Source organism: Flagellimonas sp. S3867, from assembly GCF_014698935.1.
GTDB lineage: Bacteria > Bacteroidota > Bacteroidia > Flavobacteriales > Flavobacteriaceae > Flagellimonas.
Genome location: NZ_JACVMN010000003.1, coordinates 535,276 through 592,946, shown reverse-complemented (window position 1 = coordinate 592,946; position 57,671 = coordinate 535,276). Strand labels below are relative to the sequence as shown.

Genomic DNA, 57,671 nt, shown 5'->3' with positions numbered 1-57,671 from the left:
TTGGCATTGAATTTTACTTTGTTCCACCCCACATAGCGCAACAAACTATCCACCTTTAAACTATCCAAATCCAATTGCTCACCTGGGCCAAAACCCCATGCATTGGCCAAAACTCCCACAGTGGGATCAAAATATCCTCCGGATGCTTCATGAACCTGTGTTGAGGTATTAAAAACCTCTCTGAACATATGGTCCACAACAATGGAGGAATCTCCCAAATTAATTTTTGAAATATCAGATGTTGGGATATATGTGGACAGGGATTGGTTGAGTACTTTAAATACAGAATCTATCTCTTTTTGAAAGTCAAGTTCTTCTCCGGCAATGTAAATAATAGAATAGGTTGTTCCCAAGGCATTACCAACATTTTGGTTTTTAACCAAAGGCTTAGTGGCGCATCCTAAATAAAGCACTGATACCAGTACAAAAATTAAATTTCTCATTCTTAAATCTCTATCAAACCTTGATAATCCACAATGTACTCTTCGTTTAAATATACGGGTAATTTCCTGTTGGATGCATTGGATAGTCCAACCCCAGCAAAATACGTTTTTGCCTCAAATTTGTCCGCTTGATTTTTCACCTTTTGCATCAACTCCAAATCATAATTCTTTGGACTATTCGGAAACTCTACATTCCGAACCACAATAAAGTGAAGTACTTTTTCCTTTAAACAGACATATTGTGGATTCTTTTTGGGCTTGCTGTTTACGGCCATAAATTCGTAGCCATCAGCTTCCAATTGTCTTCCCACAATATTCATGGCCAGGTTATGCAATTCCTGCTCGGTTAATTCCCTTCGTTGTTCCATAAAAAAACCGACACTTTCGCATCGGTTAGGTTTATTTTATCACCTCTCGATAGCACTTGAGGTTACATAATTTCAGGTTCTATCCACCAAAATCATCAAATCTGATATTTTCGTCAGGAATCCCGAAGTCCTCACCCATTTTCTGAACAGCTTTGTTCATTAATGGTGGACCACAGAAATACAGTTCAATATCCTCTGGTGCATCATGATGGTTCAGGTAATTGTCAATTACACAATTGTGGATGAATCCTACAAATCCATCTCCCTCAGCGTCAATATCTTCTTTGACCTTCCAGTTGTCTACTTCCAAAGGTTCTGAAAGCGCCATATAGAATTTGAAATTTGAAAATTCTTTTTCCAACTGCTTAAAATGGTCAATATAAAAAAGCTCTCTCTTGGAACGTCCACCATACCAATACGTCACCTTTCTGTTCGTTTTAAGTGTTTTGAATAGATGATATAGGTGCGAACGCATGGGTGCCATACCGGCTCCCCCACCTACATACAGCATCTCTGCGTCTGACTCATTGATAAAGAATTCTCCAAACGGTCCTGAAATAGTCACAGGATCACCCGGTTTTAAGCCGAATATATAAGATGATGCAACCCCTGGGTTTACTTCCATCCATCCGTTTTTGGAACGATCCCATGGCGGAGTGGCAATACGTACATTTAACATAATCTCACGTCCCTCGGCCGGATAGGAGGCCATAGAATAGGCACGTTCCACAGTTTCTGGATTTTTCATGACCAATGGCCATAAATTAAATTTATCCCATTCATTTTGGAACTTATCCGGTGTTTCATGCTCCTCTGGATGTGCAGTGATGTCAATATCTGAGTACTTAACTTCACAGGGAGGAATCTCAATTTGAATATATCCACCAGCCTTGTAGTTCATTTCCTCTGGAATCTCAACAACGAATTCTTTGATAAATGAAGCAACATTATAATTGCGAACAACTTTTGCAGGCCATTTTTTAATACCGAAGACTTCTTCAGGTATGGTAATCTCCATATCCTGTTTCACTTTAACCTGACAGGCCAGACGTGCACCGTGGTTCAATTCCTTTTTAGAGAAATGAGGGGTTTCTGTCGGCAAGGCTTCTCCTCCACCTGAAAGTACATGACACTCACACTGAATACAAGTTCCACCTCCACCACAAGCAGATGGCAAAAATACTTTCTGGTTACCCAATGTTGTCAGCAAAGAGTTTCCAGAAGCTACTTCAATTTCCTTTTCACCGTTAATGGTGATGGTAACTGGCCCAGATGGAGACAATTTTTCCTTTGTGAACAGCAACAAGGCCACCAACAATAACAATAAAACCAAAAATGCTACTACGGTAATTAGAATGGTACCTCCGGTACTTGTGGCTAATATCATCTTTATTCGTTTATAACTTCGTTATAGGAGACTGCTTTTTCATCATCTTCAATCTCTTTTTCAATTTCTTTTTCTTCAATGGTTTTGGCAGTGGTAGTTTCTGCTGGCTCAGGTGGTTCATTGTCACCTGTCAACATACCTCCAAAACTCTGGAACCCAATTCCCATCAAACCAGTAATGATGAAAGTAATTCCCAGTCCTCGTAGTGGAGCGGGAACATTTGAATATCTTATTTTCTCACGGATAGCAGCGATAGCCAATATAGCCAAGAACCATCCGATACCTGAACTTACTCCATAATTGAAAGCCAATCCTAAAGAAGGGATTTCCCTTGCCTGCATAAAAAGTGACCCACCTAAAATGGCACAGTTCACTGCAATCAATGGTAAGAAAATACCCAAAGAGTTATATAGGGATGGAGAAAACTTCTCCACTACAATCTCTACCAATTGCACCATGGTTGCAATGGTGGCAATAAATAGGATGAATGACAGGAAGCTAAGATTATAATCTGCATATTCTGGGCCCAACCAAACCAAAGCACCATCACGCAATAAATATTGGTCCAACAGCCAATTTAATGGAACGGTTACGGCCAAAACGAAAATTACCGCCGCTCCCAATCCTACCGCGGTCGACACTTTTTTAGATACGGCCAAATAGGAACACATTCCTAAAAAGACCGCAAAGACCATATTATCTATGAAGATGGACTTAAAAAACAATTCTACATGCTCTAACATACTATAATCCTTTTATGCTTCTTCAATTAATGCTTTATTTCTGGACCGTTGCGCCCAGATAATGATTCCCACAACAATCAATGCTGCTGGTGGTATGATCATAAAACCATTGTTCTCGTATCCGGTGGAGTATAATCCGGTTTTTGCTATTGGATCACCTAAAACAGGAATTCCAAATAAAGTGCCTGAACCTAAAAGTTCACGAAAAAACCCAACAATTACCAAGATTACTCCATATCCAAGGGCGTTACCTATTCCATCTAAAAATGATTTCCAAGGTCCATTACCCAATGCAAATGCTTCGAATCGACCCATGATGATACAGTTGGTAATGATCAATCCAACAAAAACGGCTAGAGTCTTGCTCAACTCGTATGCAAAAGCTTTCAATACCTGGTCCACTACAATAACAAGGGTGGCAACCACTATCAATTGTACAATAATTCGAATTTTTGATGGGATGATGTTACGCAACAATGAAATTACCACGTTCCCCACTCCAAGTACGAACAAAACTGAAAGTGACATAACCACTGACGCCTTGAGTTCTGCTGTAATCGCCAATGCAGAGCATATACCCAATACCTGTATGGTGATGGGGTTGTTATCCGCTAATGGATCTAATATTAGATTTGCATCTTTTTTTGAAAGTAGCCCCATATTATTTGGTTCTAATGGTTTCTAAATAAGGTTTGTAAAGTTTAAGTGTCTCCTTGATCATAGCGGTGACACCATTACCGGTAATAGTTGCTCCCGCAAGCGCATCTACTTGATTATCTTCTTTGTCATTGTTCAAGGGGTCATTGTTTCCCTTAACCACTGAAATTCCTGCGTATCGGTTTCCGTCCAAAACGGACTCTCCGGTAAAATCATCCATAAAAAAGCGAAGCTTGATATTTGAACCCAATCCCGGAGTCTCTCCTTTATGGTCAAAAACAACACCTTGTACTACCATGTTCTCATCCAAGGAAATGAATCCCCAAATGGCATCCCACAGACCTTTGCCATACATAGGAATGATATAATATTGTTTTCCTTCTTTTTCCCCAATGAAAAGTGGCAACTCAGCTTCATCACCGTTTTTGATGATATTCAGTTGCTTTTTCATGTCAATGAGGTAAGCTTCATCCCGTTCTTTACTTTCAGAACCGACAACCACCAATTGTTGTTTGATGTATTTGGAAAACTCTTCTTCAACTACATCGGTAGGAATGAAGTTAACACTACCGGCATCTTCATTTTGGCTAACGCCCATGGCGTAAAGTATATTCTGTTGCTTTTCAAAGCGCTCGTTCTCATCTATTCGCGGTCTTAATCCTGAAGCCAAGAATGCAAGTAGCGAACCTACGATGACCACCATAACGGTCGCAAAAATTACAGTATAGCTGTTTTTTTCTGTATTCATTGCCATAATTACACTGTTTCTGTTGTTAATGCTTCAACTTCACCTGATGTCTTTGGGTATATGGTTGCGTTTTTTAATCGCTTCATTCTTCTTTTAATGTTACCCCTAACCACATAATGATCAATGGTCGGTGCAAATACATTCATTAATAGAATAGCCAGGAATACGCCTTCTGGATATCCTGGGTTGAATACCCTGATCATTACAGAAAGGAAACCTATCAAAAACCCATAAATCCATTTACCTCTATTGGTTTGTGAACCCGTTACTGGGTCCGTGGCCATATATACAATTCCAAAAGCCAATCCTCCAACAAGTAAGTGTTGCCAAAATTCAAAGTTCATCAATCCGTAAAACTTACTGTACTCAGGAATCCACTCGGCAGCGACAACTCCATTAAAAATCAATCCCATTGCCAATGCTCCGATTACGGCACTCACCATGATACGCCAAGAGGCTATTTTTGAAAATATCAGAAACAGTCCTCCCAAAAGAATCAATAAGGTTGATGTTTCACCGACAGACCCCGGAATAAATCCGTAGAACATATCGGATAGTGAATACGAAATATCGGCTGTATTGCCTTGCGCTAGATAACCCAAAACAGTTTCTCCAGAAATCGCGTCCGTGGAGCCAGCTTTGGTGACACCATCTACTGCACCATGCACCCAAACTTTGTCCCCACTCATCCAAGTAGGATAGGCAAAGAACAGAAATGCACGAATGGTCAATGCAGGATTCAAAATGTTCATTCCGGTTCCTCCAAAAACCTCTTTACCAATTACAACACCAAAAACAACGGCGACGGCCAACATCCAAAGCGGAATATCTACAGGAACAATCAGTGGCACCAACATTCCCGTTACCAAATATCCTTCTTCTACTTCGTGACCTTTAATCACCGCAAATACGAACTCTACCGCCAATCCAACTCCATAGGAAACAATAACTAATGGTAAAATGGTTATCAATCCCAACCAAAAGTTATCCCATGTCAAAAAGTGTTCGAATAACGAAAAATTTTCAGGGAAACCATCAATGGCAGCACTATGCTGATATCCTGTATTGAACATTCCGAACAGCAAACAAGGCACTAACGCCATAATCACCGTGTTCATGGTTCGCTTTAAATCATCTGCTCCCCTAACATGCGACCCATTATGGGTGGTTTCGTTGGGAGCATACAAAAAAGTGTGTATTGCATTGAAGGCCGGGGCCATTTTTTTGCCCTGGTATTTCAATTTGGTTTGATGTAACTTTTCTTTCAATCCCATGTGCTATCCAATTTCTTGATGTAATAAATCCAATCCTTCTCGAATAATTTGTTGGTGTGGTTGTTTGGAGATACAGATGAACTCCGTCAAGGCAAAATCCTCCGGCGCCACCTCGTACAATCCCAATTGCTCCATTTCATCCAAATCCTTTACCATGCATGCTTTTAACAACTGTAGCGGGTAAATATCCATTGGAAAAACCTGTTCGTATTGACCTGTTACCACAAAAGCTCTATGTTCGCCATTTGTATTGGTTGTAAGGTCATATTTCTTTTTGGGCTGCATCCATGAAAATGTAAGTGCCCTGGTTGTGGAAATTTTATTGAAAATAGGTTTGTTCCATCCGAAGAGCTCATAATCATCACCTTCAGGAATAGCGGTCACAGTGTTGTTATAAAAACCTAAATGTCCTTCGGGATGGGTTTTTGAACCTGTGAGCACATCACCATTGATCAACCTGAATTTATCTTCGCTAACTCCACTTGCATATAAGAAAGTGGAAATTTCCGCTCCTATTTTTGTGGTGTAGTATTTTGGGGCTTTTACAACCGAACCGGATAGGGCAATTGTACGCTCTGCGTTAAACTTTCCCGTAAGCAACAATTCGCCAATAATCACCAAATCTTGTGGGGTGATGGTCCATGCAACTTCTCCTTTATTTATAGGATCAATCCTATTAATCTGGGTGCCAACCAACCCTGCAGGATGTGGTCCGGACACCTTGTGCAGTGTAATACCATCTAAACCAGCCAAAGGTGAACTATTGGACGTTCCTACAGAAACATGTATTTGTCCTGGAGTTAATTTGCCAAGGGCATCTATAGCCGCTTGAAGCTCTGCTTCCTTGCCATTCAACACATAATCCGCGTCTGCGGCTAAGGGTGCTGTGGTAAATCCTGATACAAAAATCGCCTTTGGCGTAACATCGGGATTTGCAATTATATCATAAGGTCGTTGCTTAATAAATGGCCAAACACCTGATTTAAGCAGTAATTCTTTAATCGTATTGGCGTCAGAGTTCTTGACATTCAATGTTTTGTGTTCAACGTATTCTTGACTCTTATCGGCCAAAACCTTTAATGTCAATATTTTTCTTCGAGCCCCTCGAACTATATCCACCAATTCACCGCTAACCGGGGAAACAAAAAGCATTTCCTCCTGGTTCTTGTTATAAAACAAAGGTTCTCCGGCTTTTATCTCGGCTCCTTGTTTTACCAACATTTTTGGCGTTATTCCGTGAAAATCTTCTAGGTTGAGGGCATATACGTTACTTAAAACGCCTTTGGAAGTAGTCTGTTCTGCTGCCCCGACAAGGTTGATATTCAACCCTTTTTTAATCCAGATGTCTTTAGACATATTGTTGTAGACCTTTTGTTATCAAAATTGCCGCAAATTTAGCACTAAATGGATTGTTTTCATAATTATTTGACCATAAAAATGGGATTACATCGAGCTAAGTTTGTCAGGCACACTTTTTGTTTACCTTTACCCAAAAAATACGCTTTTAATGCGTTCAATGATCAAACAAATAGTACTTTATTTTTTTGTTTCAGGAGTCTTTGCCCAAGTTCAGGAAGAGATTAACCCGCCTGCTAATATCAAAACCATAGTTTTTCGCGGACCAACTGAGGATCAATTTCCGGTAATTCAGCTCGGGGAATCAATATCTTTAGAGTTTGACGACCTTACAGCAAGCGAGCAAGATTATTATTATAAAATAATACATTGCGATTATGACTGGACGCCTTCTCAGCTGTTAAAATCTCAATATTTAGTTGGAACTGACAATCAACGTATCATTGATTATGAAAACAGCTATAATACACTACAGCCCTATTCCAATTACAAGCTTACCATCCCTAATCAAAATGTTCGTTTAAAGGTTAGTGGTAATTACCTCATCGAGATTTACAATACTTACGGTGAGCTTCAGTTTTCCAGAAGATTTCTGATTTATCGTGATTTGGTCTCTGTAAGGGGCGATGTAAAGCGTTCTAGGGATTTCAATTTTCTGAATGAAAAACAGGTTGTACAATTTTACATCAATACCGCAGGGTTTCCAGTGGTAAATCCGAAAAAAGAAATCAAAGTCGCCATTCTGCAAAACCACTTCTGGCCGACGGCTCTTTACAACATAAAACCTCAATTTACTCTGGGGACAGAGCTTGTTTACAAGTACGATAAGGAAACCAGTTTTTATGGAGGCAATGAATTTTTGAACTTCGACACCAAGGACCTTAGGTCCCCCACCTTTGCCATTTCCAAAGTGGAATTCAAAGAACTATACAACCATTATTTGTTCACCAACGATTTCAGATACGATAGTGCATACACCTACTTCCCAGATATAAACGGCGATTTTGTGGTTCGAACTTTACAGGGAGATGATGTATCTCGAGAAGCGGAATATACCAATGTGCATTTTAGTTTGCCATATACTAACCAGATAGGTTTGGATCAAGTTTATGTGGTAGGCAAGTTCAACAATTTTGACCTGAGCGAAGAAAATAAAATGAGCTATAATGAAGAATCCGGCAAGTTTGAACTCAGCTACCATATCAAACAAGGTTTTTACAATTATAAATATGTAGTTGTAGGTGAGGGTGCCGAGGCGGATATGAATTTGGTTTCAGGAAACTTCCACTTTACGGAAAACAATTATCTTATTTTGGTCTATTATAGAAATTTTGGAGATCTATATGATAGCATAATAGGTATTGGTTCAGTAAACTCCAGAAATATTAGCAATTAGTTATCTTTAGTGCCAAATCCTGCAAGGATAATGGCCAACAAACCAAGCTTAATTACCAAAGGACGTTACGAACTAAAGTTTAGGGGTACAGAATGTCGCAACTGTGGACATCTTCTGGACATCAGTGATAAGTATTGCCCCAATTGCTCTCAAGCAAACAGCACAAAAAAATTGGGCCTCAAAGATTTTTGGGACGAGTTTTTTTCAAGTCTTATCAATTATGACTCCAAGCTATTAAAGACTTTGTACTCCCTCTTGGTCAAACCAGGTACCATAACCAAAGATTACATCAAAGGAAAACGAATAGCCTATACCAATCCATTCCGATTTCTATTGAGTTTGGCATTTCTATATTTCCTAATGGCCACCTATGATAATAGTCTTTCCAATTTGGACAATCTTGGCTTAGAAGATAAAATTGAGCAGACGGGTCCGCTGTCCTACAGTTTTAATAATGGAAAAACTGCTTCTGACAGCATCAATGCGAAAGAACAGACCGATAAAGTGCTAAAGCAGCTCGACTCGTTGAAGAATTCAGAAAATATCCCTATTCCAGGAATTCAAAATTTAGACTCATTGCAAACTTTAATTGATCAAGGGATAAAAGAAGAGGCAAGAAAAGATTCTTTTATGCTTGCAAATCCCAGAAAATACTTTGAAAATCTTCAAAAGAAGAATCCTGGAGGTCTTGTTGATAGAATGGAGTTTTTCTTTACATTTCTGAAAAAGGATTCCATAAAAACATTCGAGGAAGCAAAAGAAAAATATGGAGCCAATGAAACATGGAGAAATAAAATGGCCTTCAATGGATCTAAAAGCTCTCTTAAAGCCATTGCACAACCTGGAACATACTTAAACAATACGATTGCTAAGTTGCCTTTGGTCATTTTCTTCTTTCTTCCCATCTTCACAGTTTTCCTTTGGGTGGTATACATCAGAAAAAAATACACCTACACCGATCATCTTATCTTTAGTTTCCACAACCAGTCATTATTATTTATCTTGCTCATCCTTAGCCTTATAATAGATGCCATTTTCAATACGGCAAGTGCAGGTATATTTTTGTTGATTTTCGGTTTTTATCTGTACAAGGCCATGAGAAGGTTTTATGGGCAGGGAAGGGTTAAAACGATTTTAAAATATCTCTTTCTCAATATAATGTTCACTATATTGGCATTGTTCGTGGTCATTGTGTTGTTTACAGGAAGTGTCTTTACCTATTAATATATGTTTACTCAAATTACAAAAGGGATCAAAGTATCGGTGCAAACCACTTTTGAAGGTACCTTCTTCAAAAACTACAAAATGCACTATGCCTTTGGATATACCATCACTATTGAAAACCAAAGTAAGGATACCGTACAGCTTACGGCCAGACATTGGGATATTTTTGATGCTCTGAAAGAAATGGAGACCATAGACGGTGAAGGTGTTATTGGCAAAAAACCAGTTATTAAACCTGGAAAATCCCATACCTATAGCTCAGGCTGCTTATTGGCATCACCCATTGGCGCCATGCGTGGTCATTATCATATGGTAAACTTTACTTCCACAGAGGAATTTGAGGTAGATATTCCTACGTTCAAATTTGCTGCTCCTTTTGCGATAAACTAAAATTTCGGGCTCTTAATTTTCATTTCTTCAATTACAATATCTTGTAATTATTAATCTGTAAATACTTTTTTCTTTTAGTACCTTTGACGGAATTTTTAACATCTAAAATCCATCATAATGGGAAAAGGTTTTTTTCAAGTTCCAACCGCTTATAATGAGCCCATAAAAAGCTATGCTCCAGGTACTCCAGAACGTGAGGAAGTGCTTAAACAATATGACGCATACTACAATGGAAAAGTGGAGATACCGCTTTATATTGGAGCAGAGGAAATCAAGACTGGAAACACCAGAACAATGTCTCCACCACATGAGCACTCACATATTGTGGGTGAATATCATCTTGCAGAAAAGAAGCATGTGGATCAAGCAATTTCCAATGCCTTGGAAGCACGGGAAGCATGGGCCAATTTAACTTGGGAGCAACGTGCGGCCATTTTTTCAAAGGCAGCCGAACTCATTGCTGGCCCTTACCGCGCAAAAATAAATGCAGCCACTATGATGGCGCAATCCAAGAACATTCACCAAGCAGAAATCGATGCTGCTTGTGAGTTTATAGACTTTCTTAGATTTAATGTGGAATACATGTCCCAAATCTATGCAGAGCAACCAGAATCTGCAGATGGTATTTGGAATCGCGTGGAATACAGACCATTGGAAGGTTTTGTATATGCGATCACTCCTTTCAACTTTACAGCCATCGCCGGAAACCTTCCAGCAAGTGCTGCTATGATGGGAAATGTTGTAGTATGGAAGCCAAGTGACAGTCAAGTATTTTCTGCAAAAGTGATTATCGATGTATTCAAAGAAGCGGGACTTCCTGATGGCGTAATCAACGTGGTCTTCGGAGACCCTGTTATGATTACAAATACAATTCTTTCACATGCTGATTTTTCCGGACTTCACTTTACAGGTTCTACCTTTGTTTTTAAAGAATTATGGAAACAAATTGGTACCAACATCCACACCTATAAAACCTATCCACGTATAGTTGGTGAAACAGGAGGAAAAGATTTTATCGTTGCGCATCCAACGGCCAAACCAGCACAGGTGGCCACTGCTATTGTTAGGGGTTCTTTTGAATTCCAAGGACAAAAATGTAGTGCCGCTTCGCGAGTATACTTGCCAAAATCAACAGCAAGTAAAATTCTTGATTTGGTTAAGACGGACATCGAATCTTTCAACAAACCAGGTTCTCCTGCCGATATGGGCAACTTTATCACTGCCGTAATCCATGAAGGTTCTTTTGACAAATTGGCCAAATATATTGACCAAGCAAAGGCCGATGATAATGCGGAGATAATTGCTGGTGGAGGATATGATAAATCTGTCGGTTATTTCGTGGAACCCACGGTTATCTTGACCAAAGACCCAAAATATACCACAATGTGCACAGAGCTCTTTGGGCCTGTGGTTACCATTTATGTTTATGAGGACAAAGATTGGAACAAGACCTTAGAACTGGTCGATGGAACATCCGAATACGCATTAACTGGTGCAGTTTTAGCAACAGATCGTTACGCCATTGATGAAGCCACCAAAGCATTGCAAAATTGTGCTGGAAACTTCTATATCAATGACAAACCAACGGGTGCAGTAGTAGGTCAACAGCCATTTGGCGGAGCAAGAGCCTCTGGAACCAACGACAAAGCCGGTTCTGCACAGAACTTATTACGTTGGGTATCTCCAAGGTTGATAAAAGAAACATTTGTTACCCCAGAGGATTATCGTTACCCTTTTTTAGGATAGCAATCCAATACTAACAAAAGTTATATGGCCCCATTTTTTAAGAATGGGGCTTTTTTGATTGGACCATTCTCGCTTTTAAATAAAACGGTATAAGGATTACTAAATCTAAAATCCAGCATTTAAATTTCAAGTATTTCTTGTACTTTCATCTTTGAAAAATGTTTAACAATCTTGTTCATTTATGCAATACGGCTTTAGTGACATTGTCACTTTACTAGGATCACTTGGGCTTTTTCTCTATGGAATGAAAGTGATGAGCGATGCTCTTATGGAGTTAGCTGGTGATAAAATGCGCAAGATTTTGGCTTCCATGACGTCAAATCGTCTATTTGCTGTCTTCACAGGATTTTTAATTACCTCTGTTATTCAATCCTCATCGGCCACAACATTGATGGTGGTGAGTTTTGCCAATGCATCATTACTTACCTTGACTGAATCTATAGGTGTCATTATGGGCGCCAATATAGGTACCACGGTCACAGCTTGGCTGATTACATTGTTGGGATTCAAGGTGAGTATGGGTGCCATAGCCCTTCCTTTGGTGGGCCTCGGCTTTATGTTTACATTTTCAAAAAGTAAAAAAGTAAAACAATGGGGACGTTTTATTATTGGGTTCGCCATTTTGTTTATTGGGCTTCAATTTTTGAAGGATGCCGTACCCGATATTGGAAACAATCCGGAAGCTCTGGCATTTTTGTCCAAATACACGCAACTCGGTTTTGGTTCTGTACTAATATTTTTATTGCTCGGCACTTTGTTGACGGTGATTATTCAGTCTTCAAGTGCAACTATGGCCTTAACGCTGATTATGTGTTACGAAGGTTGGATTCCTTTTGACATGGCCGCCGCTATGGTACTTGGAGAAAACATAGGCACCACCATTACGGCTAACCTAGCTGCGCTAGTAGCCAATTTTCAAGCCAAACGGGCAGCCAGAGCACATTTGATCTTTAATGTATTGGGAGTGTTGTGGCTACTGATCTTATTTGTTCCATTTTTAAATGCCATTAATTGGTTTATTACCAAAGATGGGGGCTTGTCTCCTTTTGTTGAGGCCACAGCAGTACCCGTGGCCCTGTCGGTATTTCATACCACATTCAACATTACAAATACTTTTTTGTTGATTTGGTTTGTTCCGGTGATTGCCAAAATTGTTAAAAGGTTTGTTCCTGAAATTATTGATCCGGAAAAGGAAATTGACCAGCCCATGTATCTTAACAAGGCTTATTTAAAATATCCCCAAACAGGTATAGCAGCACTATTAAAGGAATCCACAAGATTATTTGAAAAATCCGCCTTTAAAGCCATAGCCCATGGTGTTCATGTGCATCGGGAAGATATTAAGTCCACTAAAAAAGCCAAGGTTATTATAGATAATAAGAAGGCCATTGAAGTAGACCTTGATCAACTGTATTATCTTAAGATTAAATCGATTTATAATAAAATCGTAGCATATGCCACAGCGTTACAAAGCAAATTTGAGTTGGATAAAGATCTTATTGCAGCAATCCGAAATATTTTAATTGCAAATAGGCATATTGTTTCGGTGGTAAAGGCGATGAAACCAATACACCGTAACCTTTCCATTTATATGGATTCTGACAATTATTATATTAAAAAGGAATACAATGCCCTTCGGAAAATAATCGTAAAGGTCATGCGAATTGTAACCAACATCCAAGATGCAGATGATCCTTCTTTATACCTTGCCAAATTGGATAAGTTGCGTGACAAGGCAGATAAAAGCGACGTGATCATGAATGGATCTATAAACCAGCTCATCAGGAAAAACCATATCACCAATGAAATGGCCACTTCGTTGATGAATGACAGCGACTCTGTGATCAATATAGTTAAGGATTTGATTTCAGTGGTCGAACTACTTTATATCACCAAAGATTCCATCCTCGAAGAGTCAAAATTACCCGAACAACTTGAGTATGAAAAAGGGATTCTGAGTGAGGATGAACAAGACCAATTGGGTCCATGATCTTGATCATAATTGCAACTCTAAATTTGTAGTTTTCTGTTAAAGAGACACAATTGCTTGCATCTTCACATAATTTATATGTAAATTTAACGTTAAGTAATTGTAAATTTAAGACAGTTTAAATACCATTTCCTATGAAAAAACGAATTGAATATTGGATACAGTATGTTAGAGAATACTCTAAAAAATGTAGATCTGTATATAACAGAATGTTGAGTATATAAGACTAAATTTTGTACTTCTGAGGGAGGTACACTACTTTTTTTGTTTCAAAAAAATCTTCTTCAAAATAGGTTTTTAAATCAAAAATCTGGACGGTTTTATAATCTTTGAGTTCTTCGATCAGGTCACCCCCTTTTAAATAAAGAATACCATTCTTCCTCTCGTGTAAAGAATCTTTTTTGATTTTTCCCTTGGTCCAGTGCACGAATGTCGGCATGGCCGCCACTGCCCTACTCACTATAAAATCATATTGTCCTTTCAACTCTTCAACCCTTGTATGTTGGGCTTTAACATTGTCCAGACCAAGTCCATCTATTACCTCTTGAACCACCTTTACTTTCTTTCCAATTGCATCAACAAGCGTAAATTGAACTTCAGGAAATAAAATTGCCAAAGGAATGCCTGGAAATCCACCTCCGGTGCCAACATCCAAAATTTCAGCACCTTCAGCAAATTGCTGGATTTTGGCTATCCCCAAAGAATGCAGTACGTGGCGCAGATAAAGCTCATCAATATCCTTTCTTGACACCACATTGATTTTTTTGTTCCAGTCTTGGTACAATGCATCCAAGCCTTCAAAATGTTGCTTCTGAACATCGGTGAGCTTCGTAAAATATTTGAAAATAAGGTTTACAGTCATTTGCAATCTGTTAATTTCGGCAAAATTAATACTTTTGGGCACCTTAACATCGTTTTATAAAAAGGAGGTGAACTTGAGAAGTCAATTTACCTACCTTTGTAAAAATTTATTATATGGAAAAGGAGATTATCCGGTTTTCAAGAAAAGATTCAGCACAATTCTTCAAAACACTGAACAAAAGAGTAAACGAATATTTTAATGAAAATAAAATAAAGAAAACCGGTAATTGGAAACTTCACCTTAAAACTTTGGTGATGTTCTCCCTGTTTTTGGCCCCCTATTTTTTAATGCTAACGTTAAATCTTCCGTTCTGGGGCTACCTTTTATTGTCCATAACCATGGGAGTTGGAATGGCAGGGGTTGGAATGAATGTCATGCATGATGGTAACCATGGTGCATATTCCAACAAAAAATGGGTGAACAAATTAATGGGTAGCAGTATTTATATTCTGGCTGGTAACGTATACAATTGGCAAGTACAACACAATGTACTGCACCACACCTATACCAATATCCAAGGGCATGATGAGGACATGGAAGCAGGAAGGATTCTCCGTTTTTCAAAACACGCCGAATGGCAAAAACATCATAAGTTCCAACATTATTATTCTATATTTCTTTATGGTCTTTTGACGTTTAATTGGGCAATCACTACAGATTTTCAACAGATGTATAGATACATGAAAAGAAAATTGTCTTATGGGAAATTACCTAATCCTGTTATCAACTGGAGTACTTTAGTGATTACAAAACTACTTTACATTACCATTTGGATTGTTCTTCCATTGATTTTTGTGGAAATTGCATGGTGGCAAGTGCTACTGGGTTTCTTTATTATGCACTATGTTGCTGGGGTAATCCTGAGTGTGGTATTCCAATTAGCTCATATTGTAGATGATGCAGAAACTCCATTACCCGATCAAAGTGGAACCATGAAAAATACTTGGGCTATTCATCAATTGGCCACGACTGTAAATTTTGGCACAAAAAACCGTATCGTAAACTGGTTTACCGGTGGTCTAAATCATCAAGTTGAGCACCATATTTTTCCGAATATCAGTCACGTTCACTACACAAAAATTTCCAAAATTGTGAAACAGACTGCCAAGGAGTTTAATTTGCCATACAACGAATATAAAACTACAAGAAAAGCTATAATTTCGCACTTCAAACACTTGAGAGAGCTAGGTAAAAACCCAGCCCTTCAATACCAGTAAAATAATTGGATTTATGAGCAACCAACTTTCGGATAGGATCAATAGTTTAGTCCCTTCCGCTACCCTCGAAATGGCTGCAAAAGCCCGTGAATTAAGAGCTGAGGGAAAAGATATCATTGGGCTTAGTTTGGGTGAACCTGACTTTAAAACACCGGATTACATTAGGGAAGCAGCAATACAGGCCGTCAACGATGGATATAACTCTTACACCCCCGTGGATGGGTATGTAGAATTAAAGGATGCGATTATCACCAAATTTAAACGGGATAACGACATTATTTATGACCGTTCCCAAATTGTGGTTTCAACAGGTGCTAAACAAGCGCTTTATAATGTGGCCCAAGCTTGCTTGAACAAAGGAGATGAGGTTATTTTACCTTGTCCGTACTGGGTTAGTTATAGCGATATCGTTAAACTTACAGATGGGGTTCCCGTTGAAGTCTCCACTTCTATTGAAAATGATTTTAAAATGACCCCGGAGCAGTTGGAAGCAGCCATAACGCCAAAGACCAAAATGCTTTGGTATAGCTCTCCATGCAATCCAAGTGGTTCCATTTATAGTAAAGATGAACTAAGAGCATTGGCCGATGTATTGCAAAAACATCCACAAATTGTAGTGGTTAGCGATGAAATTTATGAGCATATCAATTATGGGGTAACCGAGCATGCCTCAATGGCCGGCTTTGATGATATGTATGATAGAACAGTAACCGTTAATGGGGTTGCCAAGGCATTTGCTATGACTGGATGGCGTATAGGATATATAGGTGCCCCTACCTACATTGCCAGAGCTTGCAATAAATTACAAGGTCAGGTTACAAGTGGTGCCAATTGTATTGCGCAACGAGCAGTGATTACAGCGCTTTTGGAATCTCCAAGCCGTGTGCAGTATATGGTTGATGAATTTAAAAATCGAAGAAAACTCATCCTAGAATTATTGAACAATATCCCAGGTTTCAAATGCAATGAACCTCAAGGTGCATTTTATGTCTATCCTGATGTCAGTTCATATTTCGGAAAAACACTGAATGGAAAGCAAATCAACAACGCTTCTGACTTTGCCATGTACTTATTGGAAGAAGCCAATGTTGCAACCGTTACTGGTGACGCCTTTGGAAATGGAAATAGTATTCGTATTTCTTATGCGGCCAGCGAAGATGATATTAAGGAGGCCATTTCAAGAATCGCTTCGGCGGTATCGTAATTGAATACCAAAATAGAATTAAAAAGGGAGCCTTAAGGCTCCCTTTTTTTTATCTCAGGATGAATCCATTTTTCATTGGATCCTTTGGATCTATTAAAAAAGTGTGCGCGCCTGTAATGTACGCCGTACCTTCAACCTGCGGAATTACTGCCTTAAAAGGACCATAATCCACTTCGGAGATCACACTTCCTTTAAAAACGGAATCAGTAATGCTTTCAATGGTCATGGTTTGGTTCAATTGCAATTCTTTTCTTGCCCAATGTATGGCCATTCTACCTGAAACACCTGAACCCGTGGGACATCTGTCCACCTCCCCTTCTGCAAAAATGCAGACATTCCTACTGTCAATGCCATCCTTGGACGAGTCATCGATAAAAATTGTTCCATACAAGAAGCTCAGGTCGTCTTCAAAGGGGTGCTTTATTTCAGCATCTTGCTCCATTACAGCATGTTTAATATCCATTCCTTTTGCTATCAAGTCTTGATATGAATCTGGTGTCAAATCAAGATTCAGACTGTTCTTTTTTAAATCCACATAAGCATAAAATGCACCTCCATAGGCCAAATCATAAGTGACTTCTCCCAATCCTTTTACATTGATTTTTCTATCAAGTCCGATCACAAAACTGGGCACGCAATGAAAACGAACACCTTTTACTTCTTTGTTAACCACATTTACGTAGGATATAATCCGTCCGCAAGGAGCATCAATCTTGAGCGTGTTTTCACCTTCGCTTACCTGAATCCAATCCATCTGAACCGCAAGGGTAGAAATTGCAATAATGGCATGACCGCACATAGTACTATAGCCCTCATTATGCAAAAACAGGATTCCGAAATCGCCATCTTCATCATTGGGAGGCAATAAAATACACCCATACATGTCAGCGTGTCCTCTGGGCTCAAACATTAGGGCAGTGCGCAGATAATCATAATTCCCCTTGCAATATCTCCGGTATTCTAAAACTGAATTTCCCTTTAATTCCGGGAAGCCATCCACAATCACCCGAAGTGGCTCACCGCCTGTGTGCATATCAATAGTTTTGATTTGCAACCAATCCGAAGGGGCTGAAAAAGTGGCTTTTTCAAGTATTTTTTTATATGTATTGCTCATTTTTGAAATTTCGAATAATAGTAGGTTGCCGCAGCCAAATCCTCCAGAGCATGTCCTACGGACTTGAACAGCGTAATCTCATTGTTATTTGTTCTCCCTAAATGAGTTTCGCCGCAGAGATTGAATAAATCTGCTTTAATATCGGCTTCCTTCAGGATTCCTTCTTGTAGAGGGATGGCAATGTCACCACTTTCTTGTTGTCCTCCAAACGTGTCCAAAAAAACGGAAGATTTTATAATAGCGTCATCATCAGCCTCACGCATATTGGGTTTATAAGCTCCGACCAAGTCTATATGTTGTCCAGAAACAAGGTTTTCACCTAAAACCAAAGGTTTTTCCGAAAGTGTTGCACAGGAGATGATATCCACTTTCGAAATTTTGTCATCTATTTTGGATATTGCCTTCACACTATAGTTCTCCTTAGAAAGTACCTCGCAAATTTCTTCTGCCTTTTTTACATTTCTACCCCAAACAAAAACTTGTTCAATGGGTCGAACTGAAGCGTGCGCTTTAATCAGATTCACCGAAAGTGCTCCGGTACCCATCATCAACATCGAAGCAGCATCTTTTCTTGATAAATAGGATGAAGCCAAAGCAGATGCAGCAGCCGTACGTTTTGCCGTCAAACTCTTAGCTTCCATTATTGCTTTCAAGGTTCCCGTTATAGCATCCAAGTACAAATAACTCCCTTGAATTGAAGGCAATCCAAACTCGTCGTTTCCTGGATTGACCGTAACTACCTTTACTCCAGCCTCCTTTCCTGGATTCCATGCGGGCATAAGTAATAAGGTGGCATCCTTAGTAGTTTTTGGATTGGGGAAATCATGATGATGTCGTTGAGGTATTAAAAAAGTCTTTGATGTAAAAGCACTTCTTAACTTCTCGACCAACTCATGAAAGTTGGTGTTTTCTTCTATGAAAGATGAATTAATATATAAGGGCTGCTCCAATTTTTCAAAAGTATTTAGCAAGACATGTCAGCAACAATTTTCCACTCACCATTTATTTTTCGGAGCACAATCAAGAAAACTCCATTTGCATCGCCAACCTTTCTGGTGAGGTGGTATTGTCCCATGACATAATAAGAATTCGAATCTATTTTAGTGATAGCGTCAATGATGAAATTTAAGCTCCCGGTGTCTGCTTTTGTTGGGTATCTTTCTTTGTATCCTGAAAGGGTCTTATCCCAGCCCAACGTAAGTCCTCTTGCACCATAAAATTTTAAAGAATCGCTTTTCCAATATCCTTGCATAAATCCTTCCAAATCATGATTGGACCAAGCTTCTTCTTGATTGTGAAGTATCTGCATGATTTCGGCCTTATCTCCTTCTTCGGAAACGGCACAACTAATACAGCATAGACCAATGCCCATTAGTAGGAACATGGTTTTTTTCATAAAATCAGTTTTTGAACTTTAAAACTGATGAAAGCTACGTTTTTTTCCAGAAATATGGGGTAAGTATGATCAACACGGTGAATAGTTCCAACCTCCCCAAGAGCATTAAAAAGCCACACCACCATTTACCTGCATTCGGCAGGCTATTGTAATTGCTCATGGGGTTGAGACTGCCAAATGCGGGGCCAACATTCCCCAATGATGAAGCCGAACCACCTATTGCCGAAACAAAATCAAGACCTAAAAAGCCCAAAACAAGGGATCCAATTATAAAAAACAACATGTAGAGTACAAAGAAGGCAATGATATTATACACGATATGTTCGGTAACCGTTTTATTATTATAGCGGACAGGAATTATGGCATTAGTGTGCAGGGTTCGCTTAAATTCTAGAATCCCATTTTTTATGATGAGCAAGTGTCTCATTACCTTAATTCCACCTGCAGTGGAACCTGCCGAACCGCCCAAAAACATCAATCCGAAAAACAAAATCGTAAGAAATGGTGTCCAGCTTGTAAAATCAGCTGTTACAAATCCGGTGGTGGTTACAATCGCCACTACTTGAAAGAGGCCATGCCTAAAGGCACTTTCACCTTCTCCAAATATCATTGGGTGAAAATCAGATACAGGCACATTGGCTTTGAAATACACAACCAACGCAGCGGTAATGGTAAAAAGCACTATGAAACTGGCGTAATATTTAAATTCCTCATCTTTTAAAATTCGCTGCACCTTTCCTGTGAAAGCGAAATAGCTCAACACAAAGTTACTTCCGGCCAAAAACATAAAGACGATAGTGATATACTGGATTAAAGGTTGATCGTTCCAATAGGCCAGACTTGCATTTTTGGTGGAAAATCCACCTGTTGAAAGGGTTGCCAAGGAATGGTTCATGGCATCAAATAGTGACATTCCAGCAAGTTTCAATAGAATAGTTTCCGCTACGGTATACCCAAAATAAATTAGCCATAACCTTTTAGCCGTGTCTGTAATTCTAGGGTGTAATTTATCACCGGCCGGACCAGGAGCTTCAGCGGCAAACAACTGCATTCCTCCAATTCCTAAAAGTGGAAGAATGGCAATTGCAAGTACTATGATACCCATACCTCCTATCCAATGGGTCAGACTTCTCCAAAAAAGAATACCCTTGGGTAAGATTTCAATATTATCTAAAATTGAAGCACCCGTGGTCGTATATCCTGAGATTGTTTCAAAAAAAGCATCCGTCACCGTAGGAATTGCACCAGAAAAAAGATAAGGGAGCGTCCCAGAAATGGACATGATAATCCATCCGAAAGTAACTACAATGTAGCCTTCTTTTCTTTTTACTTCCTTTTTATGGCCACGAGTACCGAACATAGCCATTATTCCAAAAAGCATGGTAACTATGGCGGCAAGGGTAATATCCAAGGTAACACCATCATCATAAATACCACTTACAAAAGCAGCCAGAAGCATAAAAGAGCCATTGCACAGTAGCAATAGCCCCATAATATGTACGATTATCCGCGTGTTCAGTCCCATTACAAGAACAGCTTTTCTATTCTTGGAATTGCTTTCGGCAAGCAGCATACAACGACACGGTCACCTTCCTGAATTTTAAAATCACCAAGAGCGATAATTCCTTTACCATCCCTAATCACACCACCAATACTGGCTTCTCTTGGGAAGTTTAATTCACGGATTATCTCACCGTTCACAAGTGAAGTAGCTTTAACCTCAAACTCTAATATTTCGGCATTTAGATTGTTCAGGCGTGTTAAGGCCAGTACTTCTCCCCTTCGTATATATCTAAATATATTATTGGCCGCCAAAAGTTTTTTATTGATCAAGGTATCCACTCCGATGGAATGGGATAGCTGGAAGTAATCCATATTCTCGACCATGGCAATGGTCTTTTTTATCTTTTTTGATTTGGCCACCAAGCAGGACATAATATTCGTCTCGGAATTCCCTGTAACTGCAATAAAAGCATCCATGGAATCCAAGCTTTCCTCATCCAAAAGCTCCACATTCCTTCCATCTCCATTAATAACAAGGGCATGCGGCAGGTCATCGGCAATGTCAAAAGCTTTCTCCTTGTCCTTTTCTATCAATTTTACATTGAATTTTTTGTCGCACAGATCTCGAGCGGTGTTGAATCCAACTTTGCTTCCACCAAGAATCATCACGTTTTTGATTTCTTTTTTCTGCATGCCGGTGAGTTTGTATAACTCATCCACACCTTCGGCGGAAGTAATAAAATAAACCTGATCACCTTCTTTAAAAATGGTATCTCCTCTTGGAATCAAGGTATATTGGGTTCCCATTCGCTGCAATGCGATTGGCATAAAATGTAGTTCTGGGAATATTTTGGCCGCTTCTTTCACCATTTTGCCCACAAAAGGAGCTGATTTTGGTAAAAACACCCCTATCATGGTCAGTAAGCCATCCTCAAATTCATACGTATCGTTAAAGGCCGACTGGTTAAGCAATAGTTGAATTTCAGTTGCCGCGAGTTCTTCTGGAGAAATCAACTCGTCAATTCCGAGCTCATCAAACTTTATCAGTTCCCTGTTGTCCATGAATTCCGTATTGGAAATTCGAGCAATGGTTTTTTTACAGCCCAATTGCTTCGCCAACATACAAAGCGTAAGATTGGTGGTTTCCGATGCTGTAACGCCAATGACAAGTTCGGAACTTTCAACCCGTGCATCACGCAACACTTCTATAGAAGTGGCATCACCCCGAAGCACCCTAATATCTAAATGATTATCGGCATAAGTCAAACTTTCCCTGTCGGTATCAATCAATGTAATATCCTGTGCTTCATACGACAATAATTTTGCCAAATGAAAGCCTACTTCACCTGCTCCCGCAATTATAATCTTCATTGATTAGTATAAGATGTTCCCAAAAAGTTCAATTTGTGTGTTATAAACGGCAAAAAAGAATAATGGCCGCGGTCCAAAAGACAAATACCTAACATAATACGGAAAAGCTTTCCATGATTGCACGGCAAAATTACGTAATTATTTTTGTACCCCTTCCATATACCTAAGTTGTATATTTGCCAGCAAATTTATCAGATGTCAAAAAAAGTCAAACCATATAAAGATTCCGACCTAGGCAAAAAGGAGCAGGTAAGACAAATGTTCGATACAATTTCTGAGGATTATGATGGATTGAACAGAGTTATTTCTTTTGGTATTGACCTAAAATGGCGAAGGAAAGTGGTCTCCATCTTAACAAAAAAAGCTCCAAAAAACATTCTAGATATTGCTACAGGAACTGGCGATCTAGCCATAGCAATGATATCCACAGGTGCTGAAAAAATTGTGGGACTTGACATTTCCCCAGGTATGTTGGACGTTGGAAAAACCAAGATTTCTGCAAAAAACCTTCAAAATACCATTGAAATGATGATTGGCGATAGCGAAAAACTTCCCTTTGATGATAATTCTTTTGATGCCATAACCGTTGCTTTTGGGGTTCGTAATTTCGAAAATCTGGAAAAAGGATTAAGTGAAATATTGAGAGTGCTCAAACCAGGGGGAAGCTTTGTGGTTCTTGAAACCTCCGTACCAACCAAAACACCATTTAAACAGGGGTATCGCATTTATACCAAATATATATTGCCAACCATTGGTAAAATCTTCTCCAAAGACAGGTCGGCATATGCTTACTTGAGTGAATCAGCTTCCGTTTTCCCTCATGGAGAAGCATTCAACAATATTTTGGACAAAATCGGGTTTATAGGTATAGAGAACAAACCCCAGACATTTGGGGTGGCATCTATATATGTCGCTACAAAATAATTTGATGAAAAATGTCCTTCTTCTTTTTGGCTTGCTGATACTGGCATGTCCGAATTCCTTGGCACAGTTTAAAAAAGACCCTATACTCAATCTTCAAACCGAAGATCAAAAGCTTTTGAACTGGGGGTATTATTTGGGATTTAATCAATATGATTTCCAATTTGAGTATGAAAATGATATTGGGGAAGATGTTCTAGTAAATAAAAGCATTGGGTTTAATGTGGGACTTATAGGCGAAGTACGTATCAATGAGTTTTTGGATGCTCGATTTGAACCAGGTCTGCTGTATACATCCAGAACTTTAGGTTTTCCAGGGTTTACAACGGAAGCGGATGCTCTCAGAGAAGTCAAATCGACCTATATACGATTCCCATTATTATTGAAAGCCAGCGCACGCAGGTTCGGTAATTGGAAACCTTATGTTACAGGTGGCGTTTATACCGCTATGAACTTAGGAAGTAAAGAAGATAGCCTAGATGACAACAGCAGCGGTGAATTCCGGATGAAGAAAAATGTGTATGGCTACGAACTTGGCTTCGGAATAGACATTTATACCGAGTATTTTAAATTTTCACCTTCGATTAGGGGTGTTTTCGCCCTTACGAATGAAATTGTTCCCGACAACGATCCCAATAGTCCATGGACAGGGAATATCGATGCCATGCGTACACGGGGCTTTTTTATCAATTTTACATTTGAGTAACAGCTTATTTTCACTTTCCACTATCGTTTAGAGTTCAGGAAATGTCGTTTGTCGATTGAGTTTTTTAAATGAATTAGGTTTACTATTTTCATCTATATGAAATTTTTAAATCATTGAATTTTAATATCTTAAAAATTTCAAGACATTCAGTAATTCGCATAAATTTTATTCATTTAGGTGGGAAATATACCAACGAAAAAATTTATGTTCATTTCATAAAAACTTGTGTATGCGCTATTTACTCATTCCTCTACTACTATTTTTGGTTGGATGCCAACCCCAAGAAAAAGAGCGTCCGAATATCTTGTTCATTCTTTCCGATGACCATACTTCACAATCCTGGGGCATTTATGGAGGGCAATTGAAGGATTTTGTAAAAAATCAGAATATCCAAAGATTGGCAGACGAGGGAGTGATTTTGGATAACGCATTCTGTACAAATTCAATTTGCAGCCCAAGTCGAGCGGCTATTTTAACAGGGCAATACAGTCACTTAAACCAGGTATACACGCTTAGAGAGTCTTTACCCGAAGGGCATCCTAACATTGCTAGATCGCTTGGGGAATCGGGTTATCAGACCGCCATAATTGGAAAATGGCATTTGGATAAACAGCCCGAGGGTTTTGATTATTTTAAGGTTCTACCTGGCCAAGGCAGGTATTGGGATCCTATTTTTAAGGTAAAAGAAGATTGGCAAGATGGATATATTAAAGAAGAGGAAGGTATTGTCCATAAAGGTTTTTCAACCGACGTGATAACAGATTTGACCATCGAACATTTGAAAAAAAGACAAAAAGACCAACCCTTTATGATGGTTTGCAGTTTTAAGGCCACTCATGAGCCATTTGAATATCCAAAAAGATATAATGACTATCTCAAGGATGTTAAACTTCCGGAACCTGAATCCTTATACGATTTTGGAAAAGAAGCCACCGGAAGGACGTTCAAAGGTCAAAAGTTGGAAAATTTGGGCATCCGTTGGCAAAAAGCCACCGAAAATCCAGAAGAATTCTGGACATCTTACCCAGGCCTCCCCTACCCGCTTGATGGTTTGGACAGTATTCAAAAACGCGGTAAAATATTTCAAAAACTAACAAAAGATTTTATTCGATGTGGAGCAGCTATTGATGATAATATTGGCAAGCTGCTCGATTATTTGGAAGAAGAAGGCGTTGCGGACAATACTATAGTGATCTATACGGCTGATCAAGGTTACTTTTTGGGAGAACATGGCTTTTTCGACAAAAGATTAATTTATGAAGAAAGTCTACGCATGCCATTTGTGATTCGATATCCCAAAGAAACCATGAAGGGAAAACGATTGGATGATATTATTTTAAATATTGATTTTGCAGCCCTATTGGCCGACTATGCTGGCTTACCACCTCAAGATTATATTCAAGGTAAAAGTTTTCGGGAAAACCTAAGAGGGAATACGGCCGACGATTGGCGAGAGCAAATGTATTACAGATATTGGCTCCATTCACCGGATAGACCTGCACACTTTGGCATACGCAACAAAAGATACAAGCTTGCCCTTTTTTATGGTCAAGGATTGGGCATGTACGGAAGCGACACTACCTCAACGCAGCCTGCTTGGGAATTTTATGATCTAAATGAGGATCCTAAAGAACTGCATAATGCTATAGACGACCCAAAATATGCTGAAATCATTTCGGACATGAAAGTCGAATTGAAAAAAGAAAAGGATTTTTACAGGGATTCTGATGTGGGCCATCCACAAATGGATGGTATCTTGCAAGAAGAACTGGATTAACCCTTTCTCTTCATTTCATTTAAAAGAATTGCAGTAGCCGTGGCCACATTCAAACTTTCCGTGGTATTTTCTCCAAATTGAGGAATTGCTATTCGTTCTGAAATTATTGATTCAATTCCACTGGAAATCCCATTGGCTTCATTGCCCATGACCAAAACTCCACTTTTTGGCAGCTCTTTACCGTAAACTGCTTCCCCATCCATAAAAGCGCCATAAACAGGCTGCGCTGATTCCTCTAAATACTTTTCCAAGTCAGTGTATACAACGTTCACCCTGGCTATAGAGCCCATTGTTGCCTGCAATACTTTTGGATTGTAACAGTCCACTGTGTTAAGAGAACAAACCAAATGGTTTATCCCAAACCAATCACACAATCTAATGATTGTTCCCAAATTTCCAGGGTCGCGTATATCGTCCAAAGCGACTACCCAATCCGAATCCTCAATTGGTTCAACAACAGGTATATGAAACACTCCTAACACTCCATTAGGGGAGCTTAAGCTGCTCATCTGTTTCAATTCCGAAGAAGCAACCTGTTCAAAACCCTTAAAACCTTCATTCCAAATTTTGGTGTCCACAAACAGTTTAAAAGGCTCTAGTCCTGCCCCAATAAGTTCTAAAACCGCTTTTTTTCCCTCAACAACAAACAACTTATGTTGACTTCGGTACTTTTTTTGCTGTAAGCTCTTAACTAGTTTAATTTGGTTTTTAGTAACCATCTAAATCGTGTATTTTTGGCTTCTATGAGGGCACCTTCAGGTCTATTGCACAACTGGGCAAAAATAGGATTATTGTTGCTTATATTGGGCATGGCTGCATGCAATACCTTAAAAAAAGTGGATGATGGAGAATTTTTGCTTACAAAAAACTCAATTTATGCGGATGATGAAAAGATCAATAATAGTGATATTCGGAGTTTAATCTCACAAAAACCAAATAGTACTCTACTAGGATATCCCCTTCGATTAAACCTTTACAATCTCGCAAAAGAAAATCCAGATTCATCCTTTCAAAATTGGCTGCATAAAAAAGAAAAGCGGGAAAAACGACTTAACAATCTTCTGTCACAAAAGCAAGTAAATCGCTTGCGGGAATCTTTTATGGTAAAGGGCGCCAGTGATTTCCTAAAAAGAATTGGGGAAGCACCCGTTATTATCGATACTGTGTTGACCCAGAAATCAGTGGACAGATTGAAGGCCTATTATAATAGCAAAGGTTACTTTAATAACTCGGGCACCTTCAATGTGGCCAAGGGAAAACGCAAAAAAAGGGCTGAAATTGAATATCAAATCAATCTGAACAAACCTTTTTATATAGATACCCTTCAAAGAAATATAAGTTCACCGGAACTGGATTCTGTTTACAACAAGGCTTTTGACAAATCTTTTGTTAAAAGTGGTGATCAGTTTGATCTAGGCAATTTCACAATAGAAAGGGAACGCCTCACTACCCTGTTCAGGAACTCAGGGTTTTACAACTTTCAAGAAAGCTCCATTAACTACGACATCCTAAGGGATACCACCAAAGTGGCCAATGATCAAAAGATGGATGTGCAACTGAACATTCAAAAACCCAGAAGTGCAAATGATAGCACTTCTGCGGAAAACACCTATAAGATTCATCGTTTTAAGAAGGTCAATATTTATGCTGATTATCTTATTGGCGGAAGCACAGATTCCTTAAAATCCGTAGACCATGAAAACTATACCATATATTATAACAACAAATTAAAATATAAACCCAAAGCCCTCACGGATGCAGTTTTCTTTGAAAAAGATAGCATTTATAGAGATTTGGACCGTATTAGAACGTACCGACAGATTACCAACCTAAATACCTTCAAATATCCAAATATTGAATTCATTCCAGAATCAGATGATGCCCTTTTGACATCTAATGTCTATTTGGCTCCGCGACCCAAATTTTCGCTGAACCTGGATTTTGATATTACACATTCCAACATACAACAGGTGGGAACCACTTTTGGTGGCTCCGTTATCACTCGTAATGTATTTGGAGGAGCGGAGACCCTGAATATTTCCGCCAGAGGTTCAATAGGTCTTCTCAATGATCGTGGTTCATCGTTGACCGGTGGCTCATTTACTTCTGAAATAGGTGGAGATATCAACATTACTTTTCCAAGAATATGGCTTCCTTTCAATACGGAAAAGATCATTCCTCATTACATGCTGCCACAAAGTCGATTTTTGGTCGGTACTAATTTTCAGAAGAACATAGGACTCGACAAACAATCTTTCAACACCATACTTTCGTACAATTGGAATCCCTCCAATAGTCTTCGCAATACTATAGAACTGCTCAATGTGGAGTTTGTTCGTAATGTAAATCCAGATAACTTCTATAATGTTTACCAGAACACTTTCAGTAATTTGGATGGTATAGCCGATGGATTTCAGGATGATCCCCAATACGCGTCATTTTTTGAAGCCTCAACCGATGTGGAGGACCCATTAAGATTAAATGTCCCTACAGGTGCCAATGATTTTGTTCAAGGAGTGCTGAACAATGACATTCCGGTAACCCAAGATGAGCGAGATGAGGTAAATAGTATTGAGGAAAGAAGACAAAGATTAACGGAAAACAATCTCATTTTTGCCAGTAATTATACTCTTTCAAAAAATAGTAAGATAGATATAAACGATAACGACTTCTATCAATTTCGAATTAAATTGGAAAGTGCGGGCAACCTACTCTCTGCTTTAGATGGCATCGTTCCGTATAATAAAAATGATAATGACCAGCTATTGGTCTTTGGGGTGCCCTTCTCCCAATATTTTAAAACTGAGTTTGATTTTATCCGCCATTGGGAGGTTGGAAATGCCAAAGTACTGGCTTTTCGAAGCTTTTTTGGACTCGCAATTCCCTATGGCAACTCAGAAAATATCCCATTTGTCCGCAGTTACTTCGCAGGGGGGTCAAATGATAATAGGGCATGGAATGCTTATGAACTGGGCCCAGGAAGAACCAGTAACATCAATGATTTTAATGAAGCTAACCTGAAACTGGCCATGAATCTGGAATATCGCTTTCCTATTGCGGGTGACGTTAAAGGCGCTTTGTTTGCTGATGCCGGCAATATTTGGAACGTGTTTGACAATGAAGATAATCCCGATGCCGTTTTCAGTGGATTCAATTCTTTATCGGATACAGCTTTGGGTACCGGATTTGGGCTACGGTACGACTTCACCTACTTCGTTTTTAGACTCGATATAGGTTTTAAAACCTATAATCCGGCCGAAGAAGCGTCCAAACGCTGGTTTAGGCAGTATAACTTTAAGAACGCTGGTTTCAATATCGGTATAAATTATCCTTTCTAGACCGAATATTTTATTACTTTTGTTCACTTATTTAACCAAAATTAACTAAGTATGTCCCACAATATTAAGCCGGGCGTTGCAACGGGCGATGAAGTTCAAGCTATTTTTAATCACGCTAAGGAAAATGGCTACGCACTTCCCGCGGTGAATGTGATTGGATCCAACACTATAAATGGTGTTTTAGAAACTGCAGCAGCTTTAAATTCTCCTGTAATTGTCCAATTCTCCAATGGTGGAGCACAATTCAATGCCGGAAAGGGATTGTCCAATGAAAATCAAAGAGCAGCTGTACAAGGAGCAGTGGCCGGAGCAAAGCATGTGCACCAATTGGCCGAAGCTTACGGTGCGACCGTAATATTGCATACTGACCATTGTGCCAAAAAGCTTTTGCCTTGGGTTGATGGACTTTTGGATGCCAGTGAAGAACACTACGCAGCAACTGGAAAATCATTGTTCAGTTCGCATATGATCGATTTATCTGAAGAACCTATCGAGGAAAACATAGAAATATGCAAAGGGTATTTGGAACGCATGAGCAAAATGGACATGACCTTGGAAATTGAGCTAGGTGTAACCGGTGGTGAAGAAGATGGTGTAGACAATACTGATATTGACAGTTCCAAACTTTATACACAGCCCGAAGAAGTGGCGTATGCTTATGAAGAATTGTCAAAAGTGAGTCCCAAATTTACCATTGCGGCCGCTTTTGGAAATGTTCACGGGGTATACAAACCTGGAAACGTTACCTTGACTCCTAAAATCTTGAAGAATTCACAAGAATTTGTTTCTGAGAAATATGGAGTTGAGCACAATCATATCGATTTTGTTTTCCATGGTGGATCAGGATCCACTCTAGAGGAAATTAGGGAAGCAATCGGATATGGTGTCATTAAAATGAATATCGATACAGACCTTCAATACGCATTTTTATCAGGTGTTAGGGATTATGTTCAAGATAAATCTGGTTATTTGCAAGCGCAAATTGGAAATCCTGAGGGAGCTGATCAGCCAAACAAGAAATTCTATGATCCACGTGTTTGGCTTCGAGAAGGAGAAAAGTCTTTTGTAGAAAGACTGAAACAAGCCTTTGAAGACCTCAATAACGTGAACACACTGTAAAGGTTTAACCTAATATAGATTCCATGTCGTCTTGGTTTAAAAGAAAAGAAAAAGGAATACAGACAGCTACCGAGGAGAAAAAAGACACCCCAAAAGGTCTCTGGTATAAATCTCCCACCGGAAAAATTGTTGAATCTGAGGATTTGGCAAAGAATTTTTACGTAAGTCCTGAAGATGACTATCACGTAAGAATCGGTAGCAAGGAATATTTTGAGATTCTTTTTGATGATAATAAATTCAAGGAATTGGATGAAAAGTTGTCAGCTAAAGACCCTCTTAAGTTTGTAGATACCAAAAAATACTCCGAGAGATTAAAAGCTGCTCAGCAAAAAACAGGATTAAAAGATGCTGTCCGCACTGCGGTCGGTAAATCCATGGGCAAAGAATTGGTGATTGCCTGTATGGATTTCAGCTTTATCGGTGGATCCATGGGAAGTGTGGTCGGTGAAAAGATTTCACGGGCCATTGATCATGCCAGGAAGAAGAAAGTACCGTTTGTAATGATTTCAAAATCAGGCGGGGCACGAATGATGGAAGCTGCATTATCATTAATGCAGTTGGCAAAAACTTCTGCTAAATTGGCCCAATTGGCCGAGGCAAAAGTCCCTTATATTTCCCTTTGTACAGATCCAACCACTGGCGGAACAACCGCTTCATACGCCATGCTGGGTGATATTAATATTTCAGAACCAGGAGCATTGATTGGTTTTGCAGGACCCCGCGTAGTTAAAGATACTGTTGGAAAAGACCTTCCGGAAGGTTTCCAAACTTCGGAATTTTTAAAGGAGAATGGTTTCTTGGATTTTATTTCCCATCGAAGGGATTTAAAAAAGAAAATAAACCAATACATCGATTTGATTACAAATCAACCCTTAAGATCATAAAAAAAAGCCCCGATTACGGGGCTTTTTCTTTTACGCTTTCCAAATCGTTATTTTTTGAAGCGGCGTAAAAATATTTCCTTTTCAGTACCATCAGGTAAGGTCAAGATTCCCTTTGCATCACAAGTGCCATCACCAAAATCCAAGCTAGCGGTATTATCGTTTCTGGAAATTTCCAAAACCCCACTCACAATAAACCTACAGGCCATTTCCCTACGTAAAGACGTAATCACTTCTTTTACAAAAATGTTGCCTTCCCTGCCAACATAAGTACGTTTGCCGGTAATCAAGAAAACGTTGTCTCCCCAAAAACCAGAACCATATCCTTCTATCCATTCCCTAGTTCGGGTTCCTTCAAAAGAAGCTGTACCATCATCAGGCCATATTGCAGAAAAAGACGCATTGGCCGTAGATTGTGGATTCTCGTTCTCATTGGAACGCTCGCGCAGAATATCGGCGCTTCCTTCAATGGCAACACCATTGAAAGTAAAATTCTCGAGACTCAGAGCAAGCGATTTAGTCGCTGCTTCCATATCCTTTGCGTAGCTCAAGTTGATAATACCACTCAACACATTTCCATTGGGTAATTCACAACCTTCTCCAAAATCAATGGTCTTCTCTTTGGTGGTATCTGTAATTACAGTGGTAATGGTGACACAATCTGGCAGAAAATCAGATCGGTGCGGTACTTTTGAGATAAATGAAATCTCATCAGAAGCATAAACATCTTCCGCAATGGCCGTAACCTCTTCTGAAATCATTTCGGTCTCATCACTATATTGCAGTTCTGTAGCCGAAATTACTTCAGAACTTGACAGTTCTTCTGTGGAATCCTCCTCTTTGGAACACGAAGCCGCCATTAAAAATAGAATTCCCATAAAAAATGGGACGCTTTTCTTAAAATTGAATTGTTTAAGATCCTTTTTCATAATGATTAAATTTTAGGGTTTGGTTCTATGACCCATCCAAAAACAAAAGGTTTAATCAAGCTTCAAAATTTTTCATTTTGAAAAAAGAAGTTATCTTTGCACGCTGATTGAAAGACAATCAATACATAAAAATCATTTAAATAAATATTGGAATGTATTTAACAAAAGAAGTAAAAGCCGATATCTTTAAGAAACACGGCGGCTCTGAGAGCAACACAGGTTCTACGGAAGGGCAAATCGCATTGTTCACACACCGTATCAACCATTTAACACTACACCTTAAAAAGAACCACAAGGATTATAACACCGAGCGTTCTTTGGTAAAATTGGTAGGTAAAAGACGTAGTCTTTTGGATTACCTAAAGAAAAAAGACATTGTAAGATACCGTGAGTTAATAAAAGAACTAGGTATTAGAAAATAAAAATAATTGGGAGTCCATTCGACTCCCATTATTTTTACCCTGAGCTTGCCGAAGGGTTTTACAATTAAAAAGCCCCAATCTTAAGATTGGGCAAACACAAAAAGCTGCCTACAGTTTTTCATTGGTCAACACAACAACACAACCCGACCGTCCGGATGGCGGTAGACCAAATGTTTAACGACCCACACAAATTTTAGTGGGTAAGACTTATTTTATGATTCCAAAAACTTTTAAAGAGGTCATTGACCTCGGTGACGGTAGAGAAATTTCTATCGAAACCGGAAAATTGGCAAAGCAGGCCCATGGTTCTGTTGTTGTCCAGTCGGGCAAGTGTATGTTACTATGTACAGTTGTTTCGAATTACAAGCAAAGTGATGTCGATTTTTTACCGCTTACGGTAGATTATCGCGAAAAATTTGCTGCTGCCGGGAGATATCCTGGTGGTTTCTTCAAACGTGAAGCAAGACCAAGTGATGGCGAAGTATTGACCATGCGTTTGGTAGACAGGGTTTTAAGACCATTATTCCCTAAAGATTATCATGCTGAAACGCAGGTAATGATTCAATTAATGTCACATGATGATGAAGTAATGCCAGATGCTATGGCTGGACTTGCTGCTTCAGCGGCAATTCAACTTTCAGATTTTCCATTTGAGTGTGCTATCTCAGAAGCTAGAGTTGGACGTGTTAATGGTGAATTCATCATCAACCCAACAAGAGAACAGTTAAAAGAATCCGACATTGATATGATGATCGGTGCCTCTGCTGATTCTGTAATGATGGTAGAAGGAGAGATGGAGGAGATTTCTGAAGAGGAAATGACCGAAGCCATCAAATTTGCGCATGAAGCCATCAAAGTACAATGTGCTGCCCAAATAAAATTAGCTGAAGCTTTCGGAAAGAAAGAAGTACGTGAGTACGAAGCCGAAAGAGAAGATGAAGACCTAGCCAAAAAAGTGCATGACCTTACTTATGATAAGGTATATGCTGTTGCCAAGGCAGGTTCCGCAAAACATGAGCGCAGTGCTGCCTTTGATGCTATCAAGGAAGAGGTAAAAGCAACTTTTTCAGAAGAAGAATTAGAAGATTTTGGTGATTTGGTGTCAAAATATTTCTATAAAGCTGAAAAAGCAGCGGTGAGGGATTTAACCCTGAATGATGGTTTACGATTAGACGGTAGAAAAACTGATGAGATCAGACCAATTTGGTGTGAGATTGACTATTTGCCTTCTGTCCACGGTTCATCCATCTTTACAAGAGGTGAGACGCAAGCATTGGCCACGGTAACTCTAGGAACTTCCAGAGAAGCCAATAAGATAGACATGCCATCGTACGAAGGCGAAGAAACGTTTTACTTGCACTATAACTTCCCTCCATTTTCAACGGGAGAAGCAAGACCAATACGTGGTACATCACGTAGAGAAGTAGGTCACGGAAACTTGGCACAACGTGCATTAAAAGGTATGATTCCTGAAGATTGTCCTTATACTGTAAGAGTAGTATCCGAAGTACTGGAATCCAATGGATCATCTTCAATGGCAACTGTTTGTTCTGGTACAATGGCATTGATGGATGCCGGTGTTCAGTTAAAAAAACCAGTTTCAGGTATTGCAATGGGATTAATTTCCGATGCTGATTCTGGTAATTATGCCGTTTTATCCGATATTTTAGGTGATGAGGATCACTTGGGAGACATGGATTTTAAAGTAACCGGTACTGCTGACGGTATCACTGCTTGTCAAATGGACATCAAGGTAAAAGGTTTGTCTTATGAAATCTTGGTAAAAGCATTAATGCAAGCCAAAGAGGGTAGACTTCATATTCTTGAAAAATTGACCGATACTATCGCTGCTCCAAATGCTGAAGTGAAATCTTATGCTCCAAAAATTGTTACCAAAATTATTCCTGGAGAATACATTGGTGCAGTTATTGGTTCTGGTGGAAAAGTGATTCAAGAATTGCAAAAGGAAACCAATACGACTATAGTTATCAACGAAGATCCTGATACTGAAGAAGGTATAGTGGAAATTTTAGGTACAGGTCAAGATGGTATTGATGCAGTCATCGCCAAAATTGAGGCATTAATGTTCAAACCGGAAGTTGGTAGCATTTACGAAGTAAAAGTTATCAAAATGCTTGACTTTGGTGCTGTGGTTGAATATGTTGAAGCTCCAGGTAATGAAGTTTTACTTCATGTGTCTGAGTTGGCATGGGAACGAACCGAAAATGTGTCCGATGTTGTAAATATGGGAGATGTTTTTGATGTGAAATATTTTGGTCTTGATCCAAGAACCAGAAAAGAAAAAGTTTCAAGAAAAGCGCTTTTACCTAAACCAGAAGGTTATGTAGAGCGTCCACCTAGAAACAATGATCGAAGAGGCGGAGACCGCAGAGGTGGCAATCGTGACAGAAAACCCAGAAGAGACTAAATAACAGTCAATTCATTGAAAATAAAGGCTCCAAGCATCGCTTGGGGCCTTTTTTACAACAAAAAATCAAGAAAACTTTATTAAAATGTAACTTTTTGCTTTTTCCTACGTATAACTTAATGAGCTTCGGTTCACAAATTTAATTTGAAGGGAAAATAAATGAGACAGTTAAAAATTACAAAACAGGTTACCAATAGGGAAACCGCTTCGTTGGACAAATATTTACAGGAAATCGGTAAAGTGGACTTGATCACTGCCGATGAAGAAGTAGAATTGGCACAGCGAATCAAGGCGGGAGACCAGATAGCCTTAGAGAAATTAACTAAAGCCAACCTCAGATTCGTGGTTTCTGTTGCAAAACAGTATCAAAACCAAGGATTAACCCTTCCTGATTTGATAAATGAGGGAAATTTAGGACTAATCAAAGCTGCACAGCGTTTTGATGAAACCCGTGGATTTAAATTTATATCATATGCCGTTTGGTGGATTCGTCAATCTATACTTCAAGCGTTGGCGGAACAATCCCGTATTGTTCGTTTGCCGTTGAACAAGATTGGTTCCATCAATAAGATCAACAAGACTTTTGCTTTCTTGGAACAAGCCCATGAGCGAATTCCATCAGCGGAAGAAATTGCCAAGGAATTGGACATGACGGTTGAAGATGTAAAACAATCCTTAAAAAATTCAGGTAGACACGTATCTATGGATGCGCCATTAATTGATGGTGAAGATTCCAACCTTTACGATGTTTTACGTAGCGGAGAGTCTCCAAATCCAGATAAGGAATTGTTGCACGAATCGTTGCGCACTGAAATAGAACGCGCATTGGAAACATTGACTCCAAGAGAAGCGGATGTTATTCGACTATACTTTGGTTTGGCAGGACAACATTCTATGACTTTGGAGGAAATTGGAGAGACATTTGATCTTACCAGAGAACGTGTTCGCCAAATAAAAGAAAAAGCGATCAGAAGGTTGAAACATACCTCTAGAAGCAAAATTTTAAAGACTTATTTGGGATAATCATAAGATTATCCGCACAAATTACAGTTAAACAATCCTTAAATTTGTTTTTTGGCAAGAAAGTTGTAATTTGTAATCCTACAACAGTTTATCATGACTGTTCGTTTTTTGATTGATGAATAAACTCCGGCTGATTACCGGAGTTTTTTCATTTATATACCCTAATGCACTGTCAAATTAATTGACACATACTTCTCATCTTACTGTTAAAGTTTTTCCAATCACCTCCTATCTACTGTTTTCCAACGTAAATATTTGGGGCTGAACATTAATTTAAAAACATAGGTATGGGTTTTTCAATAGCAATACGGTTTTTGGGAGGATTAACGCAGAGCCAACAAGATATTTTTGATACAGCAGCTTGCAGATGGCAACAAATCATCATTAACGAACTACCGAGAGTGCGATTGGCCAATGGTGATGTCATCGATAATATCAGAATTGATGCACAGGGAACTAATATTGATGGTACTTCCGGAATTTTAGGTCAAGCCGGTCCAACACAGCTTAGGGCTGGAAGTTTTTTGCCTGCCACGGGAATTATGCGATTTGATAGTGCTGATTTAGCAAGATTGGAAGCAGAAAACAGCCTTAACGATGTTATTATCCATGAAATGGGTCATGTTTTGGGTTTCGGCACCCTTTGGTCTTCCCAATTTATGAATCTCATTGCTGCGGAAGGTTCTGAAAATCCCATTTTTACAGGTCAAAATGCAATTCGAGAATACCAGGAACTAACAAAAAGTGAAACATTGGACTTTGTTCCTGTGGCCAACACCGGCGGAGAAGGCACTCGGGATGGACATTGGCGCGAATTGATATTTGACAACGAGCTAATGACCGGATTCATTGATAGTGGTAGCAATCCCATCAGCAAACTCTCAATCGGTGCTTTTGAAGATATGGGGTATCGAGTGAACTATAATGTTGCCGATGAATACAATCTTCCCGATCCCACCCTATTATCTTTAAAAGAATTGAATGAAAACAACATGTGCAAAATGTGCAATCGTAAGATACTTCGATGTGCTCCCATTGTACTTCCTGAATCTGCATTTTTGGACAAATGAAAATGAGGAAAGCTAGAATTCGCTTGCTTCAAAAAGCATTTGCTATTTTTGTATGCATATAATGCTCAGATGAATTCAAAATTAGTAGCTCCTTCCCTTTTGGCAGCAGATTTTGCCAACCTTCAACATGATGTAGAAATGGTTAACCAAAGTGACGCCGATTGGTTCCATTTAGATATTATGGATGGTGTTTTTGTACCAAATATTTCATTTGGAATGCCCGTGATCAAAGCCATAGCTGAACATGCCAAAAAAACATTGGATGTTCATTTAATGATTGTTGATCCAGACCGTTATATCAAAACCTTTGCCCATTTAGGGTCCAACAACCTTACCGTACATTATGAAGCTTGTAATCACCTGCACAGAACCTTGCAGGCTATAAAAGCTGAAGGTATGAAAGCAGGCGTGGCCTTGAATCCACATACCTCTGTAAACTTATTGGAAGATACCATCCAAGATATCGATTTGGTTTGTATGATGAGCGTAAACCCAGGTTTTGGTGGGCAATCTTTTATTGAAAACACCTATCAAAAAGTATCTGATCTAAAAAATATCATCGAAAAGAGAAATTCTAAGGCCCTTATTGAAATTGATGGAGGGGTAAATGCGACCAATGCCAAAAAACTGGTGGATGCCGGAGCTGATGTTTTGGTTGCAGGTAGTTTTGTCTTCAAAAGCGATAATCCTACGGAAATCATCAAAAATCTAAAAGAAACCATTGCTTGATGCAAGAATTTGATGTACTGATCATTGGAGGTGGCCCTATTGGCATTGCTTGTGGCCTTGAAGCCAAGAAAAAAGGACTTACCTATCTGATCGTTGAAAAAGGCCCAATAGTGAACTCCTTGTTCAATTACCCTATAAACATGCAGTTTTTTTCTTCTTCGGAACGATTGGAGATAGATGACATCCCTTTTATTAGTAAAGAAGCGAAACCTAAACGCAATGAGGCGTTGGAATATTACCGTCGAATTGTAACCTCCAATCAGCTTAACATCCATCTATTTGAAAAAGTGTTGAGCGTACAAAAAAAGTCCCAAATTTTTTCTGTGACCACGGATAAAGGACAGTATACTGCAAAAAACATTGTTGTAGCGACAGGATTTTACGATTTGCCAAATAAAATCAACGTGCCGGGCGAAGATTTACCCAAAGTTTCACATTACTACAAAGACCCGCATTTTTACGCTAGTCAGAAATTAGCGGTTGTAGGAGCAAGTAATTCGGCAATAGATGCCGCTTTGGAGTGTTGGCGCAAAGGTTCCGAAGTCACGCTGATCATTCGTGGACCAGAAGTGGGTCAAAGAGTCAAGTATTGGGTTCGTCCAGATGTTATCAACCGCATTGAAGAAGGAAGCATTAAGGCATATTACAACGCCAATGTTAAGGAAATTACATCTACAGAGCTCATCATTGACACTCCAGAAGGTGAAGTTACACTGGAAAACGATTTTGTGCTGGCCCTTACGGGCTATATGCCCAACTTTGAATTCTTGGAAAAACTGGGTATCGAACTTTCCCAGGACGACAAACGTCTTCCCCAATATAATCACGACACTATGGAGACCAATATTGAAGGCTTGTTTTTAGCTGGTGTTATCTGCGGCGGAATGGAAACCCATAAATGGTTTATTGAAAATTCCCGTATCCATGCGCCCATAATCATGAATGCCATTGTTAAAAAACAGGGTGCCTCAAGGGTCTAACCACGATTTGTAATCAATTTTCTTTTGGACGACTAAGATTCCATACATTTATACGTATGGATACACTAACTCAAGTACATTTAGCCTCTCAATACCTAGCCACTGCTGGGAAAAGCTTTTTAGAACCCAAATCTGACGACAGTCATACCAATGTTGGGTTTTTCACCGAAGATAACACGCTGCGAACATGGGAATTGGATGAAACAGGTGTTTACTTGGCATTTGAATACACCAATTTTTCGTTGAAATGGGTCTCAAAAGATAAAAGCCAAGTGCTTGCCCTGAAAGGCAAATCACATGGTGAAATTGTGGAATGGATTTCAAAAATGGCCTCGGAGTCAAAACTGGAAAAGCCCTACACATACGATTTACATTATGACTTACCCTATTCCATTACCGACGACTTTACATTTGGTCTTTCCAATCCTGAGGAGTTACAGGGGTTAATTCATTTGCGGACAATATCCCAAAATACATTAAAAACGTTTCTTCAAAATGAAAATTTAGAATCGGACATTCGTATTTGGCCACATCATTTTGATACTGGTGCTTTTGTGACCTTAAATGACGGTTCTGGAAAATCCATTGGTATGGGGATGGCCATTCCGGATAGCATGGTAAACGACCACTATTTTTATATCAGTGGGTACCAAGGTCATGATGGTCTTGACACCTCAACATTTCAAAACCTTACCCATGGGGAATGGAAGAATAATGGCTTTAAAGGAGGAATTTTAGGAGCATCCAATGTAGTGGAAAATATAATCGTTCAATTTTTTCAAGAAGCGTTCAAAGCCTATACTTCTTAAAGCGAAAACTGATATTGCAGGGAGACACTGCCAATAAATCCTTGCTCAACTTCTGCTCCACTGGTAATCGCATTAATTTCCCTGCCAAAACCAAGTGTAAGCCCAAGTTGCGAGCGTGTATTTTTAATGGGTAGAAAATATCCTCCTTCCAACCAAGGTTGAAGCACCAAAGTATAGGTACTTCCAGAAATAGGGGCATCGGCTGGACCAATGTCCGTCCAATCAATATTCAAGCTCCATATATCCAGGTTTAAACCGGCAATGAACTTTCCTTTTCCCGAAGGGAAATGTCTTCGAAAACCAACAGAACCTCCAAAACCTTCTCCTTCTTCAGTAATATTCACATCACTAAAGTCTTTACGGTCAACAAAATTTCCGCCCAGTCTTAAAAGCACGGATGATTTTTCAGAAATAGCATGTTCCAAATTGATTGTTGGAATAACACCTGCCGGATAGAATTGTACAGAAACACCCAAGTATACAGGGTAATGTGCCGAGGTTGAATCCTGTGCCACGGACATTGTTCCACAAAGCGAAAACCAAAGCAAAAATAAAAGGCCGAATCGAGTTTTCATCTAAATAATTTTAAGTTGCGCTTCCAATTCTCCATTAGCCCTTAACATTGCCCGTCCATCTTTAAAGCTTAAATAGGAATGGCCCCTTTTATGATTACTAATGCTAATTTCGTTCAACATGCCCCAATGTCGTGTTATCTCCTTCCATGCAAAAAACAGGGAATGTTTGGGATCATAAATATGGGTAGCTTCCCCTCCTGCCCCATTAATTTCAATAATACTGAAGTTTTTTCCATTGGAAAGGTCTTCCAAGGAGTTGTGCAGCACATCCAATCGACCGTAATGAAAACCATCAATTTTAGAGCAAATGTCATCGATAACCTTTAAAAGACGTCCATTTAATCTATGTGTATCATCAATAAATTTGGCTCCCCTGGTATGACTTCCGTAAGGGACCAAAACAAATTCCTGATTCTCATCCAAAACTTGGTTGAGCTTGAAACCAAACTTTTTTTGCAATGCTTTAAGCTGTAAATGACTTCTCGGGTCTCTTTTAATCAGTTCTAAAATTGAACTTTTTCCATCCCCAATAACGGATAAAAACTCCTTAGAGACTATCCCCGTGATTTTACCCTTTTTCTCTCCTGGTTTTCTAACATAAAAAATGCCGACCTCTTTGGTGTAGGGAATCAGTTCTTGTACCAAGAAATTTTCCGGTGTTTTGGAAAAATAGTCCTTGAATTCATCTTTATTATGGATTTTATCCACGCCAAAGGCCTTCATGCCTATATCTGGTTTTGCAATAAACGGAAATATAATCCCATTTCTCAAAACATTTTCCAAAGCCATTTCTGGCCGTTCATCCCTAGAAATAAATACCGTTTGTGGAATATGTTGTTCTGGGATTATTTTATAGATTTCCATTTTAGATTCCATGGCCATACCTCCATTTTTCATCGTAGGATTGGCAGCATTAAAAAAGAAAAACGAACGTGCTTTAATGGAAAAATACAACCAAACTGGGAACAAGGGGTAATATATTGCCCAGAGGGGCCAATATTCCCAATGTGTCATCTTATGCCATTTTAATCTCCAAGAGCTCATGTTATAAGTTGGTTTGATGAAAATGGAATTATGTGCTTTTTATCATTCAATAGATCGAAATGCTGCAAAACAGAATCTTGATTATCTAAAACAACTTGGGTAACACTAAAGGTTTTCAATCCGGTATCCCTATTAATAATAAATCCATTTTCGTAGTCTTCATGGTTATTGGAATGGAAATCAACTATAGCAGAAGCAGTAAGCTCCTCTTCCTCATCAATAAAATTAGCAAAAAGTGAATTTCTTCGTTCTATTGCCTCATCATCGTAAAGCGTTACCGACGACCAAATATAATCTTCGCCCTTATCCAATGGTTTAAAATATCTTTTCTTACCATCCCAACGAAGTTCAACCAGTTTCATCCCATCAAACAATACCATGGTAAATGGCTCGATATTGCGTAAATCCATTTCTTGAAGGAAAAGCATGGGATTTTCTGCACTTATTACTTCTAAAAGTACCACGCCCCTACTTTTGGAATAGTTTCCAAAAGATTTGTGCCTTATAAAAGCCCCATTGAGCAGCACTGCTACCACACCGTGCTCATTAAGGGCAAACCATGTGCCTCCAGCTTTTGGGTCCCTCGGGAAAAGTATCTTGACTGAATTTATGATTTCCTCTCTTGGTTCAAAAGCATTTGGACGTGAAACATGCTCATCACGATTAGAGGTGATGAAATAGCTGTTATTTCTAGAAATAAAACTTACTGTGCACATGCTTCTCGGTGTTGCATTGTTGAGGGTGCCACTCCAAAAGATTCTGGCAGCTCCAAAGTTGTAAAATGTTTGATTCCAACTTTGATAAGTGCATGATGATGGATAGTGTGTTCCAAATTGTACATGACTTCACGATAATAATTGGACTCTAAACAGGTTTCCATTCCACCTAATTCATAAGCAACTTTTACTGCTTTATTAGGCTTTTCCAAATCGGATTGAATTCGTTGTAATTGTTTTATGGCAAAATATACATCTTGCTCTATTTTTTGGTTTCGTTCACGTTTGTCATAAGAAACTTCGGCTCCATCATAACCATTGATCAAACATAAATATAACTCAATGATATGTCTTGTATGCTGGCCTATTGAAGCATTAAAAAGCGCCTCGCAAGAATGCGCATAGTAATCCTCTGGAAGTTGCAACAGAATTTCTTTGAATTGCTCAATAGTAGCTATTGAAGATTTGAACATAACGGTTATTGTGTTTTAAGTTTAAGGCGTTTTTTGACCAAAAGGAACATTAGATAGATAGAAAAACCTAGGTATAATAGCCCCATTAATAAATTGGTCAACATACTATAACTCTCATAGTTTGTAAAAATATATTTACCAGCAAAAATGAAAAGGCCAATACCTAAAAGCGATCCCACACCTATTCCCAAAATGTATAGCGTATATGAGCTTCTTGATGTTTCCAATATTCCCCTGGAAGAGAGAACTTTGTTCCAAGTCATCCAAAAAGGGATATGCAAAGGGTTTAGAGCACTCAATAAAAAACCCAACCAAAATGCCGAACTGATTTGGGGAAGTACATTTATTCTCGATCCCATTTCCGAAATTTCAGTTGAGGCCATAAAACTGGTTACGGCCAAATACAGCAGCAATATGATTCCAAATGGTATAAGATAATTGGACATTTTTTCGCCAAATTGCAGTTTTTCATTTCCAAATAGGGTTAATCGTACAACGATTAGCTCTACCAATACAACCGCCACCGCAAACCATATGGCTGAAACCAGACTTTGTGATGCAGCAATATCAAAAGCAGTGATGTTCAAGGTTCCAAGGGGCAGCGCACCCAAAAAACTCACCAGCAATCCCGAAAAACCAATCTTTGCGTACTTGTTCATTTTAAAAACTAAGAATCTACTTATTCTTTATTTTTTGCCAGTTTTTGTCAGCTATAACTTGAAGTTGGTTTGGTGCTTCGCTGGTCCAGAGTTTTAAGGTATTGGTGCGGCCTGAATTGTAAAAGAGATATAATTTTCCATCCCTGATTTCAAATGTTTCAGGGTTGATGCTTACTTTTTTCCCGGATTTGGCAACTGCATAAGCGCAGTATCCACCATATTGTGGAATGTGCTTGGCTGGATTTGCTATGAACCTATTCTTGTTTTCTTGAGATGAAAATTTATAATTGACCTCATCATGTTTGGTGCTGAATTCTTTGCTTCCAATTAGGGCCTTTCCATCAAAATAGGCAACCACATCATATCCATTGGCAGCATATCCTTTTTTTGTATTGTAATCGATAGATTGGGCAAAAGAGATATGACCCAACATCAAAAACAGTGCAATTACAACTTTCTTCATTCTAATAAATTGACGACACCTTATCCAATTTTTTAATTTGGGAAATATCGATACGCATGGTATACCAACCTCCCATTTTCTCCACCTCACCTTGAAGCAAAGAAGGTTGTCCTATATAAGGTAGTATGTCTTTGTGAATTGGATTTCCTTTCAAATCTGTCAATAAAAAATAGTCAGAAATTGCATTTTTGCTCTGTGAGACCAAAACGGGAGGTACGCCACCAGAAATACAAAGAGCGGCACAGCTGCGATGTATTTTGCCATACCCTGGCTTCATAACCCCAAAATAGCACTTGGGGTCCACTATCTCTCCCGAAACCTTATGGCTACCCATTATCTCAGGAAGCATATAATTCTTGGTCTTTGAATCGGTCAGGCTTATCTTTTGACCATCGTCAATCTCAAGAAGTGTTTTGCCGTTGTAATAAATCAGGTTTCCCTCGATGGTCAAATGTTTGCCATTAAGGTTTCCTTCTTTTTGCTTGATATCTTCCAAATAGGTATTGGCGCCAAATTTCCCAAATCCGAGCAAAAGCACATTTTTGAAGGTATCATCTCCCAATTTTATTCGCAACATGGGGTATGGTGCTTCTTGATAAGTGCCTGAAACCTTGGTTGGGGCATTGAAATCGAAAGCGCTATTGATAGCTTCTTTTTGAAAAAAACCAAACAAAAATGCCCCGAGCAACAATACACCAATGGCTATGAACACAAACCGTTTGGTGGTTCTCTTGGTTTCTTCACCCACAGCATCAACATAACCGATATAAAATTCATCCTTCTTCTCCATTTTTCAACACTTTACGGGTTCAACTTCGGTTCCCTCTTCAAAACCATCGGGATTGATATATATCATTCCTTCATCTAAACGTAGCCCGTATGTAACCACCTTTTCTGTAAATGGTGGTGGAGATTGTCCATTTTGAGGCAAATATTGGTACCCGTGCCAAGGGCAAGTAATGCATCCGTCCACAATCTTTCCTTCTCCCAAAGGTCCCCCCTGATGCTTGCAAACATTGTGGATGGCAGAAAGCTTTCCATCATATTTGAAGATGGCCACCCGTTCTTTGCCAACTGTGAATATTTTAGCTCTGTCATTCGGAATTTCATCCGCACCGCATACTTTCAACCAACCATCATCGGCCTTTTCAGACTTAAGTCCGTCAATCTTGGATTCTTTCAAAGCGCTTATCAGATGTAAGCTGGTTATCAACATAAATCCAATGACCATAATACCTATAGTAAAAGGTGATGTTTCTTGTTGAAATGCTCCTAAAAATACATGCATGATAATGAGCGCGTATGCCAGATAAACCATCATGTGCAATCCTTTCCAAATTTTTGGGGAAAGATTTTTAAGGAAAAAATCATGGCTTGTGGAGGCCATAAAGAACAGGATTAACAAGGCTAAAAAACCCAAAACCTGAAACGGGAAATTGGTCAAGGAGCCATAATCCATATTCGAGGTAAATACGGCATAAATGGGATTAACATTTCCCAAGGTGTGAAACTGGATGATTGAAAAAACACCATGAACCAAAGCCGCTAAAAACATACTCACCCCCAAATGTCTACGATTGTATAAAATGGGTAAAAATTGAGGATTTAATCTACTCAAAGGGCCAATAATCAATATGATATGAAGCATCAAAACTGCCAAGGAACCAAATGCTCGAATAATCATGGTCTCTGCCGTTGTCTCCGGATTCAATACCAAAGTCAAGATTATAAACACCAACAGATACAATAGCATTCCAAATCCAATGATCTTGTCGTAGGTTTTTTTGTGCTTGTTCCAGAGCACCAATGTATAATCCAATCCCATTAGAATTCCAGTTTTAATATTTCTTGATTCTTAATGACATCTTTTATGATGATTCCACTGATTTCATTTTCTAATTGAAATGTATAGGTGCCTATACCTTCTAGTTGTCCAATTTTTTGATTTTCATCCAATGTAAAGATTACGGATGAAGCACTTTTAATAGGTTGTTTTACATTCAACTCCAAAACATGGGCATCAACTGTTTTTACAACTGTTACATCCATTACATCGTGCTTTGCTTCCTTTATAGGGTCTGCAACCTCTTCAGATGCATAACTTGACTCTACTCTTGGGTTGAAATTCAAGCTTTTGATAACCATAATCAACAAGGTGGAGAGTACTAAGGTCAATAGCAACCAAATGTATTTATGCCTTTTTCGTAAACCCGCATCCATTAGTTCAACGTTTTAGGTTTAATCAGTTTTCCTACTAAAAAAGGCCATGTGGCGACTACTCCGGGAAAAAGCAACAATCGAACCTTCTTTTTACTGTCTGTCATAAACGGGTCTACTTTAGTGGCTCCTAAGAAAATGAAATAAAGGCCGAACAGCAGCCCAAGGCTAAAATAGATTCCTAAAATGGTCAAAAACACTGTAATAACAGCTTCCATATTAAATTAGATTTACATCGGCAATTACCTCCAATACCGCAGGTCCTTCATGGGCGAAAAGCTCTTTCATACCTGTTTCCAGATCTTCTTGATTCTCAATTCTTTTCCCCCAAGCACCGCAGGATTGCGCAAATTCAGCAAAATTTGGATTGGAAAGTGAAGTTTTCCAGACATCGAATTCCCCTGCTCTTTGCTCTTTGGATATCTTCCCTAGCTCATGATTGTTTAATACAATTAGCTTGACGGGCATTTTATATTTGACCAAAGTGGTGATTTCGGCCAAATACTGACATAATCCTCCATCTCCGGCTACGGCCACTACAGGTCTAGAATCCCCAACAGCTGTCCAAGCACCAATAGACGCTGGAAGAGCAAAACCAATGGACCCTAAATATCCAGACATTAAAAAATCGTGCTGTTTGGATTCAAAATAACGTCCAAAGGAGTACGCATTGTTGCCCACATCCACACACATTACGGCATCTTCTGGGGTCAGTTTATTCATAGCTTCGAACACTGCTATGGAACTGATTCCATCTTCCGAAGTTTCCAACAGTCGTTTTGCCTTTTCCGCCTTCCATATTTTCCAACGTTCGGCGATTTCTTGGGTTTGATCAAAAGTTGTTATGTTCCCTTTTAATTCATCTTCAAAAAGCTCAAGGGTTCTTGAGATTTCACCCCAAACAGCAACTTCAACTTTATGGAACTTACTTAATGCCAATGGGTCAAAATCTACTTGGATAATGGGTTTTTTAGGGGTAATTCCAGTATGGTTAGAGAACGAAGCTCCAAAGACAATGAGCAAATCGGATTCGTTCATAAACCACGAAGCAATTGGTGTTCCACTTCTACCCAAAACACCTCCACCTAAAGGGTGATTATCCGGAATCAGTCCTTTTCCTTTAAAGGTAGTCACAACGGCGGCGTTTAAACTCTCAGCAAATTTTACAATGCTTTTTTTGTGTGCTCTAGCTCCATGTCCCAAAACAATTACTGGACGTTTGGATTTTTTGATGAGTTCTACCGCATCATCCAAAGCTTCTTTTGGAGGGGCAATCTCCATGGATGTGATTCGTTTTTCAGAGGTTTTTGCTCTTGCTCCCGGTTTGGCTTTTCGCTCTTGGACTTCATCGGGAAAGGTCAAATGCGAAACATCTCGGTTTAATATGGCGTGTTTAACCGCGAGCGACATCAATTCTCCATGTCTACTATCACTTTGTACTCTATGATTGAATTCAGCAACACTACCAAAAGCTTGAACCAAATCTACTTCTTGGAAGTTCCCAGTTCCAACTACTTGTGTTGCTACTTGCCCTGTCAAGGCCAACAAAGGAGCGCGGTCAACTTTTGCATCCCACATTCCGGTAAACATATTGGTAGCTCCCGGTCCGGCAATGGAAAAACACGCAGCGGGTCTACCCATTAACTTTCCATAAGCAGAAGCAGCAAAAGCAGCTGCTCCCTCATGTCGAATTCCATAAAAGTTCAATTTTCCTTTTTCTTCTTGACGTCTCATGGCATCAGCAAAACCAAGATTGGAATGTCCTACCATACCAAAAACCTTAGTTACACCCCAGTTGACCATAGTTTCGGCCATAATATCTGACACCGTGGTTTCATGAGGTTGTTCTTCTTCAAGTCCCACATAAATTGCATCATTTTCTTCTTTGACCTCAAAGGTTTCGATACCATCATCATATCCTCCCGGGGGAAGACCGGTACAGGGATGAAAATCCCAACCATGCCATGGACAACGGAGCAGTCCATTTTCTATAGAGCCTTCTCCCAATGGACCTCCTTGATGAGGGCATCTATTATCCAATGCGGAAAACTTCCCCTCAAAATGAGTTAAACATATTCCCTTATGTGCTGCAGTAACCGTCTTGACCCTACCTTCTGGTAGTTCCTTTTTATTTTCAAGCACTTTATGCCAAACTTTGTTCTTTTCAGCTGCCATTGTTAGTGTTTTTTCTAGTTAATTCATTAGTTTTTGAGCAGTTTCACCACTACTTTATCTATGGTAAGTCCCTGAACGATAATGGAGAATACCACCACACAATACGTCACGAATATCAAAGCATCCCTAAATTCTCCTTCAGGTAATGTAAGTGCCAATGCAATGGAGATTCCACCTCTTAATCCAGCCCAAGTCAATACAGCAACTTTGTTTTTATTACTGCGATGTTCCTTTTTGAAAAATATGTTGGAGATGAAAACCGAAATGTATCTGGAAAACAACACGATCGGAATTGCCACTAAGCCCGCAATCAAATAATCTGGATGAAAATTGAGACTTACTATCTCCAGTCCAATCAAAACAAAGAGGACGGCATTCAAAATTTCATCCAAAACCTTCCAGAATATGTTCATGTTTTCCTTTAGCGGTTCACTTTCACATGATTTATGAAGATAATCTCCTATCATCAGGCCCATAACGACCATTGCCAACGCTCCTGAAACATGAATCATTGACGCCAGCCAATATCCCCCCATCACAATAGCAATTGAAATATGCACGGCTACAATTGGTGATTCATAAATTCTCTTTAGGAAAAGCTTACCTATAAAACCAAGAACAAATCCCAATGCAATACCTCCAAAAGCCTCTTGGGCGAACTCTAGAAAAATATGTGATGGCTCTACACCATGCCCTCCGGTCATTGTGGCTATTGACAATAGTGAAATGAACACCACAATACCTACACCATCATTGAAAAGCGATTCTCCAACAATTTTAATTTCCATATCCTTCGGCGCTCCGGCTTTTTTAAGCAGGGCTAGTACTGCAATAGGGTCTGTTGGAGAAATCAAAGCTCCAAAAACAAGGCAGTATATATAGTCTATTTGCATACCAAACAGTCCAGCTGTATAATAGAATAGGGTCCCTATCAAAAAAGTTGAAATCAACACACCCAAAGAGGCATAGATCAATACAGGGCCTTTTTCTTCGAGTAGCCTGTGCAAATTCACATGGATTGAACCTGCAAATAGTAAAAAGCTCAATAAAAAGTCAAAGAGGATGGTTCTAAAATCAATTTCATGAACAATAGCGCAAACACTGACAAACACCTCATGGTCAATGAAGTCCAGCATCGCAATGGACAAAGAAGCCACAATGGCCAACAGCATTACACCAATGGTATCAGGTAATTTCAACAGCTTTTTGTTGATGAAGCTTAGCAGCGATGAAAGTGCGACTATACCTGTGAAAATTTGAAACATATCTATGATTTATCGAATTCCAGCATAATCAATTCCAGTAAGTTCATGCATCTCTTTGTTGAAAGTAGAGAGGTCATCATGGTTGAACTTCGATATATCATCGTATCCACAAGAACGTGCCACTACTTTGATCAAATCATTTGTAGCAGTGAAAAAATTGTATAGCTGTTTGGCAGAAGCTTCAATGATCAGTCTGCTGCGAAGACTCTCTTTTTGTGTTGCGATACCCACGGGACAATTATTGGTGCCACAAGCACGCATGCCCAAGCAACCTACCGCTTGTATAGCGGAATTGGAAACCGCAATGGCATCTGCTCCCATCATCATGGCTTTTGAAAAATCTTCGGCAATACGTAGTCCACCAGTAATTACCAAGGTAACATCCGTTGCTCCTACTTTATCCAAATATTTTCGAGCTCTAGCCAGAGCGGGAATTGTGGGTACGTTTATGTTATCTCGCAGAATGGTGGGTGCGGAACCGGTCCCTCCTCCTCTTCCATCCAAAATGATATAGTCCACACCAACATCCAGCGCAAATTGAATATCTTTTTCGATATGGCTTGCTGCAATTTTAAATCCAACCGGGATTCCGCCTGTACGCTCTCGCACTTTTTCTGCAAAGGACTTAAAGTCCTTTACGCCATGAAAATCGGGAAATGTCGCCGGGCTGATAGCCGTTTGACCTTCTTTTAATCCTCGAACCTCAGCAATTTCCTTGCTCACTTTATTTCCAGGCAAGTGTCCTCCGGTGCCTGTTTTGGCTCCTTGTCCTCCTTTAAAATGAAAGGCTTGAACATTATCCAACTTATCCCATGAAAATCCGAATTGAGCTGAGGCCAATTCGTAAAAGTATCTGGAATTATTTTTTTGTTCTTCGGGAAGCATGCCTCCCTCTCCAGAGCAAATTCCGGTACCAGCCATCTCTGCACCTTTGGATAATGCAATCTTGGCTTCTCTGGACAATGCCCCAAAACTCATATCACTCACAAAAAGCGGTATATCTAAAACCAGCGGTTTTTTTGCTTTTGGTCCAATAGTCACTTTAGTGGCAACTTCTTCGTGGTCCAACAATGGTCTTGTAGCCAATTGGGCTGGTAAAAATTGGATGTCACTCCATTTGGGAAGGGTATTTCTATCCACTCCCATAGAGGCTGAAAAACCATGATGTCCAAGATTTTTCAATCCATTTCTTGCCAATTCTTTTATATACCCAGTGTACGGTTCGGTATCTTCGGGATGGGTGTCGGCATAGGTACCCAAATATGCATCCCTATCAAAAGGCTGTGGATGTTCACCTTCAAAAGCGGCTATTTCGTTCTCATCAACCTGAAGTGAATCCCCATCAACATATTCTTGAAATTTATGTAGTTGCTCATTATTGTTGTATTCACTGATTCCGGTGTCATATCTATAATCCCATCCATGAACTCCGCAAATTAGATTTTGGCCTTCAACATGTCCATCAGCCAAAAGGGCTCCGCGATGATGGCAGCGTCCATACAAAACAGATATTCCTGTTTCGTGTTTTATAATGACTAAATCGGTGTTTTTTACAAGTGCGTAGGCTGGTTTTTTTTCTTCAAGGTTAGAAACTTTGGCAATCTCAATAAGCTTTTGTGACATTGTTGGTTCAGTATTTAGAGTTAGTTGAATTAGCTTTTAGGTCGAACAATTTCAATTCGCATTACAATAGTAAGTTAGGGCTAATACCCATATTATCAACTAAAAACCCACGCAATGTGTCGTCTGTGGTAAGTATTGCTCAGTTTTTCTCAAAAGAAAACCCAAAAACGTTTTGTTTTTGGGTTTCTTACTTTAAAAAGTTGATTTACTTGAGTAAATTTCTTTTTTATATCATTTATCGGGAAGTACATATGCTCCATTTTCCAATCTTAAGATATTCAATGGATTATCTGTTTTCAATTCATCTGGAAGTAATGTATCCGGGTAATTTTGATAGCAAATGGGTCTTGTAAACCTGGTAATGGCCGCAGTTCCTACAGAGGTCATTCTGGAATCTGAAGTTGCTGGAAAAGGTCCGCCATGCACCATAGAATGACATACCTCCACTCCTGTCGGGAATCCATTGATGAGCAATCTCCCCACTTTTCGTTCCAAAATTTTAAGCAAATCGGCGTGCTCTACCAAATCGGTTTCGGTACCTTGAACTGTAGCCGTTAGGTGTCCATTTAGCCCTTTGGCAATTTTTACCATTTCAGCTTTATCCTGGGTTCTTACCAATAATGTGGATGGACCAAAAACTTCTTCTTCCAAATCTTTATCAGATAGGAAGTCATTAGCAGACACAGAAAGAACTTCTGGAATACCTTGCGCTTGTTGTTCACCCTTTTTTCCATAGGAAATAGAATCAACAGCTTCTTTTGACCTTAATTTTTCAAGTCCTGAATTGTATGCTCTTTGTATGGAATCGGTAAGCATTGTTGCGGATTCAGCATTAGAAATGCTCTCCTTAAGCACATTTTCAAACAGATTGCCTTCCTCTTGTTCAGGGACAATGGTCAAACCAGGATTGGTACAGAACTGCCCAACACCTAATTGCACGGAACCGGACAAGCCTGTGGCCAATGCTTCATGATTTTCTTTTAAAGCACCCGGCAGTACAAAAACAGGGTTGGTACTTCCCATTTCGGCATAAACCGGAATCGGTTCATCTCGTCTGGCCGCTTCGTCGAATAAGGATTTTCCTCCTCTAAAAGATCCTGTGAATCCTATGGCTTTAATTAATGGGTGACGAACAATTGCTTGCCCTACTGCTATTGAAGCTCCATGAACCATGGAAAATACCCCATTGGGCATATTACTTTTTTTAGCTGCGTTGATAATTGCATTCCCGACAAGTTCGGAAGTACCAGGGTGGGCCGGGTGTGCTTTTACCACCACAGTACAGCCTGCGGCCAACGCCGAAGCCGTATCCCCACCAGCAGCAGAAAAGGCCAAGGGAAAATTGCTCGCTCCAAAAACTCCAACAGGGCCCAAGGCAATCTGCATTTGTCGGGTATCTGGTTTTGGAACCGGCTTTCTGTTCGAATCGGCCGTATCAATTCTGGCATCTACCCAAGAACCATCCCTTAACAAGGATGCAAACAATTTCAACTGACCAGTGGTTCGACCCAATTCTCCGGTTAACCTACCTACAGGCAATCCCGTTTCTTGCGAGCCGATTCCAACAATTTCTTGTTCCAAAGCGGCCAATTCATCCGCTACGGTTTCTAAAAAAGCTGCCTTTTCGGAGCCTGTTTTCTCTCTGTATTCTGTAAATGCCACTTCAGCAAGTGTTATGGCTTCATCCACTTCTTGCAGGGTTGCTTCGTGATATGGGGTATTCAATTGTTGCCCTGTGGAAGGGTTACTCGCATAAAAAAGGGTTTCTCCTTTAGCTGAGCTAGTGGATCCCATTATATTCTTACCAGTCAATTCCATTATTTATAAGGATAGGTTTAACGGTTATCAATGATTTGAAAAATGTAGACAAATGTATTTATTCAAACTTTAAATACAATTATTTTGAAAGCATATCCGTACTTACTACAGTTCGGAACCCCAAATGTCCCATGGAAGAATCCATTGTAGATGCCATTCTTGCTGAAATGCGATAGCTAGCACAATAAGAATCGCTACACAAAAACGATCCTCCCCGAATCACTTTTTCTTTAGCATAAGGGTTGGTTGGGTTGTAGGGTTGTGCTGCTCCTACAGGGTTACGCACAATTCCTTTTATCAAAAGTTCTTGATAGTATTTTGGATTATACCAATCATTGGTCCACTCCCAAACATTCCCTGACATATCATAAAGTTCAAAATCATTGGCGGGAAAAGTCCCTACCGGCGAGCTTCCCTCAAAACCATCGACTTTGGTATTCTCAACAGGAAATTCTCCTTCCCAGGTATTGGCAAATTTGGATAATTCTGCAACATCGTTCCCCCAAAAATAGGTGGTGTTGGAGTTCCCTGCACGTGCGGCATATTCCCATTCTGCTTCGGTGGGCAGTCTTCGATTGGCCCATTTACAATAAGCCAAGGCATCTTCATGGGAGATATGGACCGCAGGATGATTATCTTTTCCCTTAATGGAACTTCCTGGGCCCTCAGGGTGTTTCCAACTTGCTCCAATAGCCCAGGTCCACCATTGGGAAAAATCGTATAAATTAGGAACGGATGATTTCGTTTTTTTGAAAACCAAGGACCCTGGCTGTAATATTGAATCTGGTGGTTTGGGAGTTCCTTCGGGAAGCTGTGCTTTAAGTTCCTCCCAATCCGGAATACGTTCGGCCACGGTAACATAACTGGTTTCCTTGACGAATTTGGAAAATTTTGCATTGGTCACTAAAGTCGTATCCATAAAAAAACCATCCACCGCAACCTCGTGTGCCGGTTTTTCATGGTGCATGGCCTCATTGTCCTGAGGTACCGCACCCTGTTTAAAAGTACCCCCAGGAATCCAGACCATACCTTCTGGAACCTCAATGTCGGAAGGCATCGTCTTAATCAAATTAGAGGTATCTATTTCCTTTGTTTTTGGTACTGTGACAGCACTCTCATTTTGCGTAGGCGTACTTTTTTTATCCCCACAGGATGTCAACATAGCCAAAAGCATTAACAGAATAGTTGGTTTAAAAAAACAATTTATCGCCATATATTTAGTTACGTTAATTTCGTAATAAAGGACACCAAAGGTAAATGATAATTATATTCAGATTTTGCAATAATTGTGTTTTTTCTATATACCTTGACTCCAAAACCTATTTATAAGTCCTATCCATAATCAATGAGATAATGCAACGACGCAAATTTGTTAAAAAAGGAGCTCTAATCACCTTATCGACCCTTCTAGCAACAGAAATAGTCTACGGAAAAAACCTGCCCTCGGGCTATACACTTTTAGGATTGCAAGATCCTGATCCATTCAAACTGTTCAACAAAGACAGTCAAATGGTTTTGTTGAATGACAAACCATGGAATATTGAAGCCCAGGCGCATTTGTTGGATGATAAAATCACTCCGAACAAATACATGTTTATCCGTAACAATGGTATAATCCCAACGAATATTTTGGTTGATGACTGGACGCTTACTTTTGATGGTGAATCTGTAGCTGAAAAGAAAACATATACGCTTAAAGAGCTTAAATCGAAGTTCAAACAGTATACATATCAACTTACTTTGGAATGTGGCGGAAACGGCAGAAGTGAATTTGACCCTCCGGCCAAAGGAAACCAATGGACCGTTGGAGCTGTTTCATGTGCTGAATGGACCGGGGTTCGACTTAGGGATGTTTTGAATGATATTGGCATAGGAGATGATGCGGTGTATATCGGGTACCATGCGGCCGATACACATTTGAGTGGTGACCCAAACAAAGAACCTATTTCGAGAGGTGTTCCTATGTCCAAAGCATTTCAGGATGAAACCTTGTTGGCTTTCAAAATGAATGGTGAAGACATTCCCTTGGCCCATGGATTTCCGCTTCGGTTAATTGTGGGAGGGTGGCCTGCTTCGGCCTCTGGAAAATGGCTGAAAGGCATTAGTGTACGAAACAAAGTTCATGATGGTACAAAAATGACCGGAACAGCATATCGCGTACCTTGCGAACCTGTTGCTCCTGGGGATAAAGTAGCGGATGAGGACATGTGCATCATTGAATCCATGCCGGTCAAATCTCTGATAACCTATCCTAAAAGCGGTGCGGTCGTCCCTGAAGGAAAATCCTTGGAGATAAGAGGTCATGCCTGGGCTGGTGAATTAAACGTCACCAAAGTGGAATATTCAATTGATTTTGGCAGCACTTGGAAAAGTTGTTCATTGAAAAACTCTGTCAATAGACTCGCTTGGCAACACTTTGCCGCGTCTGTTAGGTTTCCAAAAAAAGGCTATTACGAAGTCTGGTCCAGAGCAACAGATTCCATGGAAGTTTCGCAACCAATGGTATTGCCAGGTTGGAACCCGAAGGGTTATCTAAACAACGCTTGTCATAGGATTGCTATAAAAGTCAGTTAATGGAAAGCCCCGAAAAATTTAGAAAAAGTGCTTCGGAAGTATTTAAACTGATGTATGTAGTGTTTTTTGTTTTTCTGGTAATTGCCGGGTTATTGGTGTATCTGATGGTTGACCCTTCGCTTTCAGCATTCAAAAATAATAATTCAGACAACACTTATATCTCTATTTCAAAACAAGAAGAATCGGACTTTGACAAAATTGAAAATGGCATCCATGTACGAACCGGATTTATTGAGGCAGAAGGCCTTATGCAGGTTGTGAACAATTGTACAAGCTGTCATTCAGCCAAATTGGTAACCCAAAACCGAATGAGCAAAGAACAGTGGTCCGCCACAATTCGATGGATGCAGGAAACCCAAAATTTATGGGATCTCGGTCAAAACGAAGAAGCTATCCTTTCCTATTTAGCAACCAATTATGCACCTAAAAAAGGTGGTAGACGACAAAATCTCAGTGATGTTGAATGGTATGATCTAGAAGAGTAAATCCTTTGGTCCAATATCAAAGATTTTCCTTTAAAAGTACCTCCATCATTGCTTTGGCCGAGGTCGACCCTATCTGAACAATTCGTTCTTTTGGGGTATGGTCACCAATTTCATAGGTGATTCCTGTAGCATTTTGTCCATATAAAAACCATCCTTTAGAGACAGGTTTATTGCTGTTGGAATCTTTCTCATTGACTTTGTACCCTTCAATATTTTTCTCTAACAACAGAAACCAATCATCAATAAAATTTGGCAAGGTTGTACCGGCTCTGGTTTCATTGGTATAGAAAACATCTTCGTATGTTGAATGAAAGTCTAGGCCCAAAACAATCTTACCATTGTCCTCTTTGCTGGTGTTGGTAATGAAAGAAACCACATTCTTTACTTCAGGTTGGCGATATTTTGACCAATCTCGATTAAGGTCAATACCATTCGCATTGTGCCTCCAATGGCCCAAATCAACACCATCGGGGTTTAAAATCGGAAAGGCCAGCACTCTGTAATGATTCAGAAACTTGATTGAAAGTTCGGACTGATCTACTATAGTTTTTAGAAAGTTCTGAAACGCAAAATAGCCCGTTACTTCTGGAGGGTGTTGCCTCGTGAGCAAAACAATTATGGGCTTCCCTTCGGGATTACCATTATAAATATCCAATACTGGCATATCCTTACCCAACTTTGTGTTGCCAACACTTTTCACCCTAACAAAATCATTGGATGCCACGATATTTTGAAGATACCATTGTCTTACATTCTCAGAGGCATTGATTTCTTGGGCAGCAATGATTCGGGGTTCTTTGTCAACTTTCAGTTTTAATAATAGTCTTTCGTCCAATTCGATTAAATCTAAAGAGTCGACAATGGACCAATTTCCATTTAGTTTTTGTTTGGGTTTGTATCGATGTTCAAATCCTTCAGGGTAATCAAAACCAAAATAGATTTGTTTTGGAGTATCTGACCAAGTTTTAAATGCGTAGTATGGGCTTTTGTTAATCGGTATGTTTTCAGGATTAAATTTTAATACTATGATACTATCGTTAATTTGTGATGCCCCATTGAGATGGGCACCTTCAAATTCATTGCTCACCCACACTCCCAATTTCTCAAATTGGTATGTTTTTTTAGCCTGATAGGTGATTTGTTTGTCCTTGGTATCCACTGGATCTTTGAATTTCACCTTTTTCGGCGTTGTACAATGAATCAGCAGCAAAACTGTCGCAAACAGCAAAAAGGACTTTGTTACTTGATTATTTTTGATGTTTAAATTTTTCATAGTTTGGTTTTTCTCAATTATTCTACTTTGTTCAATGGATAGTTGTCGTCCCAATTTTTAACATGGGGTTCGCCCAATTTACCAACGGATTTGGCAACCAACATGGAAACAGCACCGTCTCCGGTAACATTGACTGATGTCCGAAGCATATCCAGAGGTCTGTCCACCGCGAAAATAAGTGCAAGGCCAGCTTCAGGAATCCCGGCATAGCCCATGACTCCCACTAACATTACCATTCCAGCTCCAGGGACCGCAGCAGAACCAATAGAGGCCAGTGTTGCAGTGGCAATGATACCCAATTGGGTTGAAAAATCGAGATCCATACCAAATGCTTGGGCAATAAATACCGCGGCCACGGCTTGATATAGACTTGTTCCATCCATATTTATAGTGGCACCAATAGGCAATACAAAACTTGCTGCTTCCTCTTCTACCCCAAGATGTTCAGTAACCCTTTCCATGGTCACCGGCAATGTTGCAGCACTGGAACTGGTTGAAAATGCCAAAAGTTGGGCAGGTGAAATTCCGTTAATAAAAAACCGTGGTGTCCGCTTCGTGAAAATAAATACGAGCAATGTGTAAATGGCGATCATCACCAACAAGCCAATAACAACGGTAGTGGAGTACCACCCCAATGCCTTGAACAAATCGGCACTAGGCGCTTCCACCACAATAGCGGCCAAAAGTGCAAAAACGCCATAAGGCGCAGCCAGCATAATAAGATCCACCATTTTTAGAATTACCTCGTTGAAGCCGTCAAAAAAGTGTTTTACGGTGCGTCCGGTTTCTT

General features: G+C 39.5%; 55 protein-coding genes (2 of these 55 only partly in view). 22 read left to right on the top strand and 33 right to left on the bottom strand.

The features are described from left to right. The 8 genes from IAG46_RS16050 to IAG46_RS16015 all read right to left on the bottom strand — a co-directional run. Nucleotides 1-443 carry the beginning of an FAD:protein FMN transferase gene (locus IAG46_RS16050; RefSeq protein ID WP_190811402.1) on the bottom strand. 559 nt of this gene lie to the left of the window's left edge, so the window shows 443 of its 1,002 coding nt (coding positions 1-443); it begins with the start codon at nucleotides 441-443; its stop codon lies off the left edge, out of view. Nucleotides 444-445: 2 nt separating this feature from the next. Next, nucleotides 446-811, bottom strand: coding sequence for a Na(+)-translocating NADH-quinone reductase subunit F (locus tag IAG46_RS16045; RefSeq protein WP_190811401.1), 366 nt, complete (start codon nucleotides 809-811; stop codon nucleotides 446-448). A 79-nt stretch (nucleotides 812-890) separates the two neighbouring features. Further along, a complete protein-coding gene (gene nqrF, locus IAG46_RS16040) occupies nucleotides 891-2,198 on the bottom strand; it encodes an NADH:ubiquinone reductase (Na(+)-transporting) subunit F (RefSeq protein ID WP_190811400.1) in 1,308 nt (435 codons plus the stop codon). Between the two features lie 2 nt (nucleotides 2,199-2,200). Beyond that, the gene (nqrE, locus tag IAG46_RS16035) at nucleotides 2,201-2,941 is read right to left on the bottom strand and encodes an NADH:ubiquinone reductase (Na(+)-transporting) subunit E (protein WP_190811399.1); all 741 of its coding nucleotides are present in this window, start codon (nucleotides 2,939-2,941) and stop codon (nucleotides 2,201-2,203) included. A 12-nt stretch (nucleotides 2,942-2,953) separates the two neighbouring features. Beyond that, the gene (locus IAG46_RS16030; protein WP_190811398.1) at nucleotides 2,954-3,601 is read right to left on the bottom strand and encodes an NADH:ubiquinone reductase (Na(+)-transporting) subunit D; all 648 of its coding nucleotides are present in this window, start codon (nucleotides 3,599-3,601) and stop codon (nucleotides 2,954-2,956) included. Between the two features lies 1 nt (nucleotide 3,602). Then, nucleotides 3,603-4,352, bottom strand: a complete 750-nt coding sequence (locus IAG46_RS16025) for a Na(+)-translocating NADH-quinone reductase subunit C (protein ID WP_190811397.1) — start codon at nucleotides 4,350-4,352, stop codon at nucleotides 3,603-3,605. Between the two features lie 2 nt (nucleotides 4,353-4,354). Continuing rightward, entirely contained in the window at nucleotides 4,355-5,620 is a 1,266-nt protein-coding gene (locus IAG46_RS16020; protein ID WP_190811396.1) for an NADH:ubiquinone reductase (Na(+)-transporting) subunit B, read from the bottom strand. A 3-nt stretch (nucleotides 5,621-5,623) separates the two neighbouring features. Beyond that, nucleotides 5,624-6,976: a Na(+)-translocating NADH-quinone reductase subunit A gene (locus tag IAG46_RS16015; protein WP_190811395.1), complete on the bottom strand. Its 1,353-nt coding sequence runs from the start codon at nucleotides 6,974-6,976 to the stop codon at nucleotides 5,624-5,626. A gap of 151 nt (nucleotides 6,977-7,127) precedes the next feature. On the opposite strand from IAG46_RS16015, the gene IAG46_RS16010 reads away from it, so the two are divergent. The 5 genes from IAG46_RS16010 to IAG46_RS15990 all read left to right on the top strand — a co-directional run bounded on the left by IAG46_RS16010 (nucleotide 7,128) and on the right by IAG46_RS15990 (nucleotide 13,722). After that, entirely contained in the window at nucleotides 7,128-8,372 is a 1,245-nt protein-coding gene (locus tag IAG46_RS16010) for a DUF5103 domain-containing protein (RefSeq protein WP_190811394.1), read from the top strand. A gap of 30 nt (nucleotides 8,373-8,402) precedes the next feature. Then, on the top strand, nucleotides 8,403-9,596 hold the full coding sequence (locus IAG46_RS16005) for a DUF3667 domain-containing protein (protein WP_190811393.1): 1,194 nt from the start codon (nucleotides 8,403-8,405) through the stop codon (nucleotides 9,594-9,596). A 3-nt stretch (nucleotides 9,597-9,599) separates the two neighbouring features. Beyond that, entirely contained in the window at nucleotides 9,600-9,986 is a 387-nt protein-coding gene (gene apaG / locus IAG46_RS16000) for a Co2+/Mg2+ efflux protein ApaG (RefSeq protein WP_190811392.1), read from the top strand. Between the two features lie 117 nt (nucleotides 9,987-10,103). Then, the gene (pruA, locus tag IAG46_RS15995) at nucleotides 10,104-11,732 is read left to right on the top strand and encodes an L-glutamate gamma-semialdehyde dehydrogenase (RefSeq protein WP_190811391.1); all 1,629 of its coding nucleotides are present in this window, start codon (nucleotides 10,104-10,106) and stop codon (nucleotides 11,730-11,732) included. A 181-nt stretch (nucleotides 11,733-11,913) separates the two neighbouring features. Further along, nucleotides 11,914-13,722: a Na/Pi cotransporter family protein gene (locus IAG46_RS15990; RefSeq protein WP_190811390.1), complete on the top strand. Its 1,809-nt coding sequence runs from the start codon at nucleotides 11,914-11,916 to the stop codon at nucleotides 13,720-13,722. Between the two features lie 226 nt (nucleotides 13,723-13,948). Here IAG46_RS15990 and rsmG read toward each other — a convergent pair whose 3' ends face one another. Continuing rightward, entirely contained in the window at nucleotides 13,949-14,584 is a 636-nt protein-coding gene (rsmG, locus tag IAG46_RS15985; RefSeq protein ID WP_190811389.1) for a 16S rRNA (guanine(527)-N(7))-methyltransferase RsmG, read from the bottom strand. 113 nt (nucleotides 14,585-14,697) lie between these two features. Between rsmG and IAG46_RS15980 the strand changes: the two genes are divergently transcribed. Together IAG46_RS15980 and IAG46_RS15975 are read left to right on the top strand one after the other, a co-directional pair. Then, nucleotides 14,698-15,801: an acyl-CoA desaturase gene (locus IAG46_RS15980; protein ID WP_190811388.1), complete on the top strand. Its 1,104-nt coding sequence runs from the start codon at nucleotides 14,698-14,700 to the stop codon at nucleotides 15,799-15,801. A 13-nt stretch (nucleotides 15,802-15,814) separates the two neighbouring features. Next, nucleotides 15,815-17,005: a pyridoxal phosphate-dependent aminotransferase gene (locus IAG46_RS15975; protein WP_190811387.1), complete on the top strand. Its 1,191-nt coding sequence runs from the start codon at nucleotides 15,815-15,817 to the stop codon at nucleotides 17,003-17,005. A 49-nt stretch (nucleotides 17,006-17,054) separates the two neighbouring features. Here IAG46_RS15975 and IAG46_RS15970 read toward each other — a convergent pair whose 3' ends face one another. Genes IAG46_RS15970 through trkA form a run of 5 tightly spaced genes read right to left on the bottom strand, consistent with a single transcriptional unit; the run spans nucleotide 17,055 to nucleotide 22,389 of the window. Next, a complete protein-coding gene (locus IAG46_RS15970; protein ID WP_190811386.1) occupies nucleotides 17,055-18,119 on the bottom strand; it encodes a proline racemase family protein in 1,065 nt (354 codons plus the stop codon). Next, nucleotides 18,116-19,069, bottom strand: coding sequence for an ornithine cyclodeaminase family protein (locus IAG46_RS15965; RefSeq protein WP_190811385.1), 954 nt, complete (start codon nucleotides 19,067-19,069; stop codon nucleotides 18,116-18,118). The genes IAG46_RS15970 and IAG46_RS15965 overlap by 4 nt, the downstream gene beginning before the upstream one ends. 14 nt (nucleotides 19,070-19,083) lie before the next feature. Continuing rightward, complete coding sequence (locus IAG46_RS15960) at nucleotides 19,084-19,515, bottom strand: DUF4440 domain-containing protein (RefSeq protein ID WP_190811384.1); 432 nt, start codon at nucleotides 19,513-19,515, stop codon at nucleotides 19,084-19,086. A gap of 34 nt (nucleotides 19,516-19,549) precedes the next feature. Then, on the bottom strand, nucleotides 19,550-21,040 hold the full coding sequence (locus IAG46_RS15955) for a TrkH family potassium uptake protein (RefSeq protein ID WP_190811424.1): 1,491 nt from the start codon (nucleotides 21,038-21,040) through the stop codon (nucleotides 19,550-19,552). Next, entirely contained in the window at nucleotides 21,040-22,389 is a 1,350-nt protein-coding gene (trkA, locus tag IAG46_RS15950) for a Trk system potassium transporter TrkA (RefSeq protein WP_190811383.1), read from the bottom strand. Before trkA ends, IAG46_RS15955 begins: the two co-directional genes overlap by 1 nt. Before the next feature lie 195 nt (nucleotides 22,390-22,584). Here trkA and ubiE point away from each other — a divergent pair, with 195 nt between their 5' ends. The 3 genes from ubiE (at nucleotide 22,585) to IAG46_RS15935 (ending at nucleotide 25,793) form a co-directional block, all read left to right on the top strand. Beyond that, nucleotides 22,585-23,313, top strand: coding sequence for a bifunctional demethylmenaquinone methyltransferase/2-methoxy-6-polyprenyl-1,4-benzoquinol methylase UbiE (gene ubiE, locus IAG46_RS15945; protein ID WP_190811382.1), 729 nt, complete (start codon nucleotides 22,585-22,587; stop codon nucleotides 23,311-23,313). Between the two features lie 4 nt (nucleotides 23,314-23,317). Then, nucleotides 23,318-24,016 carry a porin family protein gene (locus IAG46_RS15940; protein WP_190811381.1) on the top strand — a complete coding sequence of 233 codons (699 nt, stop codon included), beginning with the start codon at nucleotides 23,318-23,320 and terminating at the stop codon, nucleotides 24,014-24,016. Between the two features lie 229 nt (nucleotides 24,017-24,245). Next, complete coding sequence (locus IAG46_RS15935) at nucleotides 24,246-25,793, top strand: sulfatase (protein ID WP_190811380.1); 1,548 nt, start codon at nucleotides 24,246-24,248, stop codon at nucleotides 25,791-25,793. Here IAG46_RS15935 and IAG46_RS15930 read toward each other — a convergent pair. Continuing rightward, nucleotides 25,790-26,512, bottom strand: a complete 723-nt coding sequence (locus IAG46_RS15930) for an RNA methyltransferase (protein ID WP_190811379.1) — start codon at nucleotides 26,510-26,512, stop codon at nucleotides 25,790-25,792. The two genes, IAG46_RS15935 and IAG46_RS15930, sit on opposite strands and share 4 nt — an antisense overlap. A gap of 24 nt (nucleotides 26,513-26,536) precedes the next feature. On the opposite strand from IAG46_RS15930, the gene IAG46_RS15925 reads away from it, so the two are divergent. Genes IAG46_RS15925 through accD form a run of 3 tightly spaced genes read left to right on the top strand, consistent with a single transcriptional unit; the run spans nucleotide 26,537 to nucleotide 31,134 of the window. Further along, nucleotides 26,537-29,131 carry a BamA/TamA family outer membrane protein gene (locus IAG46_RS15925; RefSeq protein WP_190811378.1) on the top strand — a complete coding sequence of 865 codons (2,595 nt, stop codon included), beginning with the start codon at nucleotides 26,537-26,539 and terminating at the stop codon, nucleotides 29,129-29,131. 51 nt (nucleotides 29,132-29,182) lie between these two features. Continuing rightward, on the top strand, nucleotides 29,183-30,250 hold the full coding sequence (gene fbaA, locus IAG46_RS15920; RefSeq protein ID WP_190811377.1) for a class II fructose-bisphosphate aldolase: 1,068 nt from the start codon (nucleotides 29,183-29,185) through the stop codon (nucleotides 30,248-30,250). Between the two features lie 23 nt (nucleotides 30,251-30,273). Continuing rightward, nucleotides 30,274-31,134, top strand: coding sequence for an acetyl-CoA carboxylase, carboxyltransferase subunit beta (gene accD, locus IAG46_RS15915; protein ID WP_190811376.1), 861 nt, complete (start codon nucleotides 30,274-30,276; stop codon nucleotides 31,132-31,134). A gap of 47 nt (nucleotides 31,135-31,181) precedes the next feature. Here the strand turns inward: accD and IAG46_RS15910 are convergent, their stop codons facing one another. Beyond that, on the bottom strand, nucleotides 31,182-32,060 hold the full coding sequence (locus IAG46_RS15910) for a hypothetical protein (protein ID WP_190811375.1): 879 nt from the start codon (nucleotides 32,058-32,060) through the stop codon (nucleotides 31,182-31,184). A gap of 152 nt (nucleotides 32,061-32,212) precedes the next feature. Here IAG46_RS15910 and rpsO point away from each other — a divergent pair, with 152 nt between their 5' ends. The 7 genes from rpsO to IAG46_RS15875 all read left to right on the top strand — a co-directional run bounded on the left by rpsO (nucleotide 32,213) and on the right by IAG46_RS15875 (nucleotide 39,521). Beyond that, on the top strand, nucleotides 32,213-32,482 hold the full coding sequence (rpsO, locus tag IAG46_RS15905) for a 30S ribosomal protein S15 (RefSeq protein WP_190811374.1): 270 nt from the start codon (nucleotides 32,213-32,215) through the stop codon (nucleotides 32,480-32,482). A 214-nt stretch (nucleotides 32,483-32,696) separates the two neighbouring features. Further along, on the top strand, nucleotides 32,697-34,910 hold the full coding sequence (locus IAG46_RS15900; RefSeq protein ID WP_190811373.1) for a polyribonucleotide nucleotidyltransferase: 2,214 nt from the start codon (nucleotides 32,697-32,699) through the stop codon (nucleotides 34,908-34,910). A 159-nt stretch (nucleotides 34,911-35,069) separates the two neighbouring features. After that, on the top strand, nucleotides 35,070-35,933 hold the full coding sequence (locus IAG46_RS15895) for an RNA polymerase sigma factor RpoD/SigA (protein WP_094997794.1): 864 nt from the start codon (nucleotides 35,070-35,072) through the stop codon (nucleotides 35,931-35,933). Between the two features lie 287 nt (nucleotides 35,934-36,220). Next, the gene (locus IAG46_RS15890) at nucleotides 36,221-37,003 is read left to right on the top strand and encodes a leishmanolysin-related zinc metalloendopeptidase (RefSeq protein ID WP_190811372.1); all 783 of its coding nucleotides are present in this window, start codon (nucleotides 36,221-36,223) and stop codon (nucleotides 37,001-37,003) included. Between the two features lie 69 nt (nucleotides 37,004-37,072). Beyond that, nucleotides 37,073-37,732 (top strand): ribulose-phosphate 3-epimerase, encoded by a 660-nt coding sequence (gene rpe / locus IAG46_RS15885; protein WP_190811371.1) that lies wholly within the window; start codon nucleotides 37,073-37,075, stop codon nucleotides 37,730-37,732. Continuing rightward, nucleotides 37,732-38,712, top strand: coding sequence for a YpdA family putative bacillithiol disulfide reductase (locus IAG46_RS15880; RefSeq protein WP_190811370.1), 981 nt, complete (start codon nucleotides 37,732-37,734; stop codon nucleotides 38,710-38,712). The genes rpe and IAG46_RS15880 overlap by 1 nt, the downstream gene beginning before the upstream one ends. A 56-nt stretch (nucleotides 38,713-38,768) precedes the next feature. Continuing rightward, nucleotides 38,769-39,521 (top strand): hypothetical protein, encoded by a 753-nt coding sequence (locus IAG46_RS15875; RefSeq protein ID WP_190811369.1) that lies wholly within the window; start codon nucleotides 38,769-38,771, stop codon nucleotides 39,519-39,521. On the opposite strand, the gene IAG46_RS15870 is transcribed toward IAG46_RS15875, so the two are convergent. The 15 genes from IAG46_RS15870 to IAG46_RS15800 form a co-directional block, all read right to left on the bottom strand. Then, a complete protein-coding gene (locus IAG46_RS15870; RefSeq protein ID WP_190811368.1) occupies nucleotides 39,518-40,096 on the bottom strand; it encodes a hypothetical protein in 579 nt (192 codons plus the stop codon). The two genes, IAG46_RS15875 and IAG46_RS15870, sit on opposite strands and share 4 nt — an antisense overlap. Beyond that, a complete protein-coding gene (locus IAG46_RS15865; protein ID WP_223826730.1) occupies nucleotides 40,097-41,110 on the bottom strand; it encodes a D-alanine--D-alanine ligase in 1,014 nt (337 codons plus the stop codon). A gap of 26 nt (nucleotides 41,111-41,136) precedes the next feature. Then, entirely contained in the window at nucleotides 41,137-41,856 is a 720-nt protein-coding gene (locus IAG46_RS15860) for an NRDE family protein (protein WP_190811366.1), read from the bottom strand. Further along, nucleotides 41,844-42,329 carry a DinB family protein gene (locus IAG46_RS15855; RefSeq protein ID WP_190811365.1) on the bottom strand — a complete coding sequence of 162 codons (486 nt, stop codon included), beginning with the start codon at nucleotides 42,327-42,329 and terminating at the stop codon, nucleotides 41,844-41,846. Before IAG46_RS15855 ends, IAG46_RS15860 begins: the two co-directional genes overlap by 13 nt. A gap of 5 nt (nucleotides 42,330-42,334) precedes the next feature. After that, complete coding sequence (locus IAG46_RS15850; protein ID WP_190811364.1) at nucleotides 42,335-42,988, bottom strand: LysE family transporter; 654 nt, start codon at nucleotides 42,986-42,988, stop codon at nucleotides 42,335-42,337. A 16-nt stretch (nucleotides 42,989-43,004) separates the two neighbouring features. Next, nucleotides 43,005-43,451 (bottom strand): YHS domain-containing (seleno)protein, encoded by a 447-nt coding sequence (locus tag IAG46_RS15845; protein ID WP_190811363.1) that lies wholly within the window; start codon nucleotides 43,449-43,451, stop codon nucleotides 43,005-43,007. A 1-nt stretch (nucleotide 43,452) separates the two neighbouring features. Then, entirely contained in the window at nucleotides 43,453-44,241 is a 789-nt protein-coding gene (locus tag IAG46_RS15840; RefSeq protein WP_190811362.1) for a hypothetical protein, read from the bottom strand. Nucleotides 44,242-44,244: 3 nt separating this feature from the next. Further along, on the bottom strand, nucleotides 44,245-45,276 hold the full coding sequence (locus IAG46_RS15835; RefSeq protein ID WP_190811361.1) for a Rieske 2Fe-2S domain-containing protein: 1,032 nt from the start codon (nucleotides 45,274-45,276) through the stop codon (nucleotides 44,245-44,247). Then, nucleotides 45,276-45,671, bottom strand: coding sequence for a hypothetical protein (locus tag IAG46_RS15830; protein ID WP_190811360.1), 396 nt, complete (start codon nucleotides 45,669-45,671; stop codon nucleotides 45,276-45,278). Before IAG46_RS15830 ends, IAG46_RS15835 begins: the two co-directional genes overlap by 1 nt. After that, the gene (locus IAG46_RS15825) at nucleotides 45,671-45,886 is read right to left on the bottom strand and encodes a hypothetical protein (protein WP_190811359.1); all 216 of its coding nucleotides are present in this window, start codon (nucleotides 45,884-45,886) and stop codon (nucleotides 45,671-45,673) included. The genes IAG46_RS15830 and IAG46_RS15825 overlap by 1 nt, the downstream gene beginning before the upstream one ends. A 1-nt stretch (nucleotide 45,887) precedes the next feature. After that, nucleotides 45,888-47,843 carry a thiamine pyrophosphate-binding protein gene (locus tag IAG46_RS15820; protein WP_190811358.1) on the bottom strand — a complete coding sequence of 652 codons (1,956 nt, stop codon included), beginning with the start codon at nucleotides 47,841-47,843 and terminating at the stop codon, nucleotides 45,888-45,890. Nucleotides 47,844-47,869: 26 nt separating this feature from the next. After that, on the bottom strand, nucleotides 47,870-49,108 hold the full coding sequence (locus IAG46_RS15815) for a sodium:proton antiporter (protein WP_190811357.1): 1,239 nt from the start codon (nucleotides 49,106-49,108) through the stop codon (nucleotides 47,870-47,872). Between the two features lie 9 nt (nucleotides 49,109-49,117). Continuing rightward, the gene (locus tag IAG46_RS15810; RefSeq protein WP_190811356.1) at nucleotides 49,118-50,731 is read right to left on the bottom strand and encodes a glutamate synthase-related protein; all 1,614 of its coding nucleotides are present in this window, start codon (nucleotides 50,729-50,731) and stop codon (nucleotides 49,118-49,120) included. Between the two features lie 231 nt (nucleotides 50,732-50,962). Next, on the bottom strand, nucleotides 50,963-52,525 hold the full coding sequence (locus IAG46_RS15805) for an aldehyde dehydrogenase (NADP(+)) (RefSeq protein WP_223826729.1): 1,563 nt from the start codon (nucleotides 52,523-52,525) through the stop codon (nucleotides 50,963-50,965). 103 nt (nucleotides 52,526-52,628) lie between these two features. Then, complete coding sequence (locus tag IAG46_RS15800; protein ID WP_223826728.1) at nucleotides 52,629-53,711, bottom strand: formylglycine-generating enzyme family protein; 1,083 nt, start codon at nucleotides 53,709-53,711, stop codon at nucleotides 52,629-52,631. A gap of 191 nt (nucleotides 53,712-53,902) precedes the next feature. Between IAG46_RS15800 and IAG46_RS15795 the strand changes: the two genes are divergently transcribed. Both IAG46_RS15795 and IAG46_RS15790 read left to right on the top strand, forming a co-directional pair. Beyond that, nucleotides 53,903-55,123, top strand: a complete 1,221-nt coding sequence (locus IAG46_RS15795) for a sulfite oxidase (RefSeq protein ID WP_190811353.1) — start codon at nucleotides 53,903-53,905, stop codon at nucleotides 55,121-55,123. Continuing rightward, nucleotides 55,123-55,608 (top strand): monoheme cytochrome C, encoded by a 486-nt coding sequence (locus IAG46_RS15790; protein WP_190811352.1) that lies wholly within the window; start codon nucleotides 55,123-55,125, stop codon nucleotides 55,606-55,608. The genes IAG46_RS15795 and IAG46_RS15790 overlap by 1 nt, the downstream gene beginning before the upstream one ends. A gap of 16 nt (nucleotides 55,609-55,624) precedes the next feature. Here the strand turns inward: IAG46_RS15790 and IAG46_RS15785 are convergent, their stop codons facing one another. Together IAG46_RS15785 and IAG46_RS15780 are read right to left on the bottom strand one after the other, a co-directional pair. Beyond that, nucleotides 55,625-56,881 carry a M14 family metallopeptidase gene (locus IAG46_RS15785; RefSeq protein ID WP_190811351.1) on the bottom strand — a complete coding sequence of 419 codons (1,257 nt, stop codon included), beginning with the start codon at nucleotides 56,879-56,881 and terminating at the stop codon, nucleotides 55,625-55,627. A gap of 17 nt (nucleotides 56,882-56,898) precedes the next feature. Further along, nucleotides 56,899-57,671, bottom strand: the 3' portion of a protein-coding gene (locus IAG46_RS15780; RefSeq protein WP_190811350.1) for a dicarboxylate/amino acid:cation symporter. Its footprint extends 544 nt past the window's final position; only the last 773 of its 1,317 coding nucleotides appear in the window; its start codon lies beyond the right edge, outside the window; the stop codon is at nucleotides 56,899-56,901.

Excerpts from the sequence above, each read along its gene's own strand:
- IAG46_RS16045 (WP_190811401.1), bottom strand. The coding sequence starts at position 811 with ATGGAACAACGAAGGGAATTAACCGAGCAGGAATTGCATAACCTGGCC.
- nqrF (WP_190811400.1), bottom strand. The coding sequence starts at position 2,198 with ATGATATTAGCCACAAGTACCGGAGGTACCATTCTAATTACCGTAGTA.
- nqrE (WP_190811399.1), bottom strand. The coding sequence starts at position 2,941 with ATGTTAGAGCATGTAGAATTGTTTTTTAAGTCCATCTTCATAGATAAT.
- IAG46_RS16030 (WP_190811398.1), bottom strand. The coding sequence starts at position 3,601 with ATGGGGCTACTTTCAAAAAAAGATGCAAATCTAATATTAGATCCATTA.
- IAG46_RS16025 (WP_190811397.1), bottom strand. The coding sequence starts at position 4,352 with ATGGCAATGAATACAGAAAAAAACAGCTATACTGTAATTTTTGCGACC.
- IAG46_RS16020 (WP_190811396.1), bottom strand. The coding sequence starts at position 5,620 with ATGGGATTGAAAGAAAAGTTACATCAAACCAAATTGAAATACCAGGGC.
- IAG46_RS16015 (WP_190811395.1), bottom strand. The coding sequence starts at position 6,976 with ATGTCTAAAGACATCTGGATTAAAAAAGGGTTGAATATCAACCTTGTC.
- IAG46_RS16010 (WP_190811394.1), top strand. The coding sequence starts at position 7,128 with ATGCGTTCAATGATCAAACAAATAGTACTTTATTTTTTTGTTTCAGGA.
- IAG46_RS16005 (WP_190811393.1), top strand. The coding sequence starts at position 8,403 with ATGGCCAACAAACCAAGCTTAATTACCAAAGGACGTTACGAACTAAAG.
- apaG (WP_190811392.1), top strand. The coding sequence starts at position 9,600 with ATGTTTACTCAAATTACAAAAGGGATCAAAGTATCGGTGCAAACCACT.
- pruA (WP_190811391.1), top strand. The coding sequence starts at position 10,104 with ATGGGAAAAGGTTTTTTTCAAGTTCCAACCGCTTATAATGAGCCCATA.
- IAG46_RS15990 (WP_190811390.1), top strand. The coding sequence starts at position 11,914 with ATGCAATACGGCTTTAGTGACATTGTCACTTTACTAGGATCACTTGGG.
- rsmG (WP_190811389.1), bottom strand. The coding sequence starts at position 14,584 with ATGACTGTAAACCTTATTTTCAAATATTTTACGAAGCTCACCGATGTT.
- IAG46_RS15980 (WP_190811388.1), top strand. The coding sequence starts at position 14,698 with ATGGAAAAGGAGATTATCCGGTTTTCAAGAAAAGATTCAGCACAATTC.
- IAG46_RS15975 (WP_190811387.1), top strand. The coding sequence starts at position 15,815 with ATGAGCAACCAACTTTCGGATAGGATCAATAGTTTAGTCCCTTCCGCT.
- IAG46_RS15970 (WP_190811386.1), bottom strand. The coding sequence starts at position 18,119 with ATGAGCAATACATATAAAAAAATACTTGAAAAAGCCACTTTTTCAGCC.
- IAG46_RS15960 (WP_190811384.1), bottom strand. The coding sequence starts at position 19,515 with ATGAAAAAAACCATGTTCCTACTAATGGGCATTGGTCTATGCTGTATT.
- IAG46_RS15955 (WP_190811424.1), bottom strand. The coding sequence starts at position 21,040 with ATGGGACTGAACACGCGGATAATCGTACATATTATGGGGCTATTGCTA.
- trkA (WP_190811383.1), bottom strand. The coding sequence starts at position 22,389 with ATGAAGATTATAATTGCGGGAGCAGGTGAAGTAGGCTTTCATTTGGCA.
- ubiE (WP_190811382.1), top strand. The coding sequence starts at position 22,585 with ATGTCAAAAAAAGTCAAACCATATAAAGATTCCGACCTAGGCAAAAAG.
- IAG46_RS15940 (WP_190811381.1), top strand. The coding sequence starts at position 23,318 with ATGAAAAATGTCCTTCTTCTTTTTGGCTTGCTGATACTGGCATGTCCG.
- IAG46_RS15935 (WP_190811380.1), top strand. The coding sequence starts at position 24,246 with ATGCGCTATTTACTCATTCCTCTACTACTATTTTTGGTTGGATGCCAA.
- IAG46_RS15930 (WP_190811379.1), bottom strand. The coding sequence starts at position 26,512 with ATGGTTACTAAAAACCAAATTAAACTAGTTAAGAGCTTACAGCAAAAA.
- IAG46_RS15925 (WP_190811378.1), top strand. The coding sequence starts at position 26,537 with ATGAGGGCACCTTCAGGTCTATTGCACAACTGGGCAAAAATAGGATTA.
- fbaA (WP_190811377.1), top strand. The coding sequence starts at position 29,183 with ATGTCCCACAATATTAAGCCGGGCGTTGCAACGGGCGATGAAGTTCAA.
- accD (WP_190811376.1), top strand. The coding sequence starts at position 30,274 with ATGTCGTCTTGGTTTAAAAGAAAAGAAAAAGGAATACAGACAGCTACC.
- IAG46_RS15910 (WP_190811375.1), bottom strand. The coding sequence starts at position 32,060 with ATGAAAAAGGATCTTAAACAATTCAATTTTAAGAAAAGCGTCCCATTT.
- rpsO (WP_190811374.1), top strand. The coding sequence starts at position 32,213 with ATGTATTTAACAAAAGAAGTAAAAGCCGATATCTTTAAGAAACACGGC.
- IAG46_RS15900 (WP_190811373.1), top strand. The coding sequence starts at position 32,697 with ATGATTCCAAAAACTTTTAAAGAGGTCATTGACCTCGGTGACGGTAGA.
- IAG46_RS15895 (WP_094997794.1), top strand. The coding sequence starts at position 35,070 with ATGAGACAGTTAAAAATTACAAAACAGGTTACCAATAGGGAAACCGCT.
- IAG46_RS15890 (WP_190811372.1), top strand. The coding sequence starts at position 36,221 with ATGGGTTTTTCAATAGCAATACGGTTTTTGGGAGGATTAACGCAGAGC.
- rpe (WP_190811371.1), top strand. The coding sequence starts at position 37,073 with ATGAATTCAAAATTAGTAGCTCCTTCCCTTTTGGCAGCAGATTTTGCC.
- IAG46_RS15880 (WP_190811370.1), top strand. The coding sequence starts at position 37,732 with ATGCAAGAATTTGATGTACTGATCATTGGAGGTGGCCCTATTGGCATT.
- IAG46_RS15875 (WP_190811369.1), top strand. The coding sequence starts at position 38,769 with ATGGATACACTAACTCAAGTACATTTAGCCTCTCAATACCTAGCCACT.
- IAG46_RS15870 (WP_190811368.1), bottom strand. The coding sequence starts at position 40,096 with ATGAAAACTCGATTCGGCCTTTTATTTTTGCTTTGGTTTTCGCTTTGT.
- IAG46_RS15865 (WP_223826730.1), bottom strand. The coding sequence starts at position 41,110 with ATGACACATTGGGAATATTGGCCCCTCTGGGCAATATATTACCCCTTG.
- IAG46_RS15860 (WP_190811366.1), bottom strand. The coding sequence starts at position 41,856 with ATGTGCACAGTAAGTTTTATTTCTAGAAATAACAGCTATTTCATCACC.
- IAG46_RS15855 (WP_190811365.1), bottom strand. The coding sequence starts at position 42,329 with ATGTTCAAATCTTCAATAGCTACTATTGAGCAATTCAAAGAAATTCTG.
- IAG46_RS15850 (WP_190811364.1), bottom strand. The coding sequence starts at position 42,988 with ATGAACAAGTACGCAAAGATTGGTTTTTCGGGATTGCTGGTGAGTTTT.
- IAG46_RS15845 (WP_190811363.1), bottom strand. The coding sequence starts at position 43,451 with ATGAAGAAAGTTGTAATTGCACTGTTTTTGATGTTGGGTCATATCTCT.
- IAG46_RS15840 (WP_190811362.1), bottom strand. The coding sequence starts at position 44,241 with ATGGAGAAGAAGGATGAATTTTATATCGGTTATGTTGATGCTGTGGGT.
- IAG46_RS15835 (WP_190811361.1), bottom strand. The coding sequence starts at position 45,276 with ATGGGATTGGATTATACATTGGTGCTCTGGAACAAGCACAAAAAAACC.
- IAG46_RS15830 (WP_190811360.1), bottom strand. The coding sequence starts at position 45,671 with ATGGATGCGGGTTTACGAAAAAGGCATAAATACATTTGGTTGCTATTG.
- IAG46_RS15825 (WP_190811359.1), bottom strand. The coding sequence starts at position 45,886 with ATGGAAGCTGTTATTACAGTGTTTTTGACCATTTTAGGAATCTATTTT.
- IAG46_RS15820 (WP_190811358.1), bottom strand. The coding sequence starts at position 47,843 with ATGGCAGCTGAAAAGAACAAAGTTTGGCATAAAGTGCTTGAAAATAAA.
- IAG46_RS15815 (WP_190811357.1), bottom strand. The coding sequence starts at position 49,108 with ATGTTTCAAATTTTCACAGGTATAGTCGCACTTTCATCGCTGCTAAGC.
- IAG46_RS15810 (WP_190811356.1), bottom strand. The coding sequence starts at position 50,731 with ATGTCACAAAAGCTTATTGAGATTGCCAAAGTTTCTAACCTTGAAGAA.
- IAG46_RS15805 (WP_223826729.1), bottom strand. The coding sequence starts at position 52,525 with ATGGGATCCACTAGCTCAGCTAAAGGAGAAACCCTTTTTTATGCGAGT.
- IAG46_RS15800 (WP_223826728.1), bottom strand. The coding sequence starts at position 53,711 with ATGTTGACATCCTGTGGGGATAAAAAAAGTACGCCTACGCAAAATGAG.
- IAG46_RS15795 (WP_190811353.1), top strand. The coding sequence starts at position 53,903 with ATGCAACGACGCAAATTTGTTAAAAAAGGAGCTCTAATCACCTTATCG.
- IAG46_RS15790 (WP_190811352.1), top strand. The coding sequence starts at position 55,123 with ATGGAAAGCCCCGAAAAATTTAGAAAAAGTGCTTCGGAAGTATTTAAA.
- IAG46_RS15785 (WP_190811351.1), bottom strand. The coding sequence starts at position 56,881 with ATGAAAAATTTAAACATCAAAAATAATCAAGTAACAAAGTCCTTTTTG.